The 55,871-nt window shown below is 47.3% G+C and carries 42 protein-coding genes and 2 pseudogenes; 25 read left to right on the forward strand and 19 right to left on the reverse strand.

Features of this window, described 5'->3' with window-relative positions; genetic code table 11:
* From BUF15_RS21850 to BUF15_RS21860, 3 genes are all read right to left on the reverse strand, one after another.
* Nucleotides 1-193, reverse strand: a 193-nt coding sequence (locus tag BUF15_RS21850; protein WP_143170830.1) for a DUF4372 domain-containing protein, incomplete at its 3' end; no start/stop codon positions are given.
* A 176-nt stretch (nt 194-369) separates the two neighbouring features.
* Nucleotides 370-1,272 carry an HD-GYP domain-containing protein gene (locus BUF15_RS21855; RefSeq protein ID WP_073615847.1) on the reverse strand — a complete coding sequence of 301 codons (903 nt, stop codon included), beginning with the start codon at nt 1,270-1,272 and terminating at the stop codon, nt 370-372.
* Nucleotides 1,273-1,326: 54 nt separating this feature from the next.
* The gene (locus BUF15_RS21860) at nt 1,327-1,731 is read right to left on the reverse strand and encodes a c-type cytochrome (RefSeq protein ID WP_073615848.1); all 405 of its coding nucleotides are present in this window, start codon (nt 1,729-1,731) and stop codon (nt 1,327-1,329) included.
* Between the two features lie 482 nt (nt 1,732-2,213).
* Between BUF15_RS21860 and BUF15_RS28460 the strand changes: the two are divergent.
* A pseudogene (locus BUF15_RS28460) lies at nt 2,214-2,306 on the forward strand (hypothetical protein); the annotation flags it as partial.
* On the opposite strand, the gene BUF15_RS21870 reads toward BUF15_RS28460, so the two are convergent.
* Genes BUF15_RS21870 through BUF15_RS21880 form a run of 3 tightly spaced genes read right to left on the reverse strand, consistent with a single transcriptional unit; the run spans nt 2,303 to nt 6,021 of the window.
* Nucleotides 2,303-3,373 (reverse strand): ABC transporter ATP-binding protein, encoded by a 1,071-nt coding sequence (locus tag BUF15_RS21870; RefSeq protein ID WP_073615849.1) that lies wholly within the window; start codon nt 3,371-3,373, stop codon nt 2,303-2,305. The pseudogene BUF15_RS28460 and the gene BUF15_RS21870 sit on opposite strands and share 4 nt — an antisense overlap.
* A gap of 2 nt (nt 3,374-3,375) precedes the next feature.
* Nucleotides 3,376-4,995 carry an ABC transporter permease gene (locus BUF15_RS21875; RefSeq protein ID WP_234981248.1) on the reverse strand — a complete coding sequence of 540 codons (1,620 nt, stop codon included), beginning with the start codon at nt 4,993-4,995 and terminating at the stop codon, nt 3,376-3,378.
* A 21-nt stretch (nt 4,996-5,016) separates the two neighbouring features.
* Nucleotides 5,017-6,021, reverse strand: a complete 1,005-nt coding sequence (locus BUF15_RS21880; protein ID WP_073615851.1) for an extracellular solute-binding protein — start codon at nt 6,019-6,021, stop codon at nt 5,017-5,019.
* Nucleotides 6,022-6,390: 369 nt separating this feature from the next.
* Between BUF15_RS21880 and BUF15_RS21885 the strand changes: the two genes are divergently transcribed.
* The 10 genes and pseudogenes from BUF15_RS21885 (at nt 6,391) to BUF15_RS28465 (ending at nt 18,799) form a co-directional block, all read left to right on the forward strand.
* The gene (locus BUF15_RS21885; protein WP_073615852.1) at nt 6,391-7,749 is read left to right on the forward strand and encodes a B12-binding domain-containing radical SAM protein; all 1,359 of its coding nucleotides are present in this window, start codon (nt 6,391-6,393) and stop codon (nt 7,747-7,749) included.
* Between the two features lie 22 nt (nt 7,750-7,771).
* Complete coding sequence (locus BUF15_RS21890) at nt 7,772-8,377, forward strand: TetR/AcrR family transcriptional regulator (protein ID WP_073615853.1); 606 nt, start codon at nt 7,772-7,774, stop codon at nt 8,375-8,377.
* A 195-nt stretch (nt 8,378-8,572) separates the two neighbouring features.
* Nucleotides 8,573-8,714: pseudogene (locus tag BUF15_RS27880) on the forward strand (IS1595 family transposase); the annotation flags it as partial.
* Nucleotides 8,715-8,914: 200 nt separating this feature from the next.
* Entirely contained in the window at nt 8,915-10,630 is a 1,716-nt protein-coding gene (gene phnD / locus BUF15_RS21895) for a phosphate/phosphite/phosphonate ABC transporter substrate-binding protein (protein WP_073615854.1), read from the forward strand.
* 12 nt (nt 10,631-10,642) lie between these two features.
* Nucleotides 10,643-12,091: a sensor histidine kinase gene (locus BUF15_RS21900; RefSeq protein WP_073615855.1), complete on the forward strand. Its 1,449-nt coding sequence runs from the start codon at nt 10,643-10,645 to the stop codon at nt 12,089-12,091.
* Entirely contained in the window at nt 12,088-13,434 is a 1,347-nt protein-coding gene (locus BUF15_RS21905; protein WP_073615856.1) for a sigma-54-dependent transcriptional regulator, read from the forward strand. The genes BUF15_RS21900 and BUF15_RS21905 overlap by 4 nt, the downstream gene beginning before the upstream one ends.
* Nucleotides 13,435-13,754: 320 nt before the next feature.
* A complete protein-coding gene (locus BUF15_RS21910) occupies nt 13,755-16,313 on the forward strand; it encodes a molybdopterin-dependent oxidoreductase (RefSeq protein WP_073615857.1) in 2,559 nt (852 codons plus the stop codon).
* Nucleotides 16,314-16,333: 20 nt separating this feature from the next.
* Nucleotides 16,334-17,098 carry a 4Fe-4S dicluster domain-containing protein gene (locus BUF15_RS21915; RefSeq protein ID WP_073615858.1) on the forward strand — a complete coding sequence of 255 codons (765 nt, stop codon included), beginning with the start codon at nt 16,334-16,336 and terminating at the stop codon, nt 17,096-17,098.
* A 61-nt stretch (nt 17,099-17,159) separates the two neighbouring features.
* On the forward strand, nt 17,160-17,837 hold the full coding sequence (locus BUF15_RS21920) for a TorD/DmsD family molecular chaperone (protein ID WP_073615859.1): 678 nt from the start codon (nt 17,160-17,162) through the stop codon (nt 17,835-17,837).
* Nucleotides 17,838-17,872: 35 nt separating this feature from the next.
* Nucleotides 17,873-18,799 (forward strand): 4Fe-4S dicluster domain-containing protein, encoded by a 927-nt coding sequence (locus tag BUF15_RS28465; protein WP_407642642.1) that lies wholly within the window; start codon nt 17,873-17,875, stop codon nt 18,797-18,799.
* A gap of 116 nt (nt 18,800-18,915) precedes the next feature.
* On the opposite strand, the gene BUF15_RS21930 is transcribed toward BUF15_RS28465, so the two are convergent.
* Nucleotides 18,916-19,479, reverse strand: coding sequence for an RNA polymerase sigma factor (locus BUF15_RS21930; protein ID WP_073615861.1), 564 nt, complete (start codon nt 19,477-19,479; stop codon nt 18,916-18,918).
* A 1-nt stretch (nt 19,480) separates the two neighbouring features.
* The gene (locus BUF15_RS21935; RefSeq protein WP_073615862.1) at nt 19,481-19,738 is read right to left on the reverse strand and encodes a hypothetical protein; all 258 of its coding nucleotides are present in this window, start codon (nt 19,736-19,738) and stop codon (nt 19,481-19,483) included.
* Between the two features lie 193 nt (nt 19,739-19,931).
* Between BUF15_RS21935 and BUF15_RS21940 the strand changes: the two genes are divergently transcribed.
* From BUF15_RS21940 to BUF15_RS21985, 10 genes are all read left to right on the forward strand, one after another.
* Nucleotides 19,932-20,456 (forward strand): putative zinc-binding protein, encoded by a 525-nt coding sequence (locus tag BUF15_RS21940; protein ID WP_073615863.1) that lies wholly within the window; start codon nt 19,932-19,934, stop codon nt 20,454-20,456.
* Between the two features lie 400 nt (nt 20,457-20,856).
* Complete coding sequence (locus BUF15_RS21945; protein ID WP_234981249.1) at nt 20,857-21,270, forward strand: rhodanese-like domain-containing protein; 414 nt, start codon at nt 20,857-20,859, stop codon at nt 21,268-21,270.
* 46 nt (nt 21,271-21,316) lie between these two features.
* Nucleotides 21,317-21,658, forward strand: a complete 342-nt coding sequence (locus BUF15_RS21950; protein WP_073615864.1) for a carboxymuconolactone decarboxylase family protein — start codon at nt 21,317-21,319, stop codon at nt 21,656-21,658.
* 933 nt (nt 21,659-22,591) lie between these two features.
* Nucleotides 22,592-23,809, forward strand: coding sequence for an acyltransferase family protein (locus tag BUF15_RS21955; protein ID WP_073615865.1), 1,218 nt, complete (start codon nt 22,592-22,594; stop codon nt 23,807-23,809).
* 23 nt (nt 23,810-23,832) lie between these two features.
* Nucleotides 23,833-24,645 (forward strand): ABC transporter permease, encoded by an 813-nt coding sequence (locus BUF15_RS21960; protein WP_073615866.1) that lies wholly within the window; start codon nt 23,833-23,835, stop codon nt 24,643-24,645.
* A gap of 5 nt (nt 24,646-24,650) precedes the next feature.
* Complete coding sequence (locus tag BUF15_RS21965) at nt 24,651-25,973, forward strand: ABC transporter ATP-binding protein (protein WP_407642643.1); 1,323 nt, start codon at nt 24,651-24,653, stop codon at nt 25,971-25,973.
* Nucleotides 25,974-26,002: 29 nt separating this feature from the next.
* Nucleotides 26,003-29,008, forward strand: a complete 3,006-nt coding sequence (locus tag BUF15_RS21970) for a glycosyltransferase (protein ID WP_073615868.1) — start codon at nt 26,003-26,005, stop codon at nt 29,006-29,008.
* Nucleotides 29,009-29,011: 3 nt separating this feature from the next.
* Nucleotides 29,012-30,091, forward strand: a complete 1,080-nt coding sequence (locus BUF15_RS21975; RefSeq protein ID WP_073615869.1) for an acyltransferase family protein — start codon at nt 29,012-29,014, stop codon at nt 30,089-30,091.
* A 9-nt stretch (nt 30,092-30,100) separates the two neighbouring features.
* Nucleotides 30,101-31,048: a glycosyltransferase family 2 protein gene (locus tag BUF15_RS21980; protein ID WP_143170831.1), complete on the forward strand. Its 948-nt coding sequence runs from the start codon at nt 30,101-30,103 to the stop codon at nt 31,046-31,048.
* Between the two features lie 19 nt (nt 31,049-31,067).
* A complete protein-coding gene (locus BUF15_RS21985; RefSeq protein ID WP_073615871.1) occupies nt 31,068-32,036 on the forward strand; it encodes an NAD-dependent epimerase/dehydratase family protein in 969 nt (322 codons plus the stop codon).
* A 76-nt stretch (nt 32,037-32,112) separates the two neighbouring features.
* Here the strand turns inward: BUF15_RS21985 and BUF15_RS21990 are convergent, their stop codons facing one another.
* Complete coding sequence (locus tag BUF15_RS21990; RefSeq protein WP_073615872.1) at nt 32,113-32,811, reverse strand: SapC family protein; 699 nt, start codon at nt 32,809-32,811, stop codon at nt 32,113-32,115.
* A 229-nt stretch (nt 32,812-33,040) separates the two neighbouring features.
* Nucleotides 33,041-33,190, reverse strand: a complete 150-nt coding sequence (locus BUF15_RS27215) for a hypothetical protein (protein WP_159441351.1) — start codon at nt 33,188-33,190, stop codon at nt 33,041-33,043.
* A gap of 73 nt (nt 33,191-33,263) precedes the next feature.
* On the opposite strand from BUF15_RS27215, the gene BUF15_RS21995 reads away from it, so the two are divergent.
* Complete coding sequence (locus tag BUF15_RS21995) at nt 33,264-34,670, forward strand: trypsin-like serine protease (RefSeq protein WP_073615873.1); 1,407 nt, start codon at nt 33,264-33,266, stop codon at nt 34,668-34,670.
* Nucleotides 34,671-34,718: 48 nt separating this feature from the next.
* Here BUF15_RS21995 and BUF15_RS22000 read toward each other — a convergent pair whose 3' ends face one another.
* From BUF15_RS22000 to BUF15_RS22020, 5 genes are all read right to left on the reverse strand, one after another.
* Nucleotides 34,719-36,902, reverse strand: a complete 2,184-nt coding sequence (locus tag BUF15_RS22000; protein WP_073615874.1) for an O-linked N-acetylglucosamine transferase family protein — start codon at nt 36,900-36,902, stop codon at nt 34,719-34,721.
* 704 nt (nt 36,903-37,606) lie between these two features.
* A complete protein-coding gene (locus tag BUF15_RS22005; protein WP_073615875.1) occupies nt 37,607-40,639 on the reverse strand; it encodes a beta strand repeat-containing protein in 3,033 nt (1,010 codons plus the stop codon).
* Between the two features lie 181 nt (nt 40,640-40,820).
* Entirely contained in the window at nt 40,821-42,137 is a 1,317-nt protein-coding gene (locus tag BUF15_RS22010) for an HlyD family type I secretion periplasmic adaptor subunit (protein ID WP_073615876.1), read from the reverse strand.
* Between the two features lies 1 nt (nt 42,138).
* Nucleotides 42,139-43,851 carry a type I secretion system permease/ATPase gene (locus tag BUF15_RS22015; RefSeq protein WP_073615877.1) on the reverse strand — a complete coding sequence of 571 codons (1,713 nt, stop codon included), beginning with the start codon at nt 43,849-43,851 and terminating at the stop codon, nt 42,139-42,141.
* Between the two features lie 30 nt (nt 43,852-43,881).
* Nucleotides 43,882-45,225: a TolC family protein gene (locus BUF15_RS22020; RefSeq protein ID WP_073615878.1), complete on the reverse strand. Its 1,344-nt coding sequence runs from the start codon at nt 45,223-45,225 to the stop codon at nt 43,882-43,884.
* 1,606 nt (nt 45,226-46,831) lie between these two features.
* On the opposite strand from BUF15_RS22020, the gene BUF15_RS22025 reads away from it, so the two are divergent.
* Nucleotides 46,832-48,415: a YXWGXW repeat-containing protein gene (locus BUF15_RS22025; protein ID WP_143170832.1), complete on the forward strand. Its 1,584-nt coding sequence runs from the start codon at nt 46,832-46,834 to the stop codon at nt 48,413-48,415.
* A gap of 72 nt (nt 48,416-48,487) precedes the next feature.
* On the opposite strand, the gene BUF15_RS22030 is transcribed toward BUF15_RS22025, so the two are convergent.
* Nucleotides 48,488-50,203 (reverse strand): ATP-binding protein, encoded by a 1,716-nt coding sequence (locus tag BUF15_RS22030; RefSeq protein WP_073615880.1) that lies wholly within the window; start codon nt 50,201-50,203, stop codon nt 48,488-48,490.
* A 206-nt stretch (nt 50,204-50,409) separates the two neighbouring features.
* On the opposite strand from BUF15_RS22030, the gene BUF15_RS22035 reads away from it, so the two are divergent.
* Nucleotides 50,410-51,078 carry a PcfJ domain-containing protein gene (locus BUF15_RS22035; RefSeq protein ID WP_084554360.1) on the forward strand — a complete coding sequence of 223 codons (669 nt, stop codon included), beginning with the start codon at nt 50,410-50,412 and terminating at the stop codon, nt 51,076-51,078.
* A 187-nt stretch (nt 51,079-51,265) separates the two neighbouring features.
* Here the strand turns inward: BUF15_RS22035 and tpx are convergent, their stop codons facing one another.
* From tpx to BUF15_RS22050, 3 genes are all read right to left on the reverse strand, one after another.
* Nucleotides 51,266-51,889 (reverse strand): thiol peroxidase, encoded by a 624-nt coding sequence (tpx, locus tag BUF15_RS22040; RefSeq protein WP_084554362.1) that lies wholly within the window; start codon nt 51,887-51,889, stop codon nt 51,266-51,268.
* Between the two features lie 236 nt (nt 51,890-52,125).
* Nucleotides 52,126-52,923 (reverse strand): DUF547 domain-containing protein, encoded by a 798-nt coding sequence (locus BUF15_RS22045; protein WP_073615882.1) that lies wholly within the window; start codon nt 52,921-52,923, stop codon nt 52,126-52,128.
* Nucleotides 52,924-52,926: 3 nt separating this feature from the next.
* The gene (locus tag BUF15_RS22050; protein ID WP_073615883.1) at nt 52,927-55,077 is read right to left on the reverse strand and encodes an FAD-dependent oxidoreductase; all 2,151 of its coding nucleotides are present in this window, start codon (nt 55,075-55,077) and stop codon (nt 52,927-52,929) included.
* 609 nt (nt 55,078-55,686) lie between these two features.
* On the opposite strand from BUF15_RS22050, the gene tnpA reads away from it, so the two are divergent.
* On the forward strand, nt 55,687-55,871 hold a 185-nt coding region (gene tnpA / locus BUF15_RS22055), incomplete at its 3' end, for an IS200/IS605 family transposase (RefSeq protein WP_143170833.1).

Genomic DNA, 55,871 nt, shown 5'->3' on the forward strand with positions numbered 1-55,871 from the left:
CAGCTATATTGCCTACCAGGTCACGCAGACTCTTTCTTCCGGTCAATTGTGCAATCATCATGGCCATGAACTGACTCCAGCGATTGAAGGAGCGAAACTTTTGGCCTTGATGGTACTGAGTTGCCAGTTTTTCAAAATCATGTCTCGGGAAAAATGAGGCAAGTTGATTGAGGATTGTGTTACAATAAGCCATGGCTCGGATCTCCTTGTATTTGAATGACATTTCGCAATTTCATTATAACACAAGAAGCTCTCCGAGCCTTTATTTGTTGGTATTTACTCGTAAATTTATGAGACAGCATTGGTCTTCTGTAATGAATGGGGCACAGACAGATGGGGCATGAAAATTATTGTCTGTGCCTACCTACTTCAAGCTGCACAAGAGAACATGGACAAAGCAGTCCAGGTAAGATGATTTTTTACTGCCCTGATTTCCTCAGATTTGGCTAGAAAAATGTCGGTAATATGTGGGTCGAAGTGGACTCCTCTGCTTTCCTGGATCATGGCAAGCGCCTTTTCGTGACTCCATGCTTTTTTGTACACCCTGTCAGAAGTCACAGCATCATAAACATCACAGATGGCTGTAATGCGTGCAGCAAGAGGAATTTCTTCGCCCTTTAAACCATCGGGATACCCACTGCCATCCCATTTTTCATGATGAGAACGAGCGATGGATTCAGCGAGCGCCAAATATCCTTCGTTACCGATCCGCTCCTTAAAATATCTATTTGCCGCTCCAAGAGTCTCGCATCCCATAAGTGTTTGCTGTTTCACAGCTTCGTACTCCTCAGGAGTGAGGGAATCCGGTTTAAGTAATATTGCATCGGGAATCGCGATTTTACCAATATCATGCAGGACAGAAGCGTTTGCGATATCAGAAAGATAACTATTCCTTTGTCGGAGATAATCTTTAAACTGAGGGGTGTTGAGCATGGCTCTGGTGAGTATCTCAACAAATTTTCGAATTCGTTGTAGGTGTTGTGAAGTTTCTGCATCCCTGTATTCGGCAAGACAGGCCAATGCTTCAATGGAAACTGTTTGGGTCAGTTGTATTTCACGACTAGTTTTCAGGTTGTGAAAATAACTCAAGACTAAAAACATACATGCCATGAGAAACATGAATAGGACTTCGAGACCCGTGTGCAGAATATCCTCAGTACTGGCAAACGGTGTGTGATGATGAGAGATAACACCAAAAAACAGTTCTCGGATGATAGGTACAACGGAAAGCATAGTGATGAAGGCGAGATACTTTTTCCAATTCTTTCTCATAGGTCCTTCGGTTGTTTTAGCTATTGAAATCTGACTAGTAACGGGGCTGTCAGATTATTCTGTTGGACATCCGATAAAATTTATTATTTGCCAGATTTCTTCATCTTCAAGGTCTCCGGTAAAAGATGGCATGTCACCCTTGCCTGTACTGATCTTCCAGAAAAAATCCCCGTCTGAGTGGGAGGCAAGTCGTTTTCTGAGATTTGGAGTATCTTTACGGAGTCCAGTTTCTGACGCAGTAATGCCTTCTCCACTGTTACCGTGGCAAGATGCGCAATTTTCGAGATAGAGGGTTTGTTGTCTTTTTAGAGAGCTACTTTCACATGGAATGGGGTTTTTCAACATTGCGGCCTCTGCTGGTGCCATCCATTCATGAGCATAGGCTATCTGGCACCCTAGTGAAACTGCAATTCCTAAGGCAAATAGCAGTCTCATTGAATTCATGTTGTGTGTAAACATGTCTCCTCCATATTTCTAAATTTCAACGGCGTTAAGATTCAATGGAATATCTATAGCAGTATACATTACCGGCGCCTGTAGACACTCGTTTTAGATATTCTCGGTGACGTTCAGAGGTCGTTTATGTCCTGTTGTCGATTGAGATGGTTCACTTTTACCTTATAATGTTAAAATGTTAGACATTTGCAATGTTAACGTGTTGCTGTAAAGGTATAAGTGATGGTGGAGGTCAAAAGGAGATAGCACGGAAAGTAAGCTATCTTCTTCGACCTGGAGATTGTTTGAAAGTATCTGTTCACAGATGTAGGAGCACTATGATTGGTTTTTCAGGAATCATAATATCGATATGTTATTTTATCTGAGCTGGATTTCTCGAGATTTGAGATGGATATCTCATATGGCTCTAATTGCGGGAGGGTGAACCATCCTTGTATGCTGTAATTGGCGCAATCATAGGCTATGGTGTGTTTCCAACCTGTTAGTCAGCGAATTTCGGTCGCGTTTATGCTGCGTATGGAGGGGTCTTTGTAGTCATGTCAAAGGGTACGCCATCAGCAGAAACAGCCTGTTGTTAAGGCTGTATCGTTAGATTTTTAGGAAAAACTACAAGGTTATCCACTTCCGGGAAGATTCCAATGTAGTCACCGATAGTGTGGTTGTGATGGCTGGATACAAGAGCCCTGCATTGTTCTCCGGACGGTAATTCGAGTTGATAGAGAATATTCGGACCTCGAAATGACTTGTGGAGGACCCTTGCTTGTACCTGAGCATGGTCAACATGCAGAACATCTTCCGGGCGAACAAGCAGATCAACCTCGCAGCCCGATTCACAGGGAAGTGAAAGATTTCCTTTCAGCAGTCCCAGGCCGCTTTCAACCTGACCCGGTCCTGTAACCACACCTGTTACCAGTGCCCCATCACCAACGAAGGTTGCTACCTCAAGGCTTGCCGGTCGATGATAGACATCATAGGCATTGCCCCACTGCTGCATTGTACCGTAAAAAAGCACCCCGATCTTATCAGCCACTGAAAAGGCTTCATGCTGGTTATGGGTTACCATCAGGGCAGTTGTACCTAGTTCCTTGAGGATATCACGGACTTCAACAGTGAGCCTGTCACGTAACAACGCGTCGAGATTAGAGAAGGGCTCATCAAGTAGGAGCAACTCGGGTTCTGGTGCCAGGGCTCGTGCAAGCGCCACTCGTTGTTGCTGACCGCCTGAGAGTTCATGGGGATATTTATCTGCAGCCTCGGCCATACCCACAAGATCCAGCATTGTTTTGACTTTTTCCTTACGCAACCGTGATGTTTTGCCACGAATGCCGAACTCAATATTCTGTAGAGCAGTAAGGTGTGGGAAGAGCGCGTAATCCTGAAAAACCATGCCGATTGATCGGTTTTCGGGAGGAACGTTAAGGATGGGGGTCGAAACAACCTTGCCATTTATTTGTACCAGCCCTTTATCGATTGCTTCAAAACCTGCAATTACTCGAAGCAGGGTGGTTTTGCCGCAGCCGCTTGGCCCCAGGAGACAACCGATTTCACCCTTGGCCATTGAAAAGCTTACTTCATTGGCGACTTGGTTCGTCCCAAATGACTTGCATACCTGCTCGACCTGCAGAAGTGGAGATGTATTTTGCATAATTATTTCTCAGATTGTCGTATGAGGAGAACAACCGGGATCATTGAGGCCAACACCAGATACAAGCCTGGCAGTGCAGCTCTTTCCCACTCACCTTCACTCGTCAATTCATATATTTTGATAGCCAGGGTATCCCAGCCAAAAGGGCGCGTCATGAGCGTAATCGGCATTTCCTTTACGACATCAACCATCAGCAGTATAAGTGCGGTGAGCAATCCTTTTCGTAATAAAGGGAGATGAATAGTAAAAATTAGCGCTCTCCCCTTAACTCCCATTAGTCCTGCAGCTTCATCGAGGCTTGGGCTGATGCTTTGCATTGCACTGTCTACAGCCCCGAAACCAGCCGCCATAAATCGTACCATATACGCCATGAGCATCACGAGGACGGTTCCCTGTAAAAGTGGGCCTGTTTGAATATTGAATATGTGTTGAAGGAGAGTCTGCAAGTGGTTGTCAAACCAGGAGATGGGGAGAAATATTCCTACAGCCAAAACTGTTCCTGGTAGAGCATAACCAAGAGTGGAGACTTTACAGAGAACCAGGTTCAGAGTACCAGGTGACCTTCTTTTGACATAGGCGAGAAGTATAGCAGCAGAACAGGTGAGCAGAGCAGCGCCTGCTCCAAGCAAAAGGGTTCGCCCGGTTTGAGTCATGTAGTTGGGAAGTCCAGCGATACCGCCTGCCTTCACAACCCAGAATACAAGCTGGATTACCGGAAGTACAAATGCTACGATCACAACAATAGAACAATAGCATGTTGCCGCAAAAGCCTTTCCACCGTGCAGTGCGATTCTGCTGTGAACAGTGCTGCTTCTGGCACTTGAGAAATATCTCATTCTTGAGCGATACATCGTGTCGACAAGTACGAGTATCATTGCGAAAATGACCAGAACTGAAGAAAGCTGGGCGGCAGCCTGCAGAGAAAAGAAGCCGAACCAGGCTTTATAGATTGCAGTGGTAAAGGTATCGTAATTGAAAATGGAAACTGCTCCAAAATCAGCAAGGGTTTCCATTAAAACAAGGGCGAGGCCACTTGCTATCCATGGCTTTGCCATCGGCAAGGCAACCTGCCAGAATGCTGCCCACGGGGCCAGGCCAAGAGTCCGTGCTGCTTCTATAAGTACGCGACCCTGGCTGAGAAATGCGGATCGGCTGAGAAGATACACATACGGGTAGAGAGTGAGGCTGATACACAAAATGACAAACGGGGTAGACCGTACCTCGATTATGGTTCGCTCAAACCCTGGAAGGGTACGCATGGCGGTCTGTACAGGCCCTGCAAAATCCATCACGCCTATAAAAATGAAGGCCATTACATAGGCTGGAACAGCCAGAGGCAACGTGAGTGCCCATGAAAAGAACGAACGTCCTGGAAATGAGCACGCTCCGGTCAACCAGCCGAGTGATACGCCAAGGCATGCTGTACATATCAGAACGCCACTGCTCAACAAAAAAGTGTTAAGCAGTAGCGAGGTGAGTACAGTTTCAGCCAGATGTTTCCAGATTTCCTGTTCGGGTTGAAAGAGAGATGCAAATATAATCCCTATAGGGACCGCTACCAGGCCGGCCAGGATGACAGCAGACAGCTGCCATCCATCCAGCCGGATTGATAATCTGTTCAAGTATCTTTGCATTGGAAATAATTACTTATATCCCACGCGATCCATCAACATGATGGCTTCGCCCTGCAGCTCACCATACTTTGCGACATTCATCGGGTTGCCGGTAAATGTTCCCCATTTGGCAACAACCGGGTCGAGACTCACTGCCCTATTCACCGGATACTCCATGTTCAGTCCGGCAAACTGACCTTGTGCTTCTTCACTGGAGAGCCACTCGAGCAGCTTTATTGCTGCCTCTTTATTCTTGGCATGACTGGTGATTCCTGCGCCACTGACATTCATGTGTACGCCATTGCTATTCTGGTTTGGCCAGAAAATGGCCAGCGGCAATTCAGGTTTTTCCTTCATCAATCGACCAAAATAGTATGTGTTTACGATGGTGACGTCACCTATTCCTGCGGCTACAGCTTCAAGGGCCTTGGTATCGTTGCTGAAGGGGTCGGCTGCAAGATTTGCTACCCAGCCGGTAACAAGCTGCTCAGCCTTTTCAGGGCCATGTTCGGCTATGAGGGAGGCAACAAGAGACTGGTTGTAGACCTTCTTTGATGTGCGGAGAATCAGTCGTTTTTTCCAGTTTTCATTTGCCAGATCTTCGTAGGTTGAAAGCTTTTCGGCAGCATCCGAAGTGGTGTTGTAGACAATTGTTCGAGCACGTACTGAAAGACCGAACCACATGTTTTCAGGGTCCTGCAGGTTTGCAGGGACATTTGACTCAAGCACTTCTGAGGTTATGGGCTGCAAAACCCCTGCTTGTGCAGCTTGCCAGAGATTACCGGCATCGACGGTAATAAACATGTCTGCGGAAGTGTTGGTACCTTCAGACTTGAGTCGTTCAAGCAATGCACCTGCATCTCCGGTGACATACTTCACCTTAACTCCGGTCTTTTTCGTGTAGGCCTCGAAAATCGGCTGTATGAGATGCTCATTGCGGGCGGAATAGACAATTACTTCATCGTCACCTGCAGAGGCATTCATTGGAAGGCATATGCCGAGCAACATCATAACAGCAAACAGTCTGGAAAACATTTCGTACTCCTTGAATTGGTTTTGGGGAAAATTGATTATGACCTCCCGAATCTGTTGTTGGGGGTCGTGTAATAATTTCGGGCATCCTAAGATAAAGATAAGTTAGAGTCAACTAAAAAAACTACAATGTGGTACATCCGTGGAAATTTGAAAAACGTTCGAAGAGGATGGGGGACACTTTATCTCTGAATGTACAGGAGCTTACCCAAAATATTATGTCACAGGAGTCTTGGCTCTTCCAATAGCAGTTACCGGACTAGAGCAGTCAAATTTTTAGAAGAATAAGGATTCTTGACAATTTAGAGTAATTACTCTAATGTTTTGGGAAATCATTGCAGGACCACATCCAACCTTTACAGGGAGAATGCTATGAGAATTCTGCTTATTCAACCGGCGAGCAGCATCGCTTTCATTGACCGGGTTTACATGCACGAACCTTTAGCCCTAGAGTATCTTGGGGCTGGGTTGAAGCTTGACGGACACGATATTTTGCTGCTTGACGGCCGTATAGAGGGCGATGTGGTGAAGTCAGGCATAGATTTCCAGCCCGACATCGTCGCACTAACCGGATATACCAGTCAGGTTAACATCATCAAAGAACTTGCTGAAGAATTCAAGGCCTCATCTACAGCGCCTTTCGTGGTTGTTGGTGGACATCACGCCACGGTTCGTCCAACAGACTTTAACGTCTCCTCAATTGATCTAGTGGTAATAGGCGAGGGGGTGACGTCGCTCAGAGAAATCGCAATTGAGCTTGCCTCACAGAAGAATTTCAATGCTATTGAAGGATTAGGGATCCCTGGGAATACGATGCAGTTCACTCGAACTCGCCCTCATTGCAACTTAGACGAACTTCCCATGCCAGATCGCGCTCTCACTGACCGTTATCGGAGTCATTATTTCAGCGAATGGCTGCAGCCACTTGCCTCGGTTCGAACTTCACTCGGCTGCGTTGGTCGCTGTAATTTTTGTGCATTATGGTCACTCACAGGTGGAAAGTACTTGAAGCGATCACCTGAAAATGTTGTTGTGGAATTACAGAATGTTAAGGAGGAAAATGTTTTTTTCTGTGATGATGAATCAATGTATGATGTGAAAAGGATGGCATTACTAGCCGACCTTATCCGTGAGAAAGGAATCCAAAAAAACTATTTTCTTTATGCACGGGCAGATACCATTGTTCGCCATCCAGACCTGTTTGCAAAGTGGCGTGATATTGGTCTTCGCCAGGTATTTGTCGGAATGGAAAGTTTTTCTAATTCCCATTTGCAAGCCATGAACAAGGGGCTCACCCTTGAGCAACAGGAGGAAGCTGTGAGTATATTGAAGGAGTTGGGGATACTTCTTTATGCCTCCTTTGTTGTAGATCCTGATTTTTCGAAAAACGACTTCCGTTCCCTTACGGCGTATGTCCGCCGCCTTAAACTTAATCATGCGTCCTTTTCAGTTCTTACGCCACTGCCAGGCACAGTCATGCATGAAGAACGGTATGCGGAGTTGTTCCCATACCGTCCGGAAATGTACGATTTTATACATACTGTTTTACCGACTCGGCTACCTCTGACCGATTTTTATGATGAATTTGCCCTCCTCTGGCAACGTGCCATACCGCTACATCGTGCATTGAAAACCTTCTCTTATTATGGAGTAAAGCGATTGCCTGGAGTGTTTCGCCTGCTAAGCGAGGCGACTTCAACGATGCGCAAGTCGCATCTGGACCACCTTTAGACGAGGTGCTGGTAAGCCGACTATGACAGCAAAAGCCAAAATGAAAACACGGGATAAAATTCTTGAGAAGGCATTGACTCTATTCAATGAAAGAGGGACTGCCTCGGTGACGACAAACCACATTGCCGACGAAGTCGGTATCAGTCCAGGAAATCTATACTACCATTTCCGTAATCGTGAAGAGATCATTCGTTATATTTTCGAGATGATGGAGGTGGAAAGCCGAGAAGGCTTCGGACCTATTGCCAATAAGGCACAGGCAATGGGGCTACAGGCTTTTGAGGAGACTTTTCGCTTTATCCAGCAATTCAACCAGCGGTTTATCTTTTTTAAGCGAGAGCTACCGATCTTGCTGATGCGTGACCCTAAGCTGAAAGTGCGTTTCGATATTGCTCATCAGGATACGTTATCTCTGATACGAACTCTTGTTGATGGTGCTGTCGCTGGAGGTTTACTTCGTCATATTGAGGTTGAGGAAAGACAACTTCTGGCCGAGATGAGTTGGATGCTTACTCTTTTCTGGCCAAATTATTTGGAAATTTCCGGGGAAGAGAATTTTAACGAAGGGCTTGAACGAGGGATTGCTATGATCCGATTACTTGTGCATGAGTTTAAAGCGGATGAATGACCTCCAGTGAGATATGTAGAGCAATGCAGATAGAAAAAGAGATTGACCGCAAAAGATTAAGGAAAACGATAATTTTCAGACTGGTATGTAAATGCTGGGCTGGTCAATTTTAAGGAATGTATTCACCTTGAGATTTTGCTTGATTCACTTAAAGAACGGTTCGATTTTTCATCGTTCTTTAAGCAAGAAGCATTTTCACGATATCTCGCCGAATTTTGTTATCGCTTCAATCGTCGATTCGGATTGGCAGAATTGATCCCCTCCCTTTGTCTACGTTGCGCTCAGAATTCCGCCAATTCCCCAGCGCCTCTTAATGCTGGCAGAGTCCCATGAGTAGTCAGAAAAAACATGGCCATGCCGAAGTGCTATCTCCCTCCACTTTCAGTACTTCCACCTTGAGTAGTGTGTTACCTTTTCGAAACACTCAATATATGACAATGTGCGTCAATAGTGTATAACTTAAGTGTCTCAGTTAGTGGACTGATACTTGCAGCATATATTCCTATTCAGGGATTTTGTCAAAACTGTGAGGTTAAAATGAACTGGCTGAAACTCATCCTGATGGGCGTATTTCTTTTTGCCTCTCCATCAGCAACTCTGGCTGAACAACCAGAGGCCGTACTTCGTGCTGGTGTTGCCAGCATGATCACCCCGGTCAGCGCTGTAAAATATTATCAGCAGGTCGTGGAGTATATCGGCAGGAAACTTGGTAAGCCTGCAAAAATGGTTCATCGCACAACCTATGATGAAATTGATGTGATGCTCGAAAACAAAGAGCTGGAGGTCGCATTCATCTGCTCTTCGCCATATGTTTTGAATCACGAAAAATTCGGTGCAGAACTTCTGGTTGTGCCTCAGGTGGATGGTGAAGTGTATTACCATTCCGAGATCATCGTGCATAAAGACAGTGAAATAGAGGCTTTTGAGCAACTGCAGAGCAAAGCGTTTGTCTTTGTCGACCCAAAATCCAACAGCGGCAAGCTCTACCCCACCTACCTGCTGGCTAAGCAGGATCATACCCCCGAATCATTTTTCTCATCCCAGCTTTACAGTTACAGCCATAATAAATCAGTTGAGCTGGTCGCCAAAAAAAGGGTCGATGGTGCGGCTGTCGACTCGATCGTCTATGCCTTCATGAAAGCGACTGGGTCCCCTTACGCTGAACAGACCAGAGTAATTCATCGCTCCCCCTCATTTGGCATCCCACCTGTAGTCATTCCGCCGGATCTGCCGTTCCACATGAAAGCATCACTGCGGGAAATATTTCTTGAAATGCATAATGATCCTGAAGGAAAAGAAATTCTCGACCAGATGAGAATTGAAAAGTTCGTCGAGGCCAGCGATACGAATTATGATTCAATCAGAGCTATGCGGGCCTTCATTGACAACAGTGACCTCCATCGTACAACCAGCCAGGATGAAGGAAACAGCATCAACAAAACCAGCCGCAATGTTGTCCTGTTCGGTGTTCTGCCACGGGACAACCCTATTCTTGCTTATGAGCGTTACCAACCCTTGATGGATTATCTCACTGAAGCGACAGGGATCAAAACCGAACTGCATCTTGAAAAAAGCTATCAGGCAGTTGTCAACAGCCTGGGACAGGGCAAAATAACCTTTGCCCTTCTAGGTCCGCTCACCTATCTGGATGCTCACAAGCGGTATGGGGTTGTGCCAATAGCCAGGAGCAGAACAGCCAAAGGAGAGAGTTCCTTTCGCAGCGTCATTGTGACAGCAAAGGAGAGCAGTATTGTTAAGCTCACTGATCTGTCGGGTAAAAATTTTGCTTTCGGGGCATTATGGTCGACTTCCGGTAACCTTATCCCACGCTATATGCTCGCCTGGTCTGGAATACATCTCGACAACCTCAACAGTTATCAACATTTTAACTATCACGACACCATCGCCAAAAAAGTGATCAGCGGCGAAGTAGACGCTGGAGCCCTGCGTCAGGCCACCGCCGAGCGTTATACAATGTATGGTATGCGGATTATTGCCACTTCGGATCCGATACCCACCGGCCCGGTAGTCGCTGCCTCCCAGACCCCGTATCCGCTTATTCACTCATACCAGAAGGCCTTACTGGAATTGGCAGACAACAATCGGGGAACAGCTATTCTGCAAAAGCTCGACCTCGACATGCAGGGAGGATTTGTCACCACTTCTGATGCCGACTATTTTGAAATCAGAAATATGATCAATGATGTTCCAACGACCTGCGGCAAAGACTGCCACCCCAAAGTTTCCTTTTAATAAAGGGATCATATGCGCCTTTCCCTGCAAACAAAATTCATCCTGGTCACCTTTCTTGCAGTTTTTGGCATTATAGCGGTGATCGGTCTCGTCACCGCCGCAAAAACCAGAACAGCCCTCTATCTCGCCAATGAGAAACAGGGACGAATACTGGCCCAGACGGTATCCGCCCTTATCATTAACGAGCTGATATATGAAAAACTTGGTTTGGTTGAGGAAGGCGGCCTCATCGACAACTATATGCGCGACCTCCATCAACGAAGCGATATAGCACTGAACTCCGTGGCTGTACTCGACAACGGTCTGCGTGTTATTTCACATAGTGATTTTCGGGAATTCGGCAAAATCTACACAAGCGACTTTATTCGCCAGGCACAGGAAACAGACAACGTTCAGGTACGGAAAAATCCAGCCCAGAACGACATGGCAGCCTCTCTCGAATTTGCCGCTCCGCTTTCCATCGAAGGCAAACGCTGGGGGGTTCTTACCTTTTCATTGTCCCTTGCGGAAATGGATGAAGAGATGAAGGACATGATTGCCCAGATTCTCTCACTTTCGATAATGGCCTTATTGCTGCTCTTTCTTCTCATTTACCTCTTAAGCCGACAGTTCATCAAACCAGTCATCGACCTCTCCGAAGCCATGGGCGAGGTCGAGGTTGAAATGGGGGAAAAAACGGTACAGGTTTCGGGTAATGACGAGTTGGCTCGCCTTGCCGAGAGCTATAATGAAATGGTGAAACGTATTCGCCGCGCCAATGAGGAGATGAAGCTGGCCCATGAAAAACTGCTGCAATCGGAAAAACTGGCAACATTGGGCGTTTTGTCGTCAAGCATCGCCCACCGCATCAACAATCCACTGGGCGGCCTGTTCAATTGTGTAAGTATGCTTCGTCGGCAGGGAGAGGATCAACAGTTCAGGACTGACTACCTCAATCTGGTGGAAGAGGGCTTGCAAAGCATCAAGGAAACAGTCGGACAGCTTCTCTATACTGCCGGAAAAAGAGAGGGTGAGGCAAGGATCTCCAGCATCGACACGGTATTGAATGGTGTATTGCGTTTTCTCGATTACCGGTTGAAAAAGCAGAACATTCTTTTTACATCCGCGGTTGAGAATGGCATCTCTGCCTCGATAGCCCCCCATGATCTTGAAGAAATCTTCCTTAATACCATGATCAACGCTGTTCAAGCCATGCCGGCAGGCGGTGAGTTGCTGGTCGAGGCACGGCGAGCCGGCAAGAACATTGAGTTGCTGATCAGGGATACAGGCATCGGGATACCTGAAGAAAATTTATCCAAGGTATTCGCTCTGTTCTACTCAACCAAAAAAGACGGCGAAGGAACAGGGCTTGGTATGTGGATGACCTATGAACTTGTGAAAAAATATAAAGGCGATATCTCTGTGACAAGCAAAGAGCAAATCGGTACAACCGTAACCATAACGATCCCGGAGGTCACATGAAGCATTCCATTCTGTTGGTTGAGGATGAAAAGATCGTCAGGGTTTCTTTGGCCGATGCATTGAAATCAGAAGGGTACACGGTGCTGCCGGTGGCAGATGGCAACCAAGCTCTTGCAGCCATTTCGGAAGCTGATTTTTCTCTGGTTATTACTGATATCAGACTGCCGGAGGTGAGTGGTGTTGAGATATTGCGTACTTCTCTTACCGAAAACTCTTCAACACCGGTAATCATGATGACCGCGTTCGGCAGCATCAAAGATGCAGTGGAAGCCATGCGCATGGGGGCATTTGACTACATCACCAAACCTTTCGATCTCGATGAGATGCTGCTCACCGTTAAAAGAGCCCTGGAGTTGCAAACCATCACCTGCGAAAACATCCGTCTGAAAAAAGAACTCACAAGTTATTACGGTGGCCCCAATATCATCGGTGAAGGTAAGGCAATGCAAGCCATTTTTGCATTGCTGGACAAGATCAGCCGAACCGACTCGACAGTACTCATTCTAGGCGAATCGGGGACCGGCAAGGAATTGGTCGCGTCAACTATCCATTACCAGAGCAGCAGAGGTAAAAGGCCCATCATCCGGGTTAATTGCGCTGCATTGCCTGATGAACTGATCGAAAGCGAACTGTTTGGCTATGAAAAAGGGGCGTTTACCGGAGCCGTGGCGAAAAAACCCGGAAGGTTCGATCTTGCTGACACCGGCACCATCTTTCTTGATGAAATAGGTGACCTGCCACTGTTAACGCAGACCAAAATTCTGCGTGTACTTGAGGAACGGACCTTCGAACGTCTTGGCTCAACCGAATCAACCACTGTCAATGTACGAGTAATCGCGGCGACAAACAAAGACCTTGAAAAATCCGTTCACGAAGGAAAGTTTCGGGAAGATCTCTACTATCGGCTCAACGTCATTCCCCTGGTTCTGCCTCCTCTCCGCTGTCGGCAGGAGGACATTCCTCTGTTGATCGATGCTTTTACCAGAAAATTCAACGATCAGATGGGCACAGATGTGACCTTTTCAGCCGAATCTGTTCATATGCTGATGAACTATCATTTTCCTGGCAATGTTAGAGAATTACTTAATATTATAGAACGCTGTATTGCTTTGGCCTCGGAGAGAGTCATACGACCGGATGATCTCCCTCTTCACCTTTCTGGTACCCGTGCGCAGAAAACTTCACTACTGACACTTCAGGATATCACCGCTGAAGCAGAGAAAAACCATATCATTCAGATCCTCAAGCTAACCGGCGGAAATCGATCACGCGCCGCGGAAATACTGGGCATAAGTAGAAAGACCTTATGGGAAAAGATTAACGGACACCAGCTTGCCCTTTAGAGGGAATTGCACATATACTGCAATGGTGAGAGGTCGTTTCGTTTCCGTAACACTACACCCACATCGCACCTCACATTATTACACCTACTGTATTAAATACATTGGATGTTTCAGGCATTTCACTCTGCCACTCACTCCACGACTGTAAGAGCATTGACTAACACATAGATGTCACTGCTATTTTACAACCTTTCATCATTGTACGTTACGCAAATGTAACAACTTGGGCGCTTAGGGCCATGGCACGAAAAATGCTACTATGTGGTCATATCCATGCGGTGTCCCAGATACACAACCCAATACAGTTCACGGAGGTTACTATGAGAATCAAACGGAGGGACTTTCTCAAGCTGTCGGCAATTGCAGGGGCGGCAGCTCTTAGCGGTTGTGCAGGCTCAGACTCGGGAATGAATGCTCTTGCCAGCGGCAAAGGGGGTGGCGGCAAGATCGGTGAAGGACCTGGTGAATGGAGACCAACCACTTGTCAGGGCTGCACCACCTGGTGTCCGGCCGAAGTGTTTGTCCAGGATGGAAGGGCTGTAAAGGTTCAGGGCAACCGGCATTCCAAACAGAATGACGGAAAAGTCTGCCCAAGAGGCCATCTTTCCCTGCAACAGGTCTATGATCCTGACCGGCTTAAGGTACCAATGAAACGTACCAATCCCAACAAGGGCAGAGGCGTTGACCCTATGTTTGTACCAATCAGCTGGGATGAGGCTCTCAACACCATCGCCGACAAAATGATGGAACTCCGTAACGCCAAAGAGCCGGAGAAATTTTGCCTGATGCGTGGCCGCTACACCTATATGCGGGATGTTATTTATGATGTGCTTCCCAAGGTTTTCGGAAGTCCAAACAATATTTCGCATAGTTCGACTTGCGCTGAGGCTGAAAAATTCGGTTCTTTCTATACTGAGGGCTACTGGGATTATCGCGACTACGACCTCTCCAACTCGAAATACATCCTCATTTGGGGATGTGACCCGGTTGCCAGTAATCGTATGATCCCCGCAACCATCAAACGGCTTGGGGATGCTCTCGACCGAGCGACCGTGGCTGCAGTAGATCCGCGACTCACCACCAGCGCAGCAAAAGCCAGTGAGTGGTTGCCACTTATACCTGGTACAGATGGCGCGCTCGCTCTTGCCATGGCACATGTCATCTTGAGCGATGGCGGTTGGAACAAGGAATTTGTGGGCGATTTCAAGGATGGTGTCAACCGGTTCAAGCCAGGACGAAAGGTCAACGAAACTGATTTTGTGGAAAAAGAGACCTATGGTCTGGTCAAGTGGTGGAATCTCGTCGTCAAGGACATGACTCCGCAAAAGGCTGCAAAAATAAGTGGTGTTCCTGCTGATCAAATCATTCGAGTAGCAAAAGGTATGGCTGCAGCGGCACCCAATGTAGCGGTCTGGATGGGACCAGGCGCTGCCATGCAGGCCAGGGGCGCGTACTCCGCCATGTCAGTCCATGCCCTTGCTGGTATTCTCGGCAGTGTGGACAATGTCGGCGGATCACTCCAGACAGCAAAAATTCCGGCAAATAAACTTGATAGTGACCTCCTCAAGAAATACCAGGATGAACTGGCCAAAAAGCACAGTAAACTTGAAAAAATCGATCAGCGCGGCCGTCTTGAGCTTCCAGTTATTGCCAGCGGCAAATCAGGTGGAGGTGTATCTACAAATAACGCCCCAAACGGTATCCTGAATAAAGATCCTTATGAAATAAAAGTTCTGGTTGGCTACATGAACAATTTCGTTTTTTCCAGCAACGGGACTGATCGTTGGGAAAGAGCGTTATCCTCTATACCGTTCACTGTGCACCTGACCACCAATGCCTCGGAGTTCACCATGTTTGCTGATATTGTCCTTCCGTGCTCGGTGAGCATGTATGAACGGTACGGCTACATTAAAACCAAGGCAAATCGTTACGCCGCATTAAGCTTGCTGCAACCTGTGATTAAGCCAGTCTGGGATGTTATCGAGGACGAAACGGAATTCCCTTTTCTGCTCGCAGAAAAGCTGAAAGAGAGAGGCTTCTCGAATCTCTACGACTGCCTGGTCGAGATGTATTCAGACCCCGAAACCGGCGACAAGCCGAAGACCTCAAAAGAGATGTCGGTTTTTGCCCTGAAATATTATACCAAGCCTCTCTGGGACGGAGAAAAGGACACCCACGGCGACAAAATAAATGGCTGGCAGGAAATGCTCTCCCGCGGCATGTGGAACTCAGAAGCATATAAGTACAAGAGTCACTGGGGTGGAAAGTTTGCAACGGAAACAACGAAATTCGAGTTCTACAGTGAAACTCTCAAGAAAGCCCTGGCTGGTCACGCCGAAAAACACAAGGTGGATATTGATACAGTCATGGAGAAAAGCAATTATACCGCCCGCGGAGAGCTGGCCTTTGTGCCCCACCATGAACCATCACTGCGTCATGGTAGCAAGAAAGATTTTCCACTGCTCTTTATCGATTATAAATCCCGCCTGAACCGGGAAGGCAGAAGCCAGAACAGCCCATGGTATTACGAATTCAAACACGTTGATCCGGGAGATGTGGGCGGCCAGGATACTCTCCGTATCCATCCAGTAGATGCGGCCAAATATGGCATCAAGGATGGCGATAAGGTCAAAATCACCTCCATGGGTGGCAGCGGGGAATGCATTGCCAGGGTGTGGGAGGGGGTTCGTCCAGGAACCGTCAGCAAGTCTTACGGCCAGGGCCACTGGGCCTACGGTCGCACCGCAACCGCTGATTTTGGGAAAAGTGCAACCCGCGGGGTCAACAATAACACCATCATTCCATGGGAGCTGGAACGTCTCTCCGGCTCAAATGCCAGAAACGGTGGCCATGCTGCAGTTCGCATTGAAAAGATCTAGGAATGAGGAGGAAATAAACCATGAAACAATATGGAATGGTAATTGATCTGAGGAAATGTGTCGGCTGCGGCGCCTGTGCTCTTGCCTGCAAGACCGAGAACAATACCTCATTACGTGGAAACGGCCAGACTCATAACTGGGCAGATTTTATCCACGAAACCACCGGGACTTTTCCACATACCAAGTTCCGTACACTTCCGGTGCTCTGCAATCACTGCAGCAACGCCCCATGCGTAGAAGCCTGTCCTGTCGAGCCTAAGGCTATGTTCAAGACAGCTGACGGTATTACTATGCATAATGATGAACGCTGCATCGGCTGCCGAGCATGTCAGGACGCTTGTCCTTATAGCATGGACGAGGTCATGAAAGATGGATCGTCGGGAGAGTACAGTGTCATCAGTTATAACCAAGAGGGTGAGCCGACCCAGAAGTTCTTTACCAGCAAAACAGAAGTGATCAAAAAATGCTCATCTTCTGGTGCTGAACTTGTCAGCTTAACCAAAGCTAACCCCCCGTATCGACACAACTACAATCATCCGGACTATGAGAATGTCCGCCGCGACAACATCGTCGAAAAATGTATCTTCTGTGACCATCGATTGAAAAACAACCAGCAACCGGCCTGTGTTGATGCCTGCCCATCTGGGGCCAGGGTATTCGGAGATCTGAACGATCCAGGTAGTGAGGCAGCACAGCTCCTCAATAAAGATAAAGGATTCGTTCTCAAAGAGAGCGAGGGAACACTGCCAAACGTTCATTACATCCGTGAATACTCCGCACGGTAATCTCAGACCAACATCATACCGCGCCACGAAACACCAGTGGCGCGGTTAACTATGGACATCTATGAACACTATACTTGATCACTCCGCTGACGAAATACTTGATCGAGGGAACTGTTTTAAACTCCTCGCCGCCTGTTTTTATGAACCGGAGAAGAAACTGTTTATTGAAGAGGCACTCTGCGACAAGCTGCATGGACTTCTCGAAAAATGTGCCCCTGGCGCAGCAGGCCATGTGAAAACTATGCAGGAGAGTCTATTAAAATTGGAGGAGCAGCAGCTTAAAATCGATTACTCAGCACTTTTTGTCGGACCATTTGAGCTCATTGCCGCACCATATGGCTCTATCTATCTGGAGAACGAGCGGAAAGTCATGGGGGAATCCACGCTGGCCGTTCAACGGTTTTACGAAAATTCCGGCCTAATGCTGGACATTCAGGAACCCCCGGATCATATAGCAATCGAACTCGAATTCATGTCCTTTCTCTGCATCAGTGAAGCCGAGGCCCTCACTACTGGTGATATGGAAACCGCGATACGGCAAAGGGAACTGCAGGTTGATTTTGCCACAACCATGATGAGCTGGATACCGTTACTTGCTGAGAATATTCAGGCTGGAGCTCAGACAGAATATTACAAGGCGTTGGCTTCCTGTCTGGAGCGATTTTATGACATCAGTCTTGCCATATATGATCCCGGCGTTACACCAGCCTGCTATGAACAGCCGAATACCTGCTCATAACAATGATAGAACAGCTTGAAAAAGAAACAGCGTACATGCTGCCAGACATTACTGTCCATGCGGAGAGATGTCTGCAAAGACGACTTACTAGATTCCAGTGTTCCCTATGCGTTGATAGTTGTCACAGTAACAATGTCACATTGAAAGAAGGTGAGATACACATTGACGCCGATTCCTGTACCAAATGCGGAAAATGTATCACAGCCTGTCCAGCAGAGGTGTTCGTCATTGAGGATGATGAGCATTATAGAGTACTGGAACAATTGGAGCCATCTGTTCAGATGGTCATTTCCTGCCGCCGGCAAATCTATGATTCGCCCTGCGTTCTACATGTCCCCTGCCTTGGTGCATTGCCATTTGAGTTTTTTCTTTTTCTCGCGATCCGTCAGGAAAACGATATTGTCATCAATATGGCAGAATGCGCTCAGTGCACAAATTCACATGTTACTGACCATGTCAAAGCCATTGTCAGCCGCATAGAGCAATTGCCGCTGCCACGACCATTGGCAAAATTCATCAGTGTCAGAGATAGCGATGAGCTGCCTGTCCATGAATCAGGGAACCGGAGATATTTCCTGGCGGATATGGGTGACAAGATCCTGTCATTTATGCGTAACCGTTTTGAAAAACAAGCTTCTACCTCAATCCCATCCCGCACGCATCGTCGTAGTTTGAGTGGAAAATCAAGAATACTACAAAAAGCTATCGCACTATTAGACCGAGAAAGCAGAAAAGTTGTCAGTGCAACCTGCCTGCCTCTTTTGACCATACAAAGATCATGTTCATTATGCCCACGATGTGCAGGCATCTGTCCTACCGGCGCCTTAGAAAGAGTTTCAACCAACGGTAATAAACAGCTCATCTTCAATTCTGAAAAATGCTCGTCCTGCGGTCTGTGTGTAGCATTCTGCAAGGAAAATTCGCTCCAGCTGAGCGCTAGAGGCGAACCCTGGATTCTTTAAGTACAATCAGGAATCTTACCTGGCCTGACAATATTGAAAGAAGTATAGACAGGGCATCAACTTCCATCCTGATAACCCGGAAGTTGATGCGAAGCAACAGCCGTAAAATACAGCCCCTACACGTCTTTGGGTGTACATACGAGCACATCACGCTCATCGTTGCTGATATGGCAATGTGTATGAAGTATCTCCTTCATTTTCATGCGTGCGCGGTGAAGGCGCGCCTTTACATTGCCCCTCGTGATCTGTAGCACCTCGCCGATTTCTTCATAGCTCAGGCCTGCGATATCAGAAAGGCAGAGTATCGTTCTATATGACTGTGGCAGGAGGAGCATCTTCTCCTGCACACAGCGACTCATCTCGTCCCGCTCCATCTGCTTTCCCATCGGCAGAATATCTGCGGCAAGTACCGCTTCGACACTATCCAGGCTCTCGACCCTCTTTCCGGAAAGCGCTTTGAAATGATCCTGACAGAGGTTGTAGGCGATGCGCAGCAGCCAACTTTTAACCTTCGAAGGATCTTCCAATGAAGAGAGCCTCTTATACGCTTTGATAAAAGTTTCTTGAGTCAGATCGTCGGAAGCCCATTGATTTCTCACCATCATGTTGATGAATCGGCGAACAACAGGCTGATATTGCTCAACAATAGAATAATAATCCAACTCGGAAGATTTCAACATATCAGCAACACGTCGTTTTCTCACGCGAACAGCAGGGTTGTTCGCTTTCTGTATTTATCCCCAGAGTTTCGTTAACAGCATTCTTCATGAAGATCGACGCTCCGGTTTTCACCTTGTTGGCGGTTTCAACCACCGCCCCTATCTCTTCTTGTTTTACCCCAAGCTCCCAGGCTCTCTCAAATAGCTTGTCGAAACAGGGAATGCAATTTGCCCCGACGGCCGCCGCCAAAGCAACCAGAACATCGGTTTTTTCATCCATTTTCACTCCTCCTTATTAATAAACCGCCAACCCTCCTTGGGTCGACCTCTTCCTGTTAGACAGAAAGCAGAGGAAAAAGGTTACACACGGGCAAAAAAATAATTTACCCGCCGTTCTGTAACCTTTTTTCTGAGGCTGCCGTCTGAACCATATTGACGTGCAGTACAAACAATCAACCGAAAGGAGATTCGCAATGAACAAGGACAACACATTTATTTTAACCGTTGAAAAAACTGAAGGCCATTGCCCAATTGGGGAGATTGTCGGCAAAAAGAATTGCAGCTCAGGAAAAACTCCTGTGTTTTCCTGCGAAGGGGCCTGCATAAGAGGTGAGATCGCAAGAAAAGCGGCAAACCTGGTGGCAAAACATGGCCCATATCGTAGAGGGTGCTATGGAGAACTATTGACGGTCCCACAGTCTGCAATTGCCAAATGGGCATTGTCAGCCAAGAAAGCTGTCTTGATCGATGGCTGCTTTCTCAGATGCCATGGTAGGATCATGGAGAACCTTTTCGACAGCGACAGACTTATTCAGTTCGACGCCCTGTCTCATCATAAAAAATATAATGAGATATTTGACATGGGCGAGGTTCCGGAAGCTGAAAGAAATGCTGTGGCGCAAGATGTCGCCGAATGGGTGATGCAGTCACTCAAAAAGATCGACGAAGGACAATACCTTCAGGCCGCTTCTTCCTCCTGTGGTCAGTGCTGCGGTTGAGGACAGCTCAGTCTTTCTACTAGCGGGAAGGCTAAGATCCACATGGAACTATCTCTCTATTTCACCTTTTGCCGCCAGCGTGAAAGCTGGTGGCGAAAGCGATACGAATTGCCCACAGGTTCTCGCCACCAGCTTTGCCAGACCAATAGGACCGGACATCGAACATGCCGTAAATAGTAGAAACAACATAAAGTTTCTAGATGTGTAGAATAATTTTCAAGCTGGCATGTAAATGCTGGGCTGGCCGCAATGCATCAAAAAGATGGATTGATGGTTGCGTATCCATCAGGTAATCCTATTTGTAGCATAATGATATTGTTGGTATATAGTTTTTTTCTTTAGCGGAATTACACTGCTAATGAACAATATCCAATTTGCTAAAATGTTCAGGAGAATTGTTATGAGATTGCTGGGTTTAGTCATTCTTTTTGTTTTAGGCGCTGTAACCTCTGTTTGTGCTGGCGACTACAACTATATTTCTGCAAAAGATATGAAAAGCAGAATTGAGACAGGAAGTGATGTTATTATCGTAGATATCCAGATTGAAAAAGAATTCAAACAGCATCATTTACCCGGATCAATCGCTACCTATGCTTATCCGGTAAAGACAGAAGCTGAGCGTGCACAGATCGACAAAGCCGTTCAGCGGTTTCAGGAATCAGGGAAAGATGTCGTTATTGTTTGCCCTAGAGGAGAAGGCGGGGCAAAGCGTTGTTACGACTATATGAAAAAGAATGTCCCTTCAGAAAAAATCTATATCCTTGAAAAAGGCATCGCCGGCTGGCCCTACCACGAGTTGCTGCAGAAAGGATGACAGGGGCTGTGCGGTTCAAACTCATTGCTAGTAAAAGGAGGACGTAATGTCATCACCAAGAGAAATTGTCCAAAACTTTAAGAAGGGAATGTCTGTCTTGTCCGAATCTCTGCCGGAAACGATTCCTGCCCTTGCTGGTTTCATGGGAGCTGCAGCTAAAGACGGTGCTCTCACATATCGTGAAAAAGAGTTGATTGCAATCGGTGTAGCCTTGTACTCACAATGTCCGGAGTGTATTGCCGTTCATTGTCAGAAAGCACTTGAAGCCGGTTGTACCAGGCAGGAAATCCTCGAAGCTGCCGGTATGGCGATGGTTTTCGGAGGAGGGCCGGTTTTAGCCTCCAGTGCCACGCTTCTGCAGGAGTGCCTTGATGAATTTGCCAAGTAACCTCCCTTCCCGAACAGTTCAAAAAATTTGAAATTATAAGATATATCAGAATATCTGCTAATCTTAAGGATCGTTACAGTTGCAGATTGTAACGATCCTTAGTTATTTATGTTTTCATCAATATATTAAGTCGTTGAAACCATCCTTGTTCCCTGATGCTCAAGGTGCATGTCTTTTGGCATTCTCCTCAAATTACGAACAATTGCCAATTAAGATCTGTCCTGAGAGATCATAATCGTAATAGAATTATGGGGCTCCATGTCATAACCGGCATGGGGCCTTTCTGCGTTTAAACCAGAGGAGGATAAAAGAAATGAAGACCATCAGCAACATCGACCAGCTGCCAGATAACCTAGTAGAGTTCATCCGTGAGGTATGCCCCTATAGGATTGTATGGTGATGAACGCACATTTCGATTTGTTGCTTGCTTTATGGAAGAACAACACTATAATAGCAAGCTTCATTCTTCTGATTGTTGGTGTCCAGTATGCCAGTGGTTTAAAAACATGATGACTGCTCCTCGTAGTTTTTGAAAGATACCAAGGTCGGCAAATTCGCTTAGTACTGGCTCGATTCCTGGTACGGCATTAAGTAATTTGAAGGGTTAAGTCAATCAATGACTTGACCTTTTTTTGTTTGATTGCCAAGGGACTGAGATGAAGCAGCGATATGCTTATGACGTCATATTTTGTGATCTTGTCGGGTTTGGCTAAGTAAACTCCTTTAAGGGTGCACAAAAGCTAATATGCATTATTTGACTGGACCTCGTGCTATCTCGCCATTTGCTTGACGGTATTGCAATGCGAGATAAGGCATTAACCTTAAATGATAATCAATATCTTCACGAATTGATCAAAATGATTTAGTGTTGATGGCTTTATCGGCGATTTTGTCTAAAACGGTTTACTTCAATAATTGGGACGAAAAAATGACATGGCAATGCTTGGATTGTTGAAGTCGATTGATAATGCGCATGAAATAAATGTGCAGAAGCAGACGATATTGGAATTGAATGGTATTCGAGGATTTGCATGTCTTCTTATCTTTCTTTTCCACTGCCGCGTGATGTCTGGGAGTCCTGACATAAGGCCCGATCTAGGTGTCTTGTATTTACTGCCACTCCATGGAGCTTATGCTGTTGATTTGTTCTTTGTCTTGTCAGGTTTTTTTATTATTTTACCATATGCCAAGGCAGGGTATACAGAGACGATCAATTTTTCTTATCTCCAATATTATAAGAAGAAAATTGTTAGAATATTTCCCCCATATTACCTTAACTTGTTGGTAATGTTTGGGATGGTAGTGCCAGTGTTTATTGGCCAGGATTTTTTGTTTTCTAAAAATGGTTTGCAGATGTTGTTGGTTCATATGTCATTTATGCAATATCTGTTTCCGGCGACATCTGCTTCCCTGGGTATTAATGGAGCATTGTGGACTTTGTCCATCACTTTTCAGTTTTTCTTGGTTTTTCCGTTTATCAAACAGTTGTTCGTGAAGCGGTGTGCAGAGATATACTTGGTAATATTCGTCGTGATCTCGCTTGTTTGGCGGTATTTTTCGTTGCACAGTCACGGCTTTGTTTATAGTGTTGCGATGAATTCGGTGGCAAAGTTTGGTGTTGATGACTTTACCATTCGCTTTTTTCTCTCAAACCAGTTGCCGGCACAGCTTGGCCATTTTGCAATAGGAATGTATCTTGGGAAACTGTACATCGCATACCTCAAAGGTGTATTCGTTCCTCGGAGGTGGGTATCGCCATTGATGTTGATCGGTTTTCTTTCAACTCTGTATTCTTTTCAAATCGCAAATCTGGCTGTTCCTCCGTGGTGGTACGTTTGGAGGCTTTGGCTTGGGTGTGGGTCCGGATGTCTTATCTACCTAGCGGTTATTGATGGTCCTGGTTGGATAAAGCATTTTTTCCGGAATCGGTATTTCGGTTATTTAGGAGACCTCTCATACGAGATATATTTGTGGCACTTGATGATACTTTATGTACTAATCAATACAATTCCTATGACATATTTCAGTGGTAACAGATTGTTCTGGCTCTGTGTGTTGGTAGGTGGCGGATTAACAATAACTGTAAGCCGATCTTCGGTAAAATTGTTAGTATGGTTTCGTCATCTTTGGCTGCATAAAGTGCCACATTGAAATCGTATTGAACCAAAATTGCTATGCGATACATTATTCGAAACTTCCGTAATTTCATTACAGCATTTTATACCGACCGGGCTTTGTTGTTACAATTGATCGGTAGGGATTTTAAAGAAAAATATCTTGGGTCCTATATGGGACTACTGTGGGCTTTTATCCAGCCTATGGTAACCATAGCAATTTTCTGGTTTGTCTTTGATGTTGGTTTTAAGGTCGCCCCGGTACAGGATTTTCCTTTTGTGCTCTGGCTTATTACCGGGATGATACCGTGGTTTTTTATAGCAGAAGCTCTTGGTAGTGGAACAAACGCCATCGTCGAGCACAGTTATCTGGTAAATAAAATAGTTTTCAGGGTGAGTATGCTACCTCTGATTAAGGTGGTTACTGCAACAATAGTTCATTTATTTTTTATCCTTGTTATTTTTTTATTTTTTTTCTTGTACCACATCGAAGTTACAGTTTTTGCTCTTCAGGTTATCTATTACTTGTTTGCCACCATTATCATCATGACTGGACTTTGTTGGATAACTTCAGCTCTAGTTGTTTTTTTAAAAGATGTTGGGCAGCTAGTGGCGATGTTTATCCAGATAGGTTTTTGGTTTACCCCAATTTTTTGGTCTGTTACGATTTTGCCTGAGAAATATCAAAAATGGGTAAAGTTAAACCCAATTTTTTATATTACTGAGGGATACAGAGATGCCTTTATCCATAAGGTTTGGTTCTGGGAGCATGTATCACAGTCCTTGTATTTTTGGTTTTTTGCCGTTGTAGTGTTTATGGGAGGGGCTCTCATTTTCACACGGTTACGTCCCCACTTCTCGGATGTGTTGTGATGAATTTGAACAGTATTGAGATATCGAATATTCACAAAACCTATAGGCTTTACAAAAATCCCGTGGATCGCCTTAAGGAATCGTTGCATCCTTTTAGAAAGCAATATCATAAAGAATTCCACGCCCTCAAAGATGTTTCTTTTGCAGTGCAGAAGGGTGAGACCGTGGGAATAATAGGGCGGAATGGGTCCGGTAAGTCGACACTCTTGAAAATAATCACCGGAGTTCTTACTCCCAGTGCAGGGAATGTTTCTGTAAACGGTAGAGTGTTGGCACTATTGGAGTTGGGATCGGGGTTCAACCCTGAGATCAGTGGTTTCGAGAATGTTTATTTTAATGGCGCATTAATGGGAGCGTCGAGGGGTGAAATTGATCAAAAGATAGATGACATACTGTCCTTTGCTGATATTGGAGACTTCATTCATCAGCCGGTAAAAACCTACTCGAGTGGTATGTATGTTCGGCTTGCTTTTGCTGTTATAGCCAACATGGATGCGGATGTGCTGATCATTGATGAAGCTCTTGCTGTTGGAGATGCGTTTTTCACCCAGAAGTGCATGAGGTTTCTAAGAAAGTTTAAAGAGAACGGCACGATTTTATTCGTTAGCCATGATACCTCGGCTGTCACCAATCTTTGTCATAGAGCAATATGGCTTGACCATGGGCAAATACGAGGAATAGGTTCAGCGAAGGAAATTTCTGAGGAATATCTTGAGGCTTGTTACGCCGAACGTCAGACAGTAACTAGTAGAAATGTCAAAAGTACGATCGGTGCAATAACGGAGAAAACAAAAGTCTTCCGCGACCAACGCCTTGATTTCATTAATCAGACCACTTTCCGCAATGATATTGAAATTTTTCGTTTTAATCCTGAAGCCAATTCTTTCGGATGTCGTGGTGGAGAGATTACAGACGTATTTCTAGGAGATAGCCTCGGCAACCCTCTACTGTGGGTTGTTGGAGGTGAGGCAGTTGTTTTGAAAGTAGCCGCGAAGGCACTTGGTCTCATCAGAAATCCGATTGTGGGTTTTGTCGTCAAAGATAAGCTTGGACAGACCTTGTTTGGAGACAACACCTACTTAAGTGCAATCAATGATGATATCAGCATTGATGCTGAGGAGACGTTCGAAGCTTCATTCTATTTTCAAATGCCGGTTATGCCGCAGGGCGATTACTCGGTTTGTGTCGCGCTTGCAGAAGGAACTCAGGAAAATCATATCCAACATCAATGGATTCATGATGCGCTTCTCTTTAAATCCCATTCGAGCTCTGTGGCAACTGGTCTTATTGGGATTCCCATGGAAAAAATAACATTAGCCCGGTCGTAGCCGGTTATTTACTCTACGACACAATACAGATGAAAACATTTCCCGTAGATATTGTTCAGACTGAAGCTGCTTTTGATATACCCGAAGATCTGTCAGACAATTCAGCCTGGATAGGTCATATCCCCTTCGCCATGTGGCTGGTTGAATTTATCCGTCCAGGTGTGGTTGTTGAACTTGGTACCCATTGTGGTGATTCTTACTTTGCGTTCTGTCAGAGTGCAAAGCGATATGCACCTGAGACCCGATTGTTTGCTGTTGATACTTGGGCTGGAGACAAACATGCAGGATATTACTCTTCGGAAATTTTTGATCGTGTCGAAGGCATCAGCGTAACAAAATATGGTGCCAATTCTGTTTTGTTGCGTAAGACCTTTGATATGGCTCTACATGATATCGAAGACAATAGTGTTGACCTGCTCCACATTGACGGCTTGCACACCTATGAAGCGGTAAAACATGATTTTGATAGTTGGTTTCCTAAATTAAGATCAGGAGCGGTTGTTCTTTTTCATGATACTGCCGTCAAGAGAGATGATTTTGGGGTTCACATACTTTGGGATGAAGTTAAGGATCTTTACCCTTCAATGAACTTCTTGCACAGCAGTGGGCTTGGAGTTCTCATTGTTGGTGAAAGTGAAAACCCAAGGGTACAGCGCTTAGCAGAACTTATTGTGTCTCAATCCTTCCAGGTCTTCGCCCAAAAGATGTTCTCAGCACTCGGGCATAAATGTGAACTTCTGAAAAAAAACAGAATGCTGGATGAAGCTATTAGCTATGCTGCTCATCTTGAGAAGGATCTGCAGGAAACGAAAGCACATTTCCAGAAGGATCTTCAGGAAGTGACTACTCACTTTCAGACCGACATTTCAGAATTGAAAACCTATGCCAGGCATCTTGAAACAGATGTGGTTGACCTGAAAACCCGTAATACCGATCTTGAAGACCTTTACGGCAAGGCCCTGAAATCCGAAAGGGAAGTGTCGGAGCAACTTGCGCTGACCGAAATAGAGCTTATTCGCTTAAAGGATGAAATTCATCGTATCTATGCAACGAAGATATGGCGGTATTCAACATTTTTACGCAAAATCAGGGCGTTTTCTTTTAAGGGCTGGAATCTTGATTTGCGTAGGGGGAATGCATTTTCTTATATCGGCGGGAATCTTAATCTCCTCACTTGGCTTAAGAAGAGCTGGTTTGGCAGAATCATCTATGGGCTGCGTGCCTATTATCTCAAATTGAAAGATGCTTGCTGTTCACTGGCATATGCAAAAGCAAATGTACCGGGTCTTAATCGATTGGCAGAGAGGAGGCCTTCTATAGTTCATCGGATGGTGCAGCCGATTAGTAGCGACAGCCTTCCTGAAATTGATCTCACAGCCGTTGTCTATAACAATTCAAGATGGTTAGAGACGTTTATCGAAAGTCTAGTAAATCAGGATTATCCAACCAGTCTCATTCATCTCTTCTTTGTCGATAACGGCTCCACGGACCATTCGCTTGCCGATCTTAAAAAGTTGCAGCTGAAATACAATGATCGGTTTCGCCAATTTTCCATTATAGAGAACAGGAATGTCGGATTCGGAGCCGGACATGACTCTGCGATCAGAGAAGGCAGTTCACCATTCGTTCTAGCCGCCAATATCGACATGGAATTTCAAGAGGATTCTCTCGTCAATGCTATACGTTATGCTGTTTCCGATGCTAACGACACTGCTTCATGGGAGTTCAGGCAAAAGCCTTATGAGCACCCTAAGTATTATGATCCGGTGACCTTGGAGACGTCATGGTCATCACATGCCTGTATCCTGATGCGTCGGTCCGCATACGAAAAGGTTGGGGGGTATGAAAAACGGATCTTCATGTATGGAGAGGATGTTGAACTGTCCTACAGGTTTCGAGACAATGGTTACCGAATCAAATATTTGCCCGCTGCAACTGTAAACCATTATACGTATGAGGCTGCAGGTGAGGTTAAGCCCATGCAGTTTATCGGGAGTACCCAAGCCAACGCCCTTATCCGTTTCCGCTATGGTTCTTTTTATGACAAGCTTGTTGTTTTTCCATTACAACTAGCTGTGATTTTCAGGGGGGCGGGTTTTCCTGATAGTCGACTTCTTGCCTTGAAGAATCAGTTGGAAATTTTAAAAAAACTGCCATTTTTCTGGAAGATTTCTCAAGGAGATCTTTTCTCTTTTTACGGTTTTGACTATGAGAAAATACGTGACGGTAGCTTTTATAGTCCTAAACCTTTGCCTATCGACAAGCCACTGGTCAGTATTATTACCCGAACATACCGGGGGCGGGAACGATTGCTAGGGGAGGCGATAGCTTCTGTTATCAACCAGACATATTCCGAGGTTGAGCATATCATAGTGGAGGATGGTGGCAACACCATGCAGTCTCTTATTGATGAGGTGAGCGGACGGTATCCAGAGAGGAAATTTTCGTATGCTGCTTTGCCGAAAAATGGGCGCTCATTTGCGGGAAATGCGGGGATGGAGATGGCAGCAGGGAAGTATCTGCTCTTCCTTGATGATGATGATCTCCTCTTTGCCGACCATATAGAGACGCTGGTTGCAGAGCTTGAGGCTGACGATGGTGTGCAGGCAGCCTACTCCCTTGCCTGGGAAGTTGAAACTTCTTTTCAGGATAATGGCGATTATTATGAGCACAGTCATACTACATCGCAGTTGTTTTTCCAGGAGTTTGACCGTGAACTCCTGATGATTCACAACTATATCCCTATCCAGTCGATATTGTTTCACCGGTCTCTTTTTGAGAAATTCGGTGGATTTCACCTCGATATGGAATATCTCGAAGACTGGAATCTCTGGTCGAGATATGCGATGAATTCGACCTTCAAGTTTGTTCCGAAAACGACTTCTCTGTATCGTACTCCGCACAATGTTGCTGCTCGAATCAACCGTAAAAAACATTTTGATAAAGCTTATGCAGATGCGGTAGAGCGTCAGAAACAAGACGCAGCACGTTATGGTATAAAAGGTGTTGCCACAGAACCAGAAGTGAAGAACTGAGCAATGGCGTTGTTGACACCACAACATTTACGTGGCCATCTCCCCTCGCTGAACTCGCTCCGAGGGGTTGCTGTACTGCTTGTGTACTTGTTCCATGCAGACGTTCCTGGATTTACTGGTGGATTTATCGGTGTTGATATCTTTTTTGTCCTGAGTGGATTTCTCATAACCATCCTTCTTCTGCAAGAATATCAAACTACAGGAACAATTTTTTTCAAAAACTTCTATATGCGCAGAATTTTGCGACTCTTTCCTGCGCTTTGTCTGCTTCTCATTGTTTTTGTTATCTTCAGCTTATTTTTTTTCCCTACTGCGGCTGAAAAGCTTTTCCATATTGAAGATGCTTTCCTGACCCTCTTCTATATCTCCAACTGGACACGTGCCTTTGATTTGGGTCGCCCTGTGGTGCTCGGGCATTGCTGGTCGCTTTCAATAGAAGAGCAATTCTATATTTTCTGGCCGCTCCTTTTGTACTTTCTCATGCGTTTTACTCCTTCGCTGCGGGCATTGTCCATTACGGTGCTGTTGCTGATTTCCTGGGGGTGGCGGCTATGGTTATTAGATAATGATGCCAGCTGGAGTCGACTCTATAACGGCTTCGACACACGTGCCGATATGCTGCTTGCAGGGTGTCTTCTCGCGTCATTGTGGAATGCAGGGTATCTCAATTTCTGGAAAACGCGGGCCAAAGTACGCAAAATTGCCGTTGGTATGGCAGCTATTGTGTTGCTCTTAAGCCCCCTGATATGCAATTGGCAGACAGGGGCCCTCTACCGCTATCAATATGGTCTTATTGCACTGGCCTCTGCGGTGGTCATTCTTGACTGTGTATCAGGCCCTGGTGTGTTAATAAGGGCACTGGAGTTTGCGCCTTTGGTGTGGTTGGGCAAGGTGTCTTATGGCTTTTATCTCTGGCATTACCCGATAATTCATATTGTTGGGGCAACCAGCCAGCTGAATCGACTCCAGTTTGTTGCGACGACGTTTAGTCTAACACTCATCTGTACCGTCATCTCGTGGTACGGATTGGAAAGTGTTGTGCAAAGAAAATATAAAACCAGATACCGGTTGCGCGGGGCCTAGTGATATTGCTTGAAAGGGCTCCGCTTAGAAATGCTATGTATCGATAAAGAGATAATTCATCTTCATCAGAGTAAGCAACAGCAAATGGATGTGTCCATCATCATCATAAATTACAACACTCGCGAATTGACCCACGCATGCTTGCAGTCGGTATACGCAGAGACAGCAGGGCTACGTTTTGAGGTGATAGTTATAGATAATGCATCCGTCGATGGGTCCAGGGAGTTTCTCTCTTCTCTAACTTTTAAGAATTATCGTTACTGCTATAATGATGAAAATTTAGGGTTTTCCCGCGCAAATAATCAAGCTGCGGCGATGGCAGCAGGCAACTATCTGTTCTTTATGAATTCCGATATGATTTTCCTGAACAATGTTCCTTTGATACTCAAAGAACACATGGAACGACATTCTGAAGTTGGAATTCTTGGCCCCTGCTTTCGTAACCCTGATATGACACTTCAGATTTCATGCCGAAATTTCCCGAGTCTTGTATTTGGTTGTCTCAAATTTTTTCCATTTTTAAAGCTATTCTTGTCACGCGAGGCCACTGAGTATTATCAAAAGGAAAGAGATTATTCCAGCGTTCAGGAAGTAGATACGGTTTCGGCCGGTGCGCTCTTTATCCGTCGGCAACTATTCGAAACTATAGGTCGATTTGATGAGTTTAGCTTTATGTACGCTGAGGACGCGGATATCTGCAGACAAGTCCGTGATCGCGGTCTGCTAGTTGTTTTTCAACCTGCCGCACAACTGGTGCACTACGGTGGTCAGAGCAGTCAGCTGAATTCCTCGAAGGCAATATGGTCCTACTATTTTGCCTTCTATCACCTGTACAAGAAATACTATTTTGGTCGACTCGCCATAATGGTAAAGCCCTTATTTCTGTTGAGGGCGGTAGTTGCACTGGCTGCCAATATGGTGCGAAAGGACAAGCGTATTACCTGGCAAGACAAATGAAAGAAGTGGAGCTATTGGAATGAGGATTCTGTTAACCGGGGCCAGCGGCTTTGTCGGACGACACCTTCTTCCTGCTTTGCTTGACCAGGGCCATGATCTTGTTTGCTCTTTCAGGTCGACAACATTTGAGCGAGATCGGAAGCGATGTGTTGATGTCAATCCAGTAGTTTTCCCGATCATTGATCACAATACTGATTGGCGGCAGGCATTACAGCAGGTGGGTGTCGTTGCTCATATAGCTGGAATGGCACACATTCGCACCAAAGGTCCTTTTGATCTGTACGATCAGTTTCTGCAAAGCAATACCTTGTTGACGGTCAACTTGGCCCGGCAAGCAGCGGAGAGTGGCGTGAAACGTTTCATCTTTCTGAGCACTATTGGGGTAAATGGAAGTTGTAACATTGGGATGCGTCCTTTTAGGGAAACAGACGAACCGGGCCCCAATAACAGTTATTGTTTGACCAAGCTGAAAGCGGAACAGGAGTTGCGACAGATTGAGGCCGAAACTGGTATGGAGGTTGTGATACTTCGGCCGCCTTTGGTTTATGGTCCCCATGTCAGAGCGAATTTTCTGAGCTTGATGAACATCATTCACAGAGGCATCCCGATGCCTTTTGCCAACGTGAACAATTCTAAAAGCTTTATCAGTATTGGGAATCTTGTCGATGCGATTATGACGTGCCTTGCGCATACCAATGCTGCGGGCCAGACATTTCTTGTTTGTGACAATGAAGCAATTTCCACCCCTGAGCTCATACGAATGATTGCAGCAGCGATGGGGAAAAGAGCAACACTTTTTCCCATGCCAAAAGCCTTCGTCAACTTGCTCTGCAGAATGCTTGGAAAAGAACGGCTCTATGAGCAGCTATGGGGAACGCTCCGCATTGACTCTGGCCATATTCGTGAGAGATTGCAATGGGCCCCAAAGATATCTTTACAACAGGGGTTGAGCCAGTCGGTAGAATGGTATCTGCAAAAGCAAGGTTGACCTGAGATGAGTATATGACTGACAGAATGGCACAGGTATATTCCTGTCATGCTGCCAGCCATCTGACACTACCGGGTTAGCGGGTAAACGCCTGGAGATTGGCAAGGGACTGAACGTGCAGGAGAATCAAGCCTAAGAGCCCGTTGCGCACCCACTTGGCAAGTGTTGCATCGTCAAGCGCATTGACCTTTCCCATATCCACAATCCTGAATAGTTCGACAGACACCGTCTGTCCATCTTGCTCGACGTTGATTGACTGGGGGATCAAGACATCTTTTTCTGCCAATTCACGACAAAGAAGCTGGGTAACATGAAGCTCCTGTTGAAAGGTTTCCAAAAATTTCAGGGCGTTTTGCCCGATACTGGTCATTTCCCCATTTGCTGTAAACATGATATCTCCCTGCTCTGCTGCAAAATGGGGGGCGTCCCTATCGATACAAAGAGCATACCTCGTCTCTTCATTTTCCTTGCCTTCTTCCGATGCCACTTTGGCAAGAACAAATGGATAACGTCTGATGTGTGCTGGTATGTATGGCACCGACCAACTACCGTCTTCCTGAATATACTGGTTGATCTGCTGAATGAGAGTAAACATTGCCATGGGGGTCGAATCATCTTTCGGGAAGACAATGGCATAATGCCTGCTGGCCTGCAAAAATTCTGAAGCACTCAGCGGTGCATGCAGAACTTTACGTGCAAAGTCAAAATCCTGAATGGCGTTATATCGCAGATCAAGGTGAGTTTCCTGGCTTAATGGCTCTATTTTTGTAAACATGTTTCCTACGTTTTTCTGGTTGAAATAATTGAAAATGCCGTCCCGATAGATTTGTCCCTTTGAGAGCGGTCACCGGTTGGCGCTCAAAATATAGAGAACATCTACAATACTTCTTTTTGCCTGTTTTTCAATGTCGATGGATTCGTAAACAGGACGTTCTATCTCGTTTCCAGCCTTTCATGTCAATCGAACGTATTCTATAGCCCATTTGTAGGATAAGGCAGACTTTTTACGAGATCATTACCGCTAGCTCGGTAAAGAGGTGCAGGTTATTCAGATTCTTCACGTAGAGTGTAGAATACTCTACTTTGGCAAAGAGAATTATCTCTGGATATTTCTGCTGCCCTGCGATATCACCATAGATGAGAGAAGCCTTCATGACAGGCAGGAAACAATGAATGTGGGGAAGGGCAATGGAGAAAAGAATTATATCGGCAACGTCAGCAATAAATATGACAACCGCAATTTCTGCAAAGTACGATTGGCTCGACGGTGTTTGTACTCTCACCTCCAGTAGTGGTAAATACGCCACTGGTGCCTTGCTATATGGTGGACAATATATCCTTACAGCCGCGCATCTCTTTGATGTCGGAACGTCAGCAACAACAGGGGCTGATTTCGTCCTCGATTCCTCTGAATATACTGCTGCGTTTTGGGCGGGAGGAGTGAAATATGAATTGGAAACAGATACGGCGATAGTTCATGGTGCATATCGTGAAGACTCGTTTCAACATGACATTGCCTTGGTCAGACTGAAGACCGTAGCCGATGCGACCATAAGCCGTTATGAGTTGTACACCCATACCGACGAAAAGGGGCAAAATTTCATCAAGGTTGGCAGCGGCCAGGGCGGAGACGGTACAAGCGGAGCCACTGCTGAAAGTGATCTCGGCCAGCGCTACGGCTACAATACCTTCGATGCCACAGGCACGGTCTTTACCAGACCAGGGCTTGCCGACCTTGCCAGCAGCAGCATACTTGCGTTTGACTTTGATGATGGACAGTCTTCCCATGACTTCTTTGGGTTAAATCATGGCATTGTTCATCTCGGCCTTGGCGATCGCGAAGCAAACACAGCTCCAGGAGATTCCGGTGGTCCCGGTTTTATCAATGGCAAAATCGCCTCAATTACCACCGGCGGTCTCTCACCTGCCTTGGTGACAGGGTATATAAATACCGATGTTTCTCCAGATACAGATTCAAGTTTTGGCGAACTGTCTCTGGATGCCAGGGTATCGCAATATATTGACTGGGTCGAAGGCATAGTCGGCAAACAGGTGACAGCAATCCGGGCTGGTTACGAAAGGGGGGTCGATGTCGCCTACTATCTCGAAGAAAAGCTCGGACAGTTGCGGAGTATCGATCCTGACACCTGGCATAATAAAACCATCCAGGATGTGGACATGGCCCTTCAGGCGGCTGGAATGTCCGCCACTGATCACTATTATCTCTATGGCTGGCAGGAAGGGCTGAACCCCAATAGTTATTTTGATAGCGAGGAATATGTGGTCGGCAAGGTTCGTCAGCTAAACAGCAACGACACACTCGGAAAGACCGATTGGAGAATTGAAGATTTCAACGCTGCCTGGCAGTTAAACCCCTATGAGCACTATCGTAGCTATGGGCTTATTGAGGGACTCAACCCATCGAACCGGTTAGACAGCTCTGCCTATCTGACAGCGAAAGAGGCTATCACACCGGGATATACCGGGCCGGAGATCGTCCAGGCCTTTATTGACAGTGGCCTTTCTGTCATCGATCACTATTTTCTCTACGGTATTCTTGAAGATATCGTCCCTGAAAATGTTGCTGTGCTCGGGGTGGATTATAGCACTGCGCTCGAGTCGGGACTCTTTTAAGGAGTCTCAGGCCCATAACGAGGAATCCTGAAAAAGGTGTCGAAATCGTTAGGCAGGTAGGATTTTTCCCGCTAAGCTTCGCAGTTCCGTCTCATCCATCTGATTTTTAGTCGCAAGTACCCACAGATCAAATGCCGGCGGTCGACGTTTACCGGCCACCGAAATGAAGCCATTGGCTTTCAAGGTACCAATAAGCACTGTAAGCGTGAAGCCGCAATGGTGTGCCATAAAGGGATTATCACGTCTGGTGAACTGTCGATGCGAATAGACGATGTCAAATGGGGTCACAGGCCCGGCTGGCGAGGTATACGCCACTTCCATCAGCTTGTCGTCACTTATCATCTGTGCCGCTGCCTGTAAATCGGGGCAGGTGATGACCGCATAGCCTTCTGGTTTCAATACTCTCAGAAACTCCTGTATTGCTTTGGGAATCTCACTGGGATAAAGATGCTCGATGTTATGGCTTGAGTATATAGCATCGATGCTCTCACTCTGTACTGCAGACATGTCGAGCATGGTGCCGAGAATATCAGGTGTATTAGCAGGATCGATATCAAGACGAACTACCCGCCAGTCAGAGGAATGAAAGAAGGCAGGGACCTTCGCACCACTTTTTGGGTGTCCTGCACCGACATTTAATAGGGTTTTCTTGCTCGATGTTGTAGCTGATAGTTCTGCTTGCTGCTCTTTTTCCATAATGGTGTGATAGAGATCCTTGAGAGTTTCTTCAAAACTGCGTGTAAAGGTGACGACATCGCAAAGCGATGATTGCGCCATCATGCGGCGTAGGTTTTGGCGCAAATGCAACAGCTTTTGATGGTCGTTCGCCAATGCGGCAGCAATACCTACATAGTCGGTGGCATCCTTGGCCGCAAGTTCGGTGAGGCCGATGGCTGAGAGAAAGGCAAAGGTCTGTCTGCTTACCACTCTGTTTTGCGGCCAGGTGATCACCGGTACACCCATCCATAACGCTTCGCAACTGGTCAGGCCACCAGTAAAGGGAAAGGGATCGAGGGCTATATCAATGTCTGCATATTCTCTTAACAGTTGGGCATGAAAGCTCGGACCACGCAACTCAATCCGGTCAGTGGAAATACCGCGCTGAAGAAAACATTGCGTTACCTGTTGTCGAAAATTTTCGTCATTGAACGTTCGCCATTTGAGGATGAGGCGTGAACCTGGGACAGCTAGCAGTATATCTGTCCATAGTTCATAGACGATCTCATTGAATTTAGATGTGTTATTAAAGCAGCCGAAGGTGATGTGGCCATTATGCTGAAAGGGGGCTGGAGAAATTTTGGAAGAAGCCCACGATACAGGCGTGTAACAGAAACGACCTTGAGGCAGGCGGACGATAGGCTCCAGAAATTGTGACTCAGTGCCTGGCGGTGCATGGTATTCGTCTAGCAGCACGGCATCGATATATTCGAGCCCTGTTGTGGCAAAGTATCCAAGCCAGCTGATCATCACAGGTGCCGGTCGATGAGCGAACATTGTCAAGCGTGATCCAGCCGTATGGCCGGAGAGATCGATGAGAATATCGATATTGTCGAGCTCAATACGTTGGGCCAGGGCAGTGTCATCGAAAGTTGTCACATCGCGAAAGTTGCTGACATCTCGGATTGCTGTGGTGACCCAATCGTGGACATGGCCCGCGCTGTAGGTGTAGATGTTCAAGTGATGGTTATCATGGGTTGCGAGCACATCTTTTATAAACAACCCTACAGTATGTTGGCAAAAGTCAGCAGAAACATAACCAAGGCGTAATGGACGAGAAGAGGCATGGCGAAATGCGGGTCGCGATCGGCGACCACCTGCCAGGCCAATAGCCCAAAGACCCCAATCACGAGCATGTTGTAGCCTTGCTGTATCGGATATCTGCGGATCATATTCGAGACTGATTAAGAGATTTCTACGAACAATGGGATGAGATGGCAGCTTTTCCAACAGTTCTTGATAGGATTGACGAGAAACCTCATGATTCGTCTTTGCGCTCTGCAGATTTGCAAGGTTGACGAGGGCCCGCAGGTCATGGGGGCCAAGGTTCAAGGAACGATCGAAACACTGTTGGGCATCAGTAAGAAACCCGGAGGACATGAGTATCGAGCCGACATCGAGCAAGGTTGCAATATCAGAATGCTGAGTGTCCATAATTTGGCGGCAAATGAACTGCATCTTTGCAAAGTCGCCAATCTGTGCGGCAGCTTGAGCCTGCTGTAATAGGCTGATCATTGGGAGGGCACACCGGTTAGCAGATATTGGAGTAAAGAAATTGTTACAGCGTGAATGAGACTACCCTGATAAAACGAACATCTCAACGGAAAAGGCAAATATTGAACGTTTTATGATTGTGAGAGAATTAAGATAGCGGGGGAGATGGGCGGATTGAAGGCCTCGAAAACAGGGGATAAAATTGTAAAGAAATGTCTACGAGTAGAAGAAGTTAAATCTGACCCCTTTTTTGCTATCAGGCTACTTGCTGGAAAGATCATTAATCTTGATGGATATCTGGTGCAGTTGGCAGTTTGCTGACGATTTCTCAATTGAAATATAAGTTGCCGACGAGGAACACAGGAGTCGGAGGAATCGATAGCAGGGAAAAAGTGTACTTTTACCTTGGATTGGAAGCTTACTTAATGACAAGTGATTTTTATAATGATGACCTTTTTTTGCTCGGATGTGGAAGTTCATGCCAGGTGGTGCTGGAGAACGGAAGGAAGACCCTGCCTTCAGCCGATTCTTGAAAAGGGTATAGTAAATAGTATCGGTACATTATTCAACAAGAATAAACCCCACACCTCTTGCGAAGGGTGGGGTTAAAATTACACAACGACCCAGTTGTTGCATCGCCTGTGATAACAAGTTTCACGTTTAACTGGGTCGTTGATTTAGCTACCTATTTAAAGAGAAGCAAATATTTTCTACTACAAGCTGAATTACACAACTGTCAAATCTGCTACACCAAAGTCAGTTGTCCCTGCCAGTTTAATAACCATGTCAGTCGCTGCTTGGAAGCCAGCTGTGACGTCGTTGATTACCAAATACGTGCCAGCGGCATCGCCGGTAGAGAAAACCACCTTCGCAGCATGGATATTGCCAGCACCTGTAGCAGATGCCGCCAATCTACCTGTAGCTGCGGCCAAATCGGTAGTTAAAGCTGTATAAACATCAGAGATTGTCGCCACTGATGTTGCGTTAGTAACCGTGGAACCAAAGGCTGCAAGCGTGCTTCCTGCCGCAAGGTTAATACCAGCAAGGCCACCAGCAGTGATAGTTGACGCCGTTGCAGAGTTATCGCCAGCAGTCAACTGGACCTTATCGACACCAGTTACAAAGTTCGTAATTGTGTCAACATTTGCACCAGTAGCACCCACTGCCGTGTTTGCAATACCATAAATAACGGTATCAACACCGGCAGATCCTGTCAGGTCGATAGAATCAGCACCTGCTGCACCGGTAACACTATTAGCGGTTGATCCAGTACCCACCGAAATCGTATCCACTGCTGAACCACCGGTGATTGTGTCAATACCCGAACCACCGGTAATGGTATTTGCTGCAGTGGAACTACCGGTCAAGGTGTTGGTTCCAGCCGTTTCGGTGATTGTGACCTTGCCAAGTGAAGCTGCAAAGTTCAAGGTGTCATTACCCGTTGCTGAACCCAATACAGTAGCGTCAGTGGTCAGTGCTGCGGAAGTGAAGGTCACCGCACCTTTGGTGATACCGCTAGCATCTAATGTATGCAATGCAGTCCCAGTATGTGTCAGAGCCAGACCATTGTTACCCGCCACCTTGATGGTGGTTGCTGCTGCATCGGTCAGGGTCAGTGTGGCCAACTGAGCAGCGAACGCTGTAGCCGTGTCATTTGTGGTGAGATTGACAGTTTCTACACCCGGGGTTGCTAAAGCACCGAATACGCGTGCACCGCCACTTAAATCACCCTTCATAATGAAGTTGATGGTATCTGATGCGCCAGTGAGGGCGTTGGTGGTGATGCTGGTACCTGCAGCACCGTAGGTGCTCTGAATCGTGTTACCGGTTGCTACGCCATTAAGTACCTGCGCTGCAGTGGCAGACACCATATTGATTTGGGTGAATGTACCCATACCAGAGACATCAATGGTTGAGGCGCTCTGAGTGGTGATGTCGAGTGTCTCAAAACCCGTAACTGCTGCCTTGAATGCAGTCTGAACTGCACCAGCGGTAGAAAGCGTGACAGCATCGGCATTGCTCAGTTTCAGAACATCAGTTCCATCACCACCAGCGATCGAACCGCCTGTACCCAGAGCTGTTACACTGAGATTAGCAATGTCATTCCCTCCACCTAAAGCGATTGCTTTGGTGGTTGCACCGACGGTTACAACATCCTCCCCGGCACCACCCGTATAGGCTACACCAGTTCCGATTGTAATAGTGTTTGCGCCGGTCTTGACACCGCTTGCAGGAGCCACAGCGGTGGAGGCGGAAGTGTCAACCGAGGTAAGGGTTGCTATTGCAGAGAGATCTACTGCCACACCGCCTGATCCCTTGACGGTCACAGCTTGAAGTGCCGCATTACCGCCACCAGCGGTAAGGGTCAAAAGACCGGTGCCATCGACCGTCATGGTTTTGGCGGTTGCAGCGACTACAGCAGCAGTAGTTGCAGCATCAGCCTTGACGGTTACATCTGCAGCCTTGGCCACGGTCAGGGTGCCAAAGTTCTGTGCGCCAGTCACGTTCAGAGTGGCGCTGGTTGCTTGGGCATCAGTCAGGCCACCTTGAGCGGTCGTCCCACTGGCATTGATGGTCAATGCGCGGGTTGCGGCGGCAGCGGTTACGGTCGTGAGACCGGCAACGGCATTCAAGTTAACGGTGTTAATCGCATTACCGGTAAGCGTTGCAGCACCTGATGCTTTTTGAATGGTAATATTATTCAGGATTGAGCCAGTGTCTGCAGCTGTAGTTGATTTGTCAGTGACAGCCACAGTTGTGAAAGTGCCAGTTCCGGTAGCCTTAGCTGTGACATCCGTTGCACTGTTCAGCGTGATAGCAATTGCCGCAGCGGTCATATCAACTGCTGCACTGGCATCGGTGTAACTGAAATTCTTGATACCTGTTGCTATGCTGGTATCTGTAACGGTCAGTGCACCAGTTCCAGTTCCACCAGAGGCTGCTTGCGCGATGTTGATTTTTTCAACATTCGAGATCGTCACGGAGGACGGCAATGCAAAATTTGCTGCAGCACTCGCAGAGATATTCAATGTATCTGTGCCATTACCACCATTGATGGAATCAAATGCATTCAATGTTGTGGTGGTGGCAGAAGCAGTGATGGTACCGTTTATGGTATCGTCGTTCGCCGTACCAGTGATGGCATCTACACCAGTAGTAAGCGTGAACGTATCACCCGGAGTGCCGGCAGGGGTATCGTCAACCTTCTCGTCGTCGGGGACTACTGTTACGGGAATACCCTCGGCCTGACCATACATTTCATAGTGGCCTAACGCGGTCAAACCTGCAGCTTTAAAATATGCCTGTAAATCGGCAACAGTCTTGCCTGCCCATTCGGGTGAGGTTGCAGGGTCAGCTTGCAGCGCAGCAAGTTTTGATGCGTAATATGAAGAGACGTCAAAACTATTTGATGGGTTTACGTTCTCAGCATCGCCGTACGCCAGATAGTGCTGATAAGGGTCTGCAGTCCAAGCGGCTTGGAAAGCTGCTTTAGCAGCATCGATAGAGACATACAAGCCTGCATTGAAAAGAGAAGTGGCTTTAGCAAGAGTATACTGTGATGGATTGAAGTAAGCATTAGGAGCAAGTCCTTCTTGCCATCCCCATGCTTCATAGTGAGACTCTGGGGTGTATCCGGCATTAGCCAGAAATGTATTAAGATCTGTGGTAGTTTTGGTTGCCCATTCCGGGTAGGTGGCTTGTAAAGCCGTGAGTTTAGCCGAAAGGTAATAACTTTGATCGAATCCTTGTAAGGCCATGAATCCTTCCTCCTGTTCACATAACACGTGTTAATAATAGCGGGACATCCGCTTTCCAGTACTGGAAACAACTTCTTTTTGTAACTTATGCTTTTACCTCAATACCAATTATCTGAAGTAACAAGCATTGTCAAGGTATTTAAGAGAAATAGTACTGCTTGTTTGACATAAAAAACATATTTCAAAGGGTTTCCCTCAGTGAATGGTCGAGATTTAATAAAATTGGTTCAGCAATATATTGGAGAAACGTCCTTTTTTCTGTAGTGATAAAACTGGTTGCGGTCATACCGGGCGAAAGCGTGACCTTGTTTTTTTCAAGGTCTTTTGGGTCGATTCTGATATGGATGATATACGATGGCATCTGGTAACCTTGCGGGGTTCTCTCCTCCACACTGTCAGCAGATATATACGAAACCTTACCAAGGAGAGGGGGAATGGTGATGCGATTAAAGGCACTGATCTGTACTCGTGCCTCCTGATCAATAAAGACCTTGGTAATCTGGTCCTGGCGGAGGCGACAGTCCACAATCAGGTCGGCATTTTCGGGCACGATATCGAGAATCGGGGCTCCTGGGGCGATTACTCCACCCTGTTCGGAATGGATATGAAGATTAAGCACGATACCGGTGACAGGGGCCGTGATGTCGAGGCGGTTTTCTGCATCAACCTGTGGACCAAGCTGTTTTCTTGTCTGAAAAATTTCATCGCTCACCTGGCCAAGGTTGGCTGAAGCGGTCTCCCTGTAAGAGTTTTCAAGCGAACGAATAGAGAAGTTGATCTCCTCTATCATCTCCCTGGATTCCGCAAGAACCTGGTTGAGGCTGGCCTTACGGCCTTTTCTCTCGGCAAGGTTGCGCTTGAGGGTCAGAACCTGGGCTTTATCGATATAGCGCTCGGTCATTAACTCTGATTTCGCCTTTATCTCCTCGGCAAGTGATAGCATGATTTCGGTATTGGCCTGCAGTTCATCCATTGTTCCCTGAATCTTCTGCTCGAGCTGACGGATGCGTGCCTTTTGAATGTTGATAGAACTCTCGAGCGACTTTCTGGTATCATCGAATTGATCTTTTTCCACCTGGATCAATTCCTCAATATCGTCAATTCCTTTCGGGAGATTATCAGGAATGATAATGCTGTCGCGAAAATCACGTTGGGCCTCAAGGCGTGCCGCTTCTATCATTTTGGCCGCCAATCTGCCCCGCAACAAGGCAACGTTTGAAGTGACCTGTGAACTCTTTAAGCGGATAAGTACATCACCTTTTTCCACCCGGTCACCTTCTCTGACAAAGATCTGGTCGACGATACCACCTTCCAGGTGCTGAACGGTTTTTCGTTCCTGCTTCACTTTTACTGTACCCGGAGCGATGACGGCACCGCTAAACGGCATAAAAGCTGAAACCCCGCCAAGACCGCCAAAAAAGATGGCGATGACAACCATTCCCGCGAATATAAGGTTTTTGGGGTTGGTATTGATACTAGGTGTTGCTGGTATAGACATCTTAATTCACTGCCTCTCGTTTTTCGTCCGGGGCCTGGTTGTTTCTTGCCAACTGGATTGGTGGTTTGGCCGCAGGACCAAGAAGAGCCTGGAAGACCTCCTGGCGGGCGCCAAACCGTGCGACCTGGCCGTGCTGCAACATCAGGATCTTATCGACGCCGGAGAGCAGTATGGGCTTATGCGTGATTACTATAGTTGTGACCCCTTGCTGTTTCAAGATGGCCAGGGTGTTTAATAGTGCTTTTTCTCCCGCTTCATCGAGATTGGAGTTGGGTTCGTCGAGCAGCACCAGTTTCGGATTGCCGTAGAGGGCGCGGGCAAGGGCGACGCGCTGGCGCTGACCACCGGATAGGGCATGTCCCGGAGTACCGAGATGGGTGTCATAACCATTGGGGAGATGGGTGATAAGGTCGTGTACCCCGGCGATCTGGGCGGCTCGGATAACTTTTTCCGGATCAGGTGTCTCAAGTCGGGCGATGTTTTCACTGACTGTTCCCGGGAAGAGTTCGACATCTTGAGGAAGATAGCCGATAAACTTGCCGAGATGCTCCTGATCCCATTGGAAAAGATCGAATCCGTCAAGGCGCACATTGCCACCCATTGATGGCCAGATGCCAAGAAGGAGCCTACCCAGGGTCGATTTGCCTGCAGCGCTTGGGCCGATAAGGCCCAGGCTTTCACCGGGTTCTAGAGAAAAACTGATATTGCGCAATACATACACGCCATTTATGGCCAAAGATACCGCCTCGACATCGAGCTTGCCCGTTGGATCGGGGAGACTCATTGTTGTCTGTTGCGTCGCTTTGTCGACAAGAGTGGTCAAACGTTTATAGGAGCTTCTGGCTTCCAGGGTTTGCTTCCAGGTAGCCATGGCCTGATCGATCGGGGCAAGTGCACGGCCCATAATGATGGAAGAGGCAATCATGACGCCTGGAGTGCATTCGTTGATTACGGTAAGATATGCACCCACTCCGTAAATGATGACCTGCATGGCGGTTCGGATTGTCTTGGATACGGCCTGCAGCATGCCTGCATAGTTGCTGGCCTCAGTCTGCAGCATGATGACATGGTTGTTCATTTTTTGCCATCTTCTTTGGGTGGCAGAGACCATCCCCATGGCGCCGACGCTTTCACTGTTGCGGAGACAAAGGGTGGTGAAATTGCTGGCGTTGCCGCTGACCGCATTGGCCATTTCAAGTCGCTTGCGGGTCAGCAGTTCCTGGCTGATGCCAAGAATCATGGAGGCAACGGCACCGCCGGTGGCGATCATGCCCATCAGGGGATGGACAAAGAAAATGAACAGTAGATACAGCGGGGTCCATGGGAGGTCGAACAGGGAAAAGATCGCATTGCCGCCCAAGTAATTTCGCAAAATGTTAACGTCTCTCAGGCCACTGGCATAGCCTTTTTTTTGCAGGCCGCAGGCATCTTTCTGCATTTCACCGAAAACGAGCTTGGCCAGCTGCTGGTCAATGGCAACGCCGGCTTTCACCAGTAATCGCGAGCGGATAAAATCAAGCATGCCTTGCACGATTAGCGCTACTGCTGCTGCTGCCGAAATTGTCACCAGGGTTGGAATGCTATAGGAGCTGAGTACCCGATCGTAGATAGCCAACATATAGACGGGGAAAGTCAAGAACAGGATATTAATAAAAAAACTGAAAAGTCCTGCAAAAATGTAATACTTTGACCATGTGGCCAGAAATTTCTTCATACAACTGCCGCCTGAAAGAGGTGTTCTCTGTTATTGCAGATTGGTGTCTGCCTTTTGACCTGTGATAAACTTGAGACTGGCACGGGCGAGATGATAATCCAGCCTTGCCTGGTTGTGGTTCGCATCGGCACGTGTCATCCTGGCCTGGGCATCAAGTAGGGAAGGGATTGTGGCAATGCCTGCCTGAAACCGTTTCTCTTCAGTAGCATAATATTCCCTGGCTGCTTCAACAGCGGAAGATGTGCTGGCAATACGTGATTCCGCTTCTGAAAGTGTGAGTAATTCTGTACGTATCTGGGCGTTAATGTCGTTTTCCAAGCCCTTGATATCTTCCAGGAGCCGCAGTTTATCCAGTACGTTTTTGTTTTTCTCATACCAGGCCCGGCCGCCGTCAAAAAGATTCCAGGTAACTGAAACTCCTGCATTCCAATATGTATTGTGCTGGTCCCTGTCAATGCTTGTATAGCCAGAATATCCTCTTTCTGCGTAATTGAGGAGGCTGTCGTTCACACTCACGTTCATCTGAACAACAGGGAGATACTTGCCTTTGGCAATTTGGATATCCTTTTCCACCATGTCAATCTGTTTTTGCAGGCTTTTAAGGTCTGATCTGTTCCTTACGGCGTTTGCCCAACATTCTTCAGGTGTAGTTTTGAATCCGGTTGTGTAATAACCAAGACCACCATCGAAACGTATTGTTTCGGAAAAAGGGATGTTCATCAGTTGAAAGAGTTCGGCACGTTTACGGTCGACGTTATTTTTGAGCTGACTGAGTTGATCTTCTGCATTTGCCAGGTCAACCTTGGCCTGAAGGACTTCAACATAGGGGGCCATCTCCTGCTTATAAAAGGCTGAGGCAGCTTGAAGACTTGACTTCAAACGTTCCACTGTATCGGTAGCTGCTGCAACATCTTCTTTTGCCTTCATCAGCTGAAAAAACGTTGCTTCAATGTTCAGGATGAGCTTGGTTTTGGCAAACTCCTGCTCCGCCTCCTCCATATCCTTTTGAACCATTGCACGCGAATACGTGTTGTAAATCCTGGACCCGGCATAGAGGATCTGCGAGAGCCTGAGACTGTGTACAAATTGGCTTTGATTGATAAAGTCGCTGTCTGTCGGGCCACTTGCATAGATGTTGTCTATCTTCGCGTAGGAAGACGAGGCTGACAGCGATGGAAGGAAATCACTCCGTGCCTCTTTGATTCCTTCCTCTGACCAGTCAACTTTTAATTTGGCGGATTTTATGGCAGGGTTGGATTTTAATCCAAGTTGGATACACTCATCAAGAGTAAGTTGTTGAGCTGCGTACGCCGAAAGATGAGCTGTACAAAGCAAAAAAACGGTTGAAATAGTGATAACGAATCTTGCAAGCATTACTGGTGATTCTCCAAATTTACTCGGCCTTAATTCAGACAGGCACTTTAGGCCAACTCAAGCAGCCCGGAAACCGTATTGAACGTATGCAATAATCTATTGATTTGACAAAACCACGGTCAATTTCTGAGTTTCGAAGACTCTGTAAATCCTGAAGATAGCTGGTTCCGTCTTCGCCTTCTCTTTGTTCAGTTTCTTGCCTTGGATAAATACTGCTGAGTAATCAATAGGCATTCCGTATACGCCCTATATTTCATGGCGCAAAAACATGCCTGTTCGTCAATCCAACCCATAAACTTACCTCATGCCATGTGAGAGCACAAGACATTTTGCTCGTTGCATAATGCAACAGGGCCTGGAAGGTTCTCTACGATCATCTTTGTTTCGCTGATATTCCGCAATTATTGTTGTGGAGAAAAACAGATGGTAGTGCAAGGTTAGTCGAAACGAGTGGCGAGCCCTTCACTCTATAACCAGGATAAACATGAGTGACACCTCTGAATTGTTTTAAGGCTCAGCTCATCTTGTTAACGTATATCCTCTGTTGCAGCTCTGTATCACACCACACGCACTATAAAATGTCCGATATTGGCAATTTCCGGTTGGGCAAAATGGACGATCTGGGAGAGCCTGAATGTTTTGGTCGCTCTTTTTTTTAAAAAAGGAAAAGCATATACATTCGGTATATTACAACCCGACATGAACCCGACATGGCTGCGACACGAGGCTACCTGAAGGTCGATTCTGCCTGATGTCCGCTATGATCGCCTCTGCTTCTGCGTTATCAGTAACGAAAAGGCAAGATGTAGATTAAATGACGCATGCAAGGCTTGAATGTGTCTTGGTCGAATGCCGGTAGGGTGAGAGATTGCAGGTCAATATCCAAGGAGGCTCAACATGAAGAAGAAATTTATAGCTGTGATGACGCTACTCTGTTTGGCAGGTAGTTCGGCAGCGTTCGCTAGAGGCTATGACCACGGGTATCGCGGTCACCATAATGGATACCGAGGTGGTTATCATCATCACAGCGACAATGGTCTGGGAATCGCCCTGGGTGTTGCAGGAGGGCTTTTGTTGGGTTCAGCCCTAATCTATGCGGTGACGCCTCCTCCTCCAGCACCGGTTGTGTATGACTACCGTCCTCCGGTATATCAGTCGGAGGTAATTGTTCAGCCGCCGCCGAGAACCTGCTTCGAAGATCAGTTGGTCAGCGGGGAGTGGCAGATGAGTCGAGGTCGTCAGGTATGGGTTTCGTATCCAAATCCAGTTACTCGCAGGGTCCAAATACCCTGTTATTAGTATTCTGTCATTCTTCATCAGTCGTTTGTAGAAGAAAGACCAAAAGTTTCGAGCTTGGATCATCTGGTTCAATACATGACGTGGGTGGTGTAAAGCGTAATAGATCAAAAAGTACCTCATTATGCAGAAAGCACGCAGACCTGGTGTCTTCTTTCAGGAGTTCTCAACATAATTACAGGGTGTTATTGTGTTAAAGAGAAATGCTTCGTCACGATGTTGCATCATTGCTTTATCAATCTTGCTTTCGTTTTTTCTCCAAAAAGCAGTGACAGCAGCCGAATATGGAACAAGCCCTGCAGATGAAGGCATGGAGGTTTTGAGCCGCGGGCCGATCCATGAAGCTTTTGCTGAAGTGAGTGTTGATGCGGCAAGGCCGGAAATGGTTATATCTCGCACTGTGCCTGAACCAATAAATGAGATTCCGCCGGATTATCGTCCGGAGGGGGATAATGTTCAGTGGATTCCAGGGTATTGGAGTTGGGATGATGATCAGGGTGATTTTATCTGGGTGAGCGGTGTATGGCGAGATCTCCCGCCCGGTCGTCAATGGGTTCCCGGTTATTGGGTGACTGTTGCCGGTGGAAATCAATTTGTCTCAGGGTATTGGGCTGAGACTCATCAGGCCGAAACGGTATACCTTCCACCTCCGCCTGAGCCGCCGCTTTCAGCGCCAGGGGTTCCGGCGTATTCAGCAGACAATATTTGGGTTAATGGTCATTGGCTCTGGTCTCGTAATGGTTATGTCTGGCAGGCCGGATATTGGCTGAGACAGCGTCCGGAAATGGCCTGGATTCCTGCGCACTATGTGTGGACTCCGCGCGGGTATATCTTTGTTCGGGGATATTGGGACTATCATCTTTTTCGACGTGGAGTGATGTTCGCTCCCCGCTATTATTCGCGTCCGATCTACAGAGCCCACGATTATTACTATACTCCCAGTATCGTATTGGATATCAACACCATCTTTCTTTCCCTTTTCATCCGGCAAGATCATCACCACTATTATTTTGGCGACTATCATGACGTTCGATATACAAGGCGTGGATTTATTCCATGGTATTCCAAACATGCGACGAGGCATGGCTATGATCCGTATTACACGAGCTATCGCTGGCATCAATCGCGTCATGATGATCGATGGGAGCACAACTATCGGAAACAATTCGAATATCATCGGGATCATCGGGAGGCGCGGCCGTCGGTACTCTACCGTTCTCAGGTAGAGCACAATCAGAGGTCATATAGTCGGAAAGATACGACGCCCGGCAGACACTTCACCGAGGTTGTTAGAAAAAATGACCGTGATTCGCGGTCTACTTCTCCACGTTCTGGCGACAAAAAAGACTACCGCGAGAACGGCAGGAAAGTTGCTCCTCCGAAAGTCGAGCGTCGAGCCGTAGAGTTGTCGCCGGAGAGAACGCAAAAATCGTGGCCCAAAAGCGTCACTCATGTTGAGGAAGAGCGAAATAGATCCAAGGTTTCCCATAGAAGCAATGTCTTCCAGGCTCATTATCCTGAGGACCAGGCACGAGGCATGGAGAAAAACAGGCAATCAGGTATCTCATCGTACAGCAATCAATCCAGAAGAATTGATCCGAAAAAAGAGAATCGTACGATGAACCAACCCCTGAAAAACCAGGAAAGGCGTCAACCCATGATAGCGGAGGGGCAGAAAAATACTGAACGTCGAGTAAAACCGGGAAAGAGCATAGAAGAGCAAGGACCGGATCTGAAAAGCGACCTGCCCCAAGGGAAGAAAAAAGGCAAGCGACCCGTGGGTTCTGAAAACCAAGTGGCAGGGCCTGAGGACGTGGTGCAAGCTGACGTTCAGATTATTAAGCGTCCCCGAAGCGTATGGGGGCAGCAAGCATCTCGCTCATATGAAAAATGACGGAACGGAAGTCCATTAAGATACCAGTGTCCTGTCATTTCCCATCAGTTGTAAACCACTTGCCTTTTTTCCCTAGCCGTTTCCAACTTCAGGTTCTTGCCGCTGAGTCAGGACTTTCGCAATGACAGTGGCAATCTCATCTCTGCTGATCGGTTTGGCCACATAACCGTCCATGCCGGCAGCGAGGAAACTCTCCTTGTCGCCGATCATGGTGTAGGCGGTCATGGCAATGATGGGGACTTCCGCCTTGCGGCCCAGTTCTTTTGATCCGCGGATTTTTCTGGTCGCTTCCACTCCGTCCATAAGCGGCATCTGGATGTCCATGAAAATGAGATCGAATTTTTCACCGGAAAGCCGCTGAACCGCTTCAAGGCCGTTCTGGGCAGTTACTACGGTATGGCCTTCCAGCTCAAGCATCAACCTGGCGGCCATGGAGCTTATCTCTTCATCTTCGACGAGCAGAATTTTCAAACCCGAGATTTTCCTGCCATGATTGGTGCCCTGAGCCTGTTGCCCTGCGTTTTCCAGAATTTGCGCTGGAATCTTGAAAGGCAGGGAGACATAGACAATAGTACCTTCCTCGTTGCCGTTGTCGATTGCCACCTCACCATCCATCAGATGGACAAGTTTTCGCACGATTGAAAGTCCCAGTCCAGCGCCCTGAAAGCGCCGGGTATAGGTCCCTTCCGCCTGGACAAACGGTTCAAAGATCTCCTTTATCTGCTCGTCGGTAATGCCTATTCCGGTGTCATGCACCGCAATAACCATCATGACGATCTCTTCGTGTCGCGAAGGTATGAACTCCAGCTCGACCTTCACCTTGCCGTTTTCTGTGAATTTAATCGCGTTTCCGACAAGATTGAACAGTATCTGTCGTAAGCGCGCTTCATCACCGATCAGGGTGACTGGCAACTCGTTCAGCCAGGTGAATGTGAGGCTGTTTCCCCGGTCTTTCGCCGCCTGGGAGAAGAGTTCGAGAATGGCGCTACGGAGGCTTTCGACCTGGAACTCAGCCTCTTCTATCCGGAATTTTCCGGCCTCGATTCTCGAGATGTCAAGGATGTCTGAAAGGAGTCTGGTCAGGCGCCGGGCAGAAGTTATCGCCGCCTGAAGGTATTCGGTCTGCTCCGAGGTCAGGGTGGTGTTTTCCAGCAACTGCAGCATGCTTAAAGCTCCGTTCAGGGGGGTCCGTATTTCGTGACTCATATTGGCCAGGAACTCGGATTTGACCCTGTTGGCAGCCTCCGCTTTGTCTTTCATTTCGATCAGCTGGATTACCGTACGCTTGCGATCCGTAATATCCCTCGCTATTCCCAGCACCCCGATAAGGTTACCCTGGCCATCCAGCATCGGCGTTTTGATGGTTTCGAACAGTCCACGATAGCCGTTATCGGAGAAGGTCAGCCATTCTTCGTTGACGCTTGGTTTTCCCGCTTGCATGGCGATGCGGTCATGTTCAAGGAAGGAGTCCGCCAACTCTCTGGAAACAAAGTCGTAATCAGTCTTGCCGACAATTTCCGCCTCCTTGGCACCAAAAAAAGTCTCAAACGACGGGTTGCAGGTCAGGTATACCCCGTTGGGGTCTTTGAGCCAAACCAGATCGGGAATGCTTCGAATGAGGCAGCGGAGGTAATCTGCGGACCTGGAAAGGTTGCTGATTTTCTCAGCCAGCTGCGGCGAAACAGTAGGTCGGGTCAGGTCCTGCTGCTCCTCGAGCATGACAATGCGCTTTCTGGCCTGTTCCAGCTCTGCAATTAATGCTTCCTTGTTGGTTGTATTGTGTTCCATATCATCCTCACGGGGGCAAGCTCTCATAATAAAAGCCTACTTAAAGGAGAGGGGAAATGGAAGTGTGGCCAGCAGAAAATAAGGTGTTTTCTCATATTTTTACAAAGGGATTGATTGTCTGCTGAGAATTCGGCTGGCTCCCAAAGCCTCGTTTTCCCTCTTCGGGCAACCTGTATCAATTGCTGGAATATCCGTGAAAAAGCTTAATGGAGAAAAAAAAATTTGTGGGTAGTCACTATATGATAACCCGACTATGGCATAGTCAATTCATAGGCTGGGTTGTTGTGGAGAGAGATACTGTCAAACGAGCAGAAGGTATTTCCAATGCATCGAGTGGATGCCAAACAATTGTTGAACTCATACAACCTAACAATGATGTTTTAAGACCTCAGGAGGTAAAGAAGATGCTGTCTCAAACCAAGGTAAATGAGCTGAATGCACTTTTTGGAGCCGAGCTGAATGTTGGAACATCTGCTGGGAGACGATCAGGAAAATGGGAATGTAACGTATCGGAAATGTTTATTGGCGACTACTTCATCGTCCCACTGACCACGACCAAGATGCTGAAATCAGAAGGCTATGTGATGAGTAACTGCTGCCGGAATTATAAAGAGTTATGTGAGAATCTGCAATATAGCATCTTTTCAATTCGCAGCAGGTCAGGCGAACGTCTGGCTACCCTGGGACTCACCAAAGAGTCTGGATACTGGCGCCTGGACCAATGCTTCGGGCCAGCCAATGCCGAGGTATTAGAAGAAATAAGCTGTTATCTTGACGAAGAGGAAGTATTGCAAACGGAATATCACCCGACAGAACTTTATTATGTCGTGCAAGAGGTCGCAAGGCTGATGAACTGTTCTGGTAGAAGCCATTAAATTAAACATCTTATGTATCAGATGCATTGATTCCACGGTAGGCGTTGTCTCATGCGGATAAGCCTTGTGGGTTGCTCTGTAGGAGGGAGTATAAGCTGTTCGCAGCATCCGGATAGTGACGTTTTGTGTCGTTCTTAGATGCTGCGAGGAAATTTCAGTTTGAAAGTCTATAGAAAATGAAGGAGATCTACTGCATCTTGTTCAGTTCTATTGCTTTAGCAAAGGCTTTATCCATATCCGGCAGGTGGGTAATATCCGGGACAACCTGGATATAGCGGACGATGCCCTCCTTATCCACCAGAATGACAGATCTGGCGAGCAGCCGGGGACCGTCGAGCAGCAGCCCTGTCGATCGACCGAAAGCGCCCTCTTTGTAATCCGAGAGATATTGAATATCGGTCAGTTTTGCTTCATCGGCAAAGCGCTTCTGGGCAAAGGGCGTATCGCGACTGATCGTTATGCGTTGTATGGTGGACGGTAACATGTCTCCTTCTTCACCGAGCAGATGCGTCTGGGTCTCACAAACTTTTGTATCGATTGATGGCACAATACTGAGCAAGAGAACCTTGCCCCGGTATGCCTGGAGGTCGACGGTCTGCATGGTGGATGCATCGACCAAATCAGTGGACGGAATTTGTTGACCGAGTTCTATCCCAGTGCCAAGGAGAGTAATAGTATTTCCTTGTTTGGACACGGTCGTTCCTGGTATTGCGCTCTCTCTATCGACTGCGAGTTGCGGTTGCTTGGCACTGCAGGCTGCAAGGCCGAAGATGAGCGCGCAAAGTGTAAAAAGTAGTGGAAATCGTGGCATGATGAGTCTCCTTGTGGTCGGATTCTTACATGTTAGTGGAACGTCGAGACTATCCCTGGTGTTGATCGTATAAGAACGGGCCTCTCATTCGTCTGATGCCTGAAAAATGCGAACAAACCACGAGAGCTGCTCTGCTAATAGTCTAGGTATTGTGATGGGTAAGTCAATTGCCAATACTCGCAATACAAGGGTACTTTCCGTGGGAGAAAAATAGGTCCTGCCAATATCTGCGGCACCTATTTCACATCGTTGAGTTGCCAGTCGTAATCAAGAAAATCAATACCGATCCTGCCGGCCGCCACGCTTTTTCTGGTCTCTGCATCCAACCCAAGGCTTTCGCCGTAGAGGGCGAAGAACTGGCCAAGAGTATTTGCCTGCCGCCAGCCTTTTTCAAAATCATCACGGTACCATTTGAAGATACTGCTGACCTCAAGAGTCTTGTTTTTCAGACGGTTTCGGCTTCTATCGGTTAAAAAGGATGTGGTGGCTTCTTCAAGCTGCTGATCCAGGATCTCTCCGCGATAAGCGCGGTTTTTCAGAGCTGGACAGCCGATGCTGGCACAGTTGACCGCGAAATGGATGCGTGGGTCGTTATAGCGGCCAGAGCCGCGGATGAGCCCGTGTTCGATATCATCAAGCGAGAGTTGTTTGCCAAATAGCGGGATAAACTTCTTTTTCCACGGTGACTGAAAGAGCGAACCCAGGTCCTTGATCGAGGTGAGATCAGGATAGCGGCTGAGAATCAGTTCGACCGTCCAACCATTGTAGGCATTGATAAGAAAGGCCAGCTGGTTGGATTTGGGCCAGGTATCAAAATCCGTCTGGCTGATTGCGGAAAGGGTATCGAGATATCCGGTCAGGATAGAGTGGGATTTGGCCAGCCCACGGTAATCCACTTGCGTTGCTTTACCGCCATTTATAACCCTTACATGTTGCTGAAGAAGATTGTCCCAAATCTTGTGATTGAATTCTGCCCGCGCGCCACCTGCGAGAGCCAGAACGAGGGTGAAGATCAGCAATACTGTGCGTATCATGGTTCAGCTCCTTTTCCAGGTATGATATTTTTCCAGGATTTTCAGGAGTTTTTGCGGGGCGTGCGCTCGTTTCCATTCACCTGCAACATATTTGTTGGCCTCAGAAAGGGTTGGGTAGGTGTGGATGGTGCCGAGGATTTTGTTGAGCCCCAGGCCGTGTTTCATTGCCAGCACGAATTCCGCGAGCAAATCGCCGCCATGTTCTCCAACAATGGTTACTCCGAGAATCCGATCTTTGCCCGGAACAGTAAGGACCTTAACAAAGCCGTAATCCGCGCTGTCGGCAATGGCCCGGTCGAGATCGTCGATACCGAAACGGGTTACCTCGACAGCGATACCCTTCTCCTTTGCCTCCTGTTCATTGAGACCGACCCGGGCAACTTCAGGGTCGATAAAGGTAGTCCAGGGGATAACCGAGTAGTCGACCCGGAATTTTCGCCACTCTCCAAACAGGCTGTTGACCGCAGCGTACCAGGCCTGATGAGCTGCTGTATGGGTGAACTGATAAGGGCCAGCCACATCACCGGCGGCAAAAATATTGGGGTAGAGTGTTTCGAGGTAATCGTTGGTCACCACCGTTCGCTCGGTGGGAATACCTAAATTTTCAAGGCCATAACCCTTCAAACGTGCGACCCGGCCCACCGCACAGATAAGCGTGTCGAACGGGAGCTGATGCTCACCGTTTCTGCTCTCGACAATGATCTGTTTTGTTTCCCCAATCTTTTCACAGCGCAGGGCCTTGTGGCCGGTCAGGATGTGAACGCCGTCGCGGGTCAACGATTCTTCAGCAAGTTTTGATACTTCCTCATCTTCACGGGACAGAATCCGCGTTCCCATTTCAATCTGCCACACCTCTGAACCAAGCCGGGCAAAAGCCTGGGACAGCTCACAGCCGATGGGCCCTCCGCCCAGTACTACCAACCGCCTGGGTGGTTCGTCCTGTTGAGCCAACTCCTCCCAGAGGGTATCACTGGTAAGATAACCGACATCGTCGAGACCTGATAATGGAGGCACAAAGGGACGGGCACCGGCGGCGATGATGACAGCACGGGTGGTGAGGCGGCGGGTTTCGCCGCTGTTCATTGTAATTTCTACGGTCCAGGGATCAACTAGCCGGGCGTATCCTGCCAGCACTTCGACACCAAGGCTGGTGTAGCGCTCGACTGAATCGTGGGGCTCGACTTTGGCGATAACATCGTGGACCCGTTGCATGACTTTTCGAAAACTCATGACCGGACCACCGGCCTCAAGGCCGTAGGCATCGGCATGACGGACCTGATGGGCAAGTTTGGCACTTTTGATAAGGGCTTTGCTGGGTACGCAACCATAGTTGAGGCAATCGCCCCCCATCTTTTCCGCTTCCACCAGTGTGACTTTGGCCTTTACTGCCGCTGCAATATAGGCGCTTACCAGACCTGCGGCACCGCCGCCAATGACGATGAGGTTGCGGTCAAAGTGTTTCGGTTTTGGCCAACGACTATAGACCCGACGTTTTTTTACCCAGTTGATACTTTTCTTGGCTGCTAATGGGAAAAGACCCAGGATAGCAAAGGAGAATAGCAAGCCAGGTGAGAGGATACCCGCCGTACTGCTAATTGAGGCGAGCTGGGTGCCGGCGTTGATATAGACGACGGTGCCGGCCAGCATTCCCACCTGGCTGACCCAGTAGTAGGTGGTGGTCTTAATGGGGGTGAGTCCCATCAGCATGTTGATCAGAAAGAAGGGAAATATCGGGACGAGTCTCAGGGTAAAGAGATAAAAGGCACCTTCTCGCTCGACGCCTCGATTGATCGTCTTCAGCCGTTCACCGAAACGGCTTTGCACACTATCGCGAAGGAGGTAACGAGCAGCCAGAAAGGCGAGGGTTGCGCCGATGGTCGAGGCAAATGAGACAAGGATAGTACCTAATACCAACCCGAAAACTGCTCCGGCTGCGAGAGTGAGCAGTACGGCCCCCGGCAGTGAGAGCCCAGTTGCCACGACATAGACAATAAAGAATCCAAGAGCGGTAATTACGGGTGCACTTTGCCGCCAGCTGTCGATCTGGGCTTGTGCGCCTTTGATGCCGTCAAGGGTAAGATATTGATTGAGATCGAAGATCCAGAAGATCAGTACGGCTGCTGCTATAAGAAGGAGGATGATGAATTTTTTCATTTGTTCTCTCTTGCGACACGTTGGTCAGATTATTGCGTGGATATCGTTTTTCTGTCGGCTTCGATATCTCTGTCTTCGAATTCCAGAAGGCTGGTGGCGTTAGCCTGTCGTTGTTGCAGCCCGTTAACGCTGGAGGTTAGTGACGAAGAGGGGATCACTGTAGATATCGATCCACGCAGGGGGATTGCAGCTACTGTGATTATTTTCCCGTGATGTTCTGTGTGACCTTGTTCACATTACTCTCGGGAAATTCTTTTGTCTGGGTGATTGTATTTCTACAGTAATGGAGAAAAGATAAACAATAAGAGAAGACTTCGCAGCAAAATAGAATTTTCGTTTTGCTTGGCAGCGGTTTACTGGTCGAGATTTCTTCTTTTGTGCTACGACTGGGGGGGAACAAGCGGCTCACCTCATTACGGCTTGAGGTGAGCCGGCTTTTTTAACGACATATGGTTTCATGTTTCTCATGAACACCATATAAAGAGGGATAATAATTTCCTTTAGGTAAACCCCCGGCTTTGCCGGGGGACTACAAAAGTTTGACGGTTCCTGCAAAATGAAGAAGCCTCCGCTCTCGTGGACCGCTCAAAGTCACGAGAAGGAGGCTTCATGAACAACACACAATGTTTAAGCCACTCGAAGTGGGAATGCAAGTACCACGTCGTGTGGATACCGAAGTGTCGAAAGAAAACGCTTTATGGGCAGCTGAGAAAACACCTTGGTGAGGTGTTGCATGATTTGGCTCGGCAGAAGGAGAGCAAAGTGCTGGAAGGGCATCTGCAGCCGGACCACAT

The organism is Desulfopila aestuarii DSM 18488, assembly GCF_900143695.1.
GTDB lineage: Bacteria > Desulfobacterota > Desulfobulbia > Desulfobulbales > Desulfocapsaceae > Desulfopila > Desulfopila aestuarii.

Coding starts and splice junctions, on each gene's coding strand:
- BUF15_RS21855 (WP_073615847.1), bottom strand. CDS start 1,272: ATGAGAAAGAATTGGAAAAAGTATCTCGCCTTCATCACTATGCTTTCC.
- BUF15_RS21860 (WP_073615848.1), bottom strand. CDS start 1,731: ATGTTTACACACAACATGAATTCAATGAGACTGCTATTTGCCTTAGGA.
- BUF15_RS21870 (WP_073615849.1), bottom strand. CDS start 3,373: ATGCAAAATACATCTCCACTTCTGCAGGTCGAGCAGGTATGCAAGTCA.
- BUF15_RS21880 (WP_073615851.1), bottom strand. CDS start 6,021: ATGTTTTCCAGACTGTTTGCTGTTATGATGTTGCTCGGCATATGCCTT.
- BUF15_RS21885 (WP_073615852.1), top strand. CDS start 6,391: ATGAGAATTCTGCTTATTCAACCGGCGAGCAGCATCGCTTTCATTGAC.
- BUF15_RS21890 (WP_073615853.1), top strand. CDS start 7,772: ATGACAGCAAAAGCCAAAATGAAAACACGGGATAAAATTCTTGAGAAG.
- phnD (WP_073615854.1), top strand. CDS start 8,915: ATGAACTGGCTGAAACTCATCCTGATGGGCGTATTTCTTTTTGCCTCT.
- BUF15_RS21900 (WP_073615855.1), top strand. CDS start 10,643: ATGCGCCTTTCCCTGCAAACAAAATTCATCCTGGTCACCTTTCTTGCA.
- BUF15_RS21905 (WP_073615856.1), top strand. CDS start 12,088: ATGAAGCATTCCATTCTGTTGGTTGAGGATGAAAAGATCGTCAGGGTT.
- BUF15_RS21910 (WP_073615857.1), top strand. CDS start 13,755: ATGAGAATCAAACGGAGGGACTTTCTCAAGCTGTCGGCAATTGCAGGG.
- BUF15_RS21915 (WP_073615858.1), top strand. CDS start 16,334: ATGAAACAATATGGAATGGTAATTGATCTGAGGAAATGTGTCGGCTGC.
- BUF15_RS21920 (WP_073615859.1), top strand. CDS start 17,160: ATGAACACTATACTTGATCACTCCGCTGACGAAATACTTGATCGAGGG.
- BUF15_RS28465 (WP_407642642.1), top strand. CDS start 17,873: ATGCTGCCAGACATTACTGTCCATGCGGAGAGATGTCTGCAAAGACGA.
- BUF15_RS21930 (WP_073615861.1), bottom strand. CDS start 19,479: ATGTTGAAATCTTCCGAGTTGGATTATTATTCTATTGTTGAGCAATAT.
- BUF15_RS21935 (WP_073615862.1), bottom strand. CDS start 19,738: ATGGATGAAAAAACCGATGTTCTGGTTGCTTTGGCGGCGGCCGTCGGG.
- BUF15_RS21940 (WP_073615863.1), top strand. CDS start 19,932: ATGAACAAGGACAACACATTTATTTTAACCGTTGAAAAAACTGAAGGC.
- BUF15_RS21945 (WP_234981249.1), top strand. CDS start 20,857: ATGAGATTGCTGGGTTTAGTCATTCTTTTTGTTTTAGGCGCTGTAACC.
- BUF15_RS21950 (WP_073615864.1), top strand. CDS start 21,317: ATGTCATCACCAAGAGAAATTGTCCAAAACTTTAAGAAGGGAATGTCT.
- BUF15_RS21955 (WP_073615865.1), top strand. CDS start 22,592: ATGGCAATGCTTGGATTGTTGAAGTCGATTGATAATGCGCATGAAATA.
- BUF15_RS21960 (WP_073615866.1), top strand. CDS start 23,833: ATGCGATACATTATTCGAAACTTCCGTAATTTCATTACAGCATTTTAT.
- BUF15_RS21970 (WP_073615868.1), top strand. CDS start 26,003: ATGAAAACATTTCCCGTAGATATTGTTCAGACTGAAGCTGCTTTTGAT.
- BUF15_RS21975 (WP_073615869.1), top strand. CDS start 29,012: ATGGCGTTGTTGACACCACAACATTTACGTGGCCATCTCCCCTCGCTG.
- BUF15_RS21985 (WP_073615871.1), top strand. CDS start 31,068: ATGAGGATTCTGTTAACCGGGGCCAGCGGCTTTGTCGGACGACACCTT.
- BUF15_RS21990 (WP_073615872.1), bottom strand. CDS start 32,811: ATGTTTACAAAAATAGAGCCATTAAGCCAGGAAACTCACCTTGATCTG.
- BUF15_RS27215 (WP_159441351.1), bottom strand. CDS start 33,190: ATGAAGGCTTCTCTCATCTATGGTGATATCGCAGGGCAGCAGAAATAT.
- BUF15_RS21995 (WP_073615873.1), top strand. CDS start 33,264: ATGACAACCGCAATTTCTGCAAAGTACGATTGGCTCGACGGTGTTTGT.
- BUF15_RS22000 (WP_073615874.1), bottom strand. CDS start 36,902: ATGATCAGCCTATTACAGCAGGCTCAAGCTGCCGCACAGATTGGCGAC.
- BUF15_RS22005 (WP_073615875.1), bottom strand. CDS start 40,639: ATGGCCTTACAAGGATTCGATCAAAGTTATTACCTTTCGGCTAAACTC.
- BUF15_RS22010 (WP_073615876.1), bottom strand. CDS start 42,137: ATGTCTATACCAGCAACACCTAGTATCAATACCAACCCCAAAAACCTT.
- BUF15_RS22015 (WP_073615877.1), bottom strand. CDS start 43,851: ATGAAGAAATTTCTGGCCACATGGTCAAAGTATTACATTTTTGCAGGA.
- BUF15_RS22020 (WP_073615878.1), bottom strand. CDS start 45,225: ATGCTTGCAAGATTCGTTATCACTATTTCAACCGTTTTTTTGCTTTGT.
- BUF15_RS22025 (WP_143170832.1), top strand. CDS start 46,832: ATGGAGGTTTTGAGCCGCGGGCCGATCCATGAAGCTTTTGCTGAAGTG.
- BUF15_RS22030 (WP_073615880.1), bottom strand. CDS start 50,203: ATGGAACACAATACAACCAACAAGGAAGCATTAATTGCAGAGCTGGAA.
- BUF15_RS22035 (WP_084554360.1), top strand. CDS start 50,410: ATGGAGAAAAAAAAATTTGTGGGTAGTCACTATATGATAACCCGACTA.
- tpx (WP_084554362.1), bottom strand. CDS start 51,889: ATGCCACGATTTCCACTACTTTTTACACTTTGCGCGCTCATCTTCGGC.
- BUF15_RS22045 (WP_073615882.1), bottom strand. CDS start 52,923: ATGATACGCACAGTATTGCTGATCTTCACCCTCGTTCTGGCTCTCGCA.
- BUF15_RS22050 (WP_073615883.1), bottom strand. CDS start 55,077: ATGAAAAAATTCATCATCCTCCTTCTTATAGCAGCAGCCGTACTGATC.